The organism is Micromonospora sp. NPDC005305 (genome assembly GCF_040607315.1).
Classification (GTDB): Bacteria; Actinomycetota; Actinomycetes; order Mycobacteriales; family Micromonosporaceae; genus Micromonospora.
The window spans coordinates 1-56974 of the sequence record NZ_JBEXGL010000019.1 but is presented as its reverse complement, the minus strand read 5'-3'; the positions used below and the strand labels follow the sequence as shown (position 1 = coordinate 56974).

General features: G+C 72.3%; 52 protein-coding genes and 3 pseudogenes (1 of these 55 cut by a window edge). 37 read left to right on the top strand and 18 right to left on the bottom strand.

Going from position 1 to position 56974, the window contains the following annotated elements; genetic code table 11:
• Positions 1-143, bottom strand: the 5' portion of a protein-coding gene (rpmB, locus tag ABZS80_RS25820) for a 50S ribosomal protein L28 (RefSeq protein ID WP_013284551.1). It extends 49 nt beyond the left edge of the window; the window shows 143 of its 192 coding nt (coding positions 1-143); its start codon is at positions 141-143; its stop codon lies off the left edge, out of view.
• Between the two features lie 233 nt (positions 144-376).
• Here rpmB and ABZS80_RS25815 point away from each other — a divergent pair, with 233 nt between their 5' ends.
• Genes ABZS80_RS25815 through ABZS80_RS25805 form a run of 3 tightly spaced genes read left to right on the top strand, consistent with a single transcriptional unit; the run spans position 377 to position 5148 of the window.
• Positions 377-1987 carry a DAK2 domain-containing protein gene (locus tag ABZS80_RS25815; protein ID WP_355059743.1) on the top strand — a complete coding sequence of 537 codons (1611 nt, stop codon included), beginning with the start codon at positions 377-379 and terminating at the stop codon, positions 1985-1987.
• Positions 1984-4185 (top strand): ATP-dependent DNA helicase RecG, encoded by a 2202-nt coding sequence (gene recG, locus ABZS80_RS25810; protein WP_355059741.1) that lies wholly within the window; start codon positions 1984-1986, stop codon positions 4183-4185. The genes ABZS80_RS25815 and recG overlap by 4 nt, the downstream gene beginning before the upstream one ends.
• Positions 4186-4221: 36 nt before the next feature.
• Positions 4222-5148, top strand: coding sequence for a serine hydrolase domain-containing protein (locus ABZS80_RS25805; protein WP_355059739.1), 927 nt, complete (start codon positions 4222-4224; stop codon positions 5146-5148).
• A gap of 54 nt (positions 5149-5202) precedes the next feature.
• Here ABZS80_RS25805 and ABZS80_RS25800 read toward each other — a convergent pair whose 3' ends face one another.
• The gene (locus ABZS80_RS25800) at positions 5203-6339 is read right to left on the bottom strand and encodes a cell wall anchor protein (RefSeq protein ID WP_355059737.1); all 1137 of its coding nucleotides are present in this window, start codon (positions 6337-6339) and stop codon (positions 5203-5205) included.
• 247 nt (positions 6340-6586) lie between these two features.
• Here ABZS80_RS25800 and rsmD point away from each other — a divergent pair, with 247 nt between their 5' ends.
• The 11 genes and pseudogenes from rsmD (at position 6587) to ABZS80_RS25745 (ending at position 16660) form a co-directional block, all read left to right on the top strand.
• Entirely contained in the window at positions 6587-7150 is a 564-nt protein-coding gene (rsmD, locus tag ABZS80_RS25795) for a 16S rRNA (guanine(966)-N(2))-methyltransferase RsmD (protein WP_355059735.1), read from the top strand.
• Positions 7147-7623 carry a pantetheine-phosphate adenylyltransferase gene (gene coaD, locus ABZS80_RS25790; protein WP_355059733.1) on the top strand — a complete coding sequence of 159 codons (477 nt, stop codon included), beginning with the start codon at positions 7147-7149 and terminating at the stop codon, positions 7621-7623. Before rsmD ends, coaD begins: the two co-directional genes overlap by 4 nt.
• A 145-nt stretch (positions 7624-7768) precedes the next feature.
• Positions 7769-8266: a hypothetical protein gene (locus ABZS80_RS25785; RefSeq protein ID WP_091269033.1), complete on the top strand. Its 498-nt coding sequence runs from the start codon at positions 7769-7771 to the stop codon at positions 8264-8266.
• Positions 8267-8392: 126 nt separating this feature from the next.
• On the top strand, positions 8393-8956 hold the full coding sequence (locus ABZS80_RS25780) for a YceD family protein (protein ID WP_355059731.1): 564 nt from the start codon (positions 8393-8395) through the stop codon (positions 8954-8956).
• Between the two features lie 5 nt (positions 8957-8961).
• Positions 8962-9135: a 50S ribosomal protein L32 gene (rpmF, locus tag ABZS80_RS25775; RefSeq protein ID WP_091096818.1), complete on the top strand. Its 174-nt coding sequence runs from the start codon at positions 8962-8964 to the stop codon at positions 9133-9135.
• Between the two features lie 127 nt (positions 9136-9262).
• Positions 9263-10222: a phosphate acyltransferase PlsX gene (locus ABZS80_RS25770; RefSeq protein ID WP_355059835.1), complete on the top strand. Its 960-nt coding sequence runs from the start codon at positions 9263-9265 to the stop codon at positions 10220-10222.
• Positions 10219-11007: a ribonuclease III gene (gene rnc, locus ABZS80_RS25765; RefSeq protein ID WP_151462627.1), complete on the top strand. Its 789-nt coding sequence runs from the start codon at positions 10219-10221 to the stop codon at positions 11005-11007. The genes ABZS80_RS25770 and rnc overlap by 4 nt, the downstream gene beginning before the upstream one ends.
• Positions 11000-11839, top strand: a pseudogene (mutM, locus tag ABZS80_RS25760) (bifunctional DNA-formamidopyrimidine glycosylase/DNA-(apurinic or apyrimidinic site) lyase); the annotation flags it as partial. The gene rnc and the pseudogene mutM, both read left to right, overlap by 8 nt.
• Before the next feature lie 254 nt (positions 11840-12093).
• Positions 12094-14313 carry an MMPL family transporter gene (locus tag ABZS80_RS25755; RefSeq protein WP_355059729.1) on the top strand — a complete coding sequence of 740 codons (2220 nt, stop codon included), beginning with the start codon at positions 12094-12096 and terminating at the stop codon, positions 14311-14313.
• Positions 14314-14488: 175 nt separating this feature from the next.
• Positions 14489-15994 (top strand): MFS transporter, encoded by a 1506-nt coding sequence (locus ABZS80_RS25750; protein ID WP_355059727.1) that lies wholly within the window; start codon positions 14489-14491, stop codon positions 15992-15994.
• Positions 15995-16117: 123 nt separating this feature from the next.
• On the top strand, positions 16118-16660 hold the full coding sequence (locus ABZS80_RS25745; protein WP_355059725.1) for a GNAT family protein: 543 nt from the start codon (positions 16118-16120) through the stop codon (positions 16658-16660).
• 35 nt (positions 16661-16695) lie between these two features.
• Here the strand turns inward: ABZS80_RS25745 and ABZS80_RS25740 are convergent, their stop codons facing one another.
• Complete coding sequence (locus tag ABZS80_RS25740; RefSeq protein ID WP_355059723.1) at positions 16696-17028, bottom strand: hypothetical protein; 333 nt, start codon at positions 17026-17028, stop codon at positions 16696-16698.
• 34 nt (positions 17029-17062) lie between these two features.
• Positions 17063-17221, bottom strand: a complete 159-nt coding sequence (locus ABZS80_RS25735; protein WP_355059721.1) for a DNA-binding protein — start codon at positions 17219-17221, stop codon at positions 17063-17065.
• A gap of 379 nt (positions 17222-17600) precedes the next feature.
• Between ABZS80_RS25735 and ABZS80_RS25730 the strand changes: the two genes are divergently transcribed.
• Positions 17601-17774: a hypothetical protein gene (locus ABZS80_RS25730; RefSeq protein ID WP_355059719.1), complete on the top strand. Its 174-nt coding sequence runs from the start codon at positions 17601-17603 to the stop codon at positions 17772-17774.
• Between the two features lie 13 nt (positions 17775-17787).
• On the opposite strand, the gene ABZS80_RS25725 is transcribed toward ABZS80_RS25730, so the two are convergent.
• Positions 17788-18654, bottom strand: a complete 867-nt coding sequence (locus ABZS80_RS25725; protein ID WP_355059833.1) for an endo alpha-1,4 polygalactosaminidase — start codon at positions 18652-18654, stop codon at positions 17788-17790.
• 150 nt (positions 18655-18804) lie between these two features.
• Complete coding sequence (locus ABZS80_RS25720) at positions 18805-20082, bottom strand: CAP domain-containing protein (RefSeq protein ID WP_355059718.1); 1278 nt, start codon at positions 20080-20082, stop codon at positions 18805-18807.
• A gap of 373 nt (positions 20083-20455) precedes the next feature.
• On the opposite strand from ABZS80_RS25720, the gene ABZS80_RS25715 reads away from it, so the two are divergent.
• The 3 genes from ABZS80_RS25715 (at position 20456) to ABZS80_RS25705 (ending at position 25170) form a co-directional block, all read left to right on the top strand.
• The gene (locus ABZS80_RS25715) at positions 20456-20650 is read left to right on the top strand and encodes a hypothetical protein (RefSeq protein WP_007456482.1); all 195 of its coding nucleotides are present in this window, start codon (positions 20456-20458) and stop codon (positions 20648-20650) included.
• A 303-nt stretch (positions 20651-20953) separates the two neighbouring features.
• Positions 20954-24538 carry a chromosome segregation protein SMC gene (smc, locus tag ABZS80_RS25710; RefSeq protein ID WP_355059716.1) on the top strand — a complete coding sequence of 1195 codons (3585 nt, stop codon included), beginning with the start codon at positions 20954-20956 and terminating at the stop codon, positions 24536-24538.
• An 11-nt stretch (positions 24539-24549) separates the two neighbouring features.
• Positions 24550-25170, top strand: a complete 621-nt coding sequence (locus ABZS80_RS25705) for an HAD-IA family hydrolase (RefSeq protein ID WP_151464229.1) — start codon at positions 24550-24552, stop codon at positions 25168-25170.
• 15 nt (positions 25171-25185) lie between these two features.
• Here ABZS80_RS25705 and ABZS80_RS25700 read toward each other — a convergent pair whose 3' ends face one another.
• The gene (locus ABZS80_RS25700) at positions 25186-26136 is read right to left on the bottom strand and encodes a superoxide dismutase (protein WP_355059714.1); all 951 of its coding nucleotides are present in this window, start codon (positions 26134-26136) and stop codon (positions 25186-25188) included.
• Between the two features lie 110 nt (positions 26137-26246).
• On the opposite strand from ABZS80_RS25700, the gene ABZS80_RS25695 reads away from it, so the two are divergent.
• Entirely contained in the window at positions 26247-27236 is a 990-nt protein-coding gene (locus ABZS80_RS25695; RefSeq protein ID WP_355059712.1) for a transcriptional regulator, read from the top strand.
• On the opposite strand, the gene ABZS80_RS25690 is transcribed toward ABZS80_RS25695, so the two are convergent.
• The 5 genes from ABZS80_RS25690 to ABZS80_RS25670 form a co-directional block, all read right to left on the bottom strand.
• Positions 27223-27753, bottom strand: coding sequence for a DinB family protein (locus ABZS80_RS25690; protein WP_355059710.1), 531 nt, complete (start codon positions 27751-27753; stop codon positions 27223-27225). The two genes, ABZS80_RS25695 and ABZS80_RS25690, sit on opposite strands and share 14 nt — an antisense overlap.
• 63 nt (positions 27754-27816) lie before the next feature.
• Complete coding sequence (locus ABZS80_RS25685; RefSeq protein ID WP_091268745.1) at positions 27817-28305, bottom strand: universal stress protein; 489 nt, start codon at positions 28303-28305, stop codon at positions 27817-27819.
• A 4-nt stretch (positions 28306-28309) separates the two neighbouring features.
• Positions 28310-29929: an MDR family MFS transporter gene (locus ABZS80_RS25680; protein ID WP_355059708.1), complete on the bottom strand. Its 1620-nt coding sequence runs from the start codon at positions 29927-29929 to the stop codon at positions 28310-28312.
• Between the two features lie 113 nt (positions 29930-30042).
• Positions 30043-30468, bottom strand: a complete 426-nt coding sequence (locus ABZS80_RS25675) for a MarR family transcriptional regulator (RefSeq protein ID WP_355059706.1) — start codon at positions 30466-30468, stop codon at positions 30043-30045.
• Positions 30469-30481: 13 nt separating this feature from the next.
• Entirely contained in the window at positions 30482-32194 is a 1713-nt protein-coding gene (locus ABZS80_RS25670) for an alkaline phosphatase D family protein (protein ID WP_355059704.1), read from the bottom strand.
• Between the two features lie 146 nt (positions 32195-32340).
• Here ABZS80_RS25670 and ftsY point away from each other — a divergent pair, with 146 nt between their 5' ends.
• The 5 genes from ftsY to ABZS80_RS25645 all read left to right on the top strand — a co-directional run bounded on the left by ftsY (position 32341) and on the right by ABZS80_RS25645 (position 38692).
• A complete protein-coding gene (gene ftsY, locus ABZS80_RS25665) occupies positions 32341-33534 on the top strand; it encodes a signal recognition particle-docking protein FtsY (protein ID WP_355059702.1) in 1194 nt (397 codons plus the stop codon).
• Complete coding sequence (locus tag ABZS80_RS25660; protein WP_192579927.1) at positions 33509-34405, top strand: aminoglycoside phosphotransferase family protein; 897 nt, start codon at positions 33509-33511, stop codon at positions 34403-34405. The genes ftsY and ABZS80_RS25660 overlap by 26 nt, the downstream gene beginning before the upstream one ends.
• A gap of 178 nt (positions 34406-34583) precedes the next feature.
• Positions 34584-35996 (top strand): ammonium transporter, encoded by a 1413-nt coding sequence (locus ABZS80_RS25655; RefSeq protein WP_355059700.1) that lies wholly within the window; start codon positions 34584-34586, stop codon positions 35994-35996.
• Between the two features lie 25 nt (positions 35997-36021).
• Positions 36022-36360: a P-II family nitrogen regulator gene (locus tag ABZS80_RS25650; RefSeq protein ID WP_013284578.1), complete on the top strand. Its 339-nt coding sequence runs from the start codon at positions 36022-36024 to the stop codon at positions 36358-36360.
• A 10-nt stretch (positions 36361-36370) separates the two neighbouring features.
• Positions 36371-38692 carry a [protein-PII] uridylyltransferase gene (locus ABZS80_RS25645; protein ID WP_355059698.1) on the top strand — a complete coding sequence of 774 codons (2322 nt, stop codon included), beginning with the start codon at positions 36371-36373 and terminating at the stop codon, positions 38690-38692.
• A 26-nt stretch (positions 38693-38718) separates the two neighbouring features.
• Here the strand turns inward: ABZS80_RS25645 and ABZS80_RS25640 are convergent, their stop codons facing one another.
• On the bottom strand, positions 38719-39711 hold the full coding sequence (locus tag ABZS80_RS25640; protein WP_355059697.1) for an LCP family protein: 993 nt from the start codon (positions 39709-39711) through the stop codon (positions 38719-38721).
• A gap of 814 nt (positions 39712-40525) precedes the next feature.
• Between ABZS80_RS25640 and ABZS80_RS25635 the strand changes: the two genes are divergently transcribed.
• From ABZS80_RS25635 to ABZS80_RS25610, 6 genes are all read left to right on the top strand, one after another.
• On the top strand, positions 40526-41860 hold the full coding sequence (locus ABZS80_RS25635; protein WP_355059695.1) for a sugar transferase: 1335 nt from the start codon (positions 40526-40528) through the stop codon (positions 41858-41860).
• A 769-nt stretch (positions 41861-42629) separates the two neighbouring features.
• The gene (locus tag ABZS80_RS25630; protein WP_355059693.1) at positions 42630-43940 is read left to right on the top strand and encodes a sugar transferase; all 1311 of its coding nucleotides are present in this window, start codon (positions 42630-42632) and stop codon (positions 43938-43940) included.
• Between the two features lie 90 nt (positions 43941-44030).
• Positions 44031-44933 carry an ABC transporter ATP-binding protein gene (locus tag ABZS80_RS25625; RefSeq protein WP_355059692.1) on the top strand — a complete coding sequence of 301 codons (903 nt, stop codon included), beginning with the start codon at positions 44031-44033 and terminating at the stop codon, positions 44931-44933.
• Positions 44923-45744 (top strand): ABC transporter permease, encoded by an 822-nt coding sequence (locus ABZS80_RS25620; protein ID WP_355059690.1) that lies wholly within the window; start codon positions 44923-44925, stop codon positions 45742-45744. Before ABZS80_RS25625 ends, ABZS80_RS25620 begins: the two co-directional genes overlap by 11 nt.
• Before the next feature lie 20 nt (positions 45745-45764).
• Positions 45765-46889, top strand: coding sequence for a sensor histidine kinase (locus ABZS80_RS25615; RefSeq protein ID WP_355059688.1), 1125 nt, complete (start codon positions 45765-45767; stop codon positions 46887-46889).
• Positions 46886-47542: a response regulator transcription factor gene (locus ABZS80_RS25610; RefSeq protein ID WP_355059687.1), complete on the top strand. Its 657-nt coding sequence runs from the start codon at positions 46886-46888 to the stop codon at positions 47540-47542. The genes ABZS80_RS25615 and ABZS80_RS25610 overlap by 4 nt, the downstream gene beginning before the upstream one ends.
• Positions 47543-47551: 9 nt before the next feature.
• Here ABZS80_RS25610 and ABZS80_RS25605 read toward each other — a convergent pair whose 3' ends face one another.
• Positions 47552-47800 (bottom strand): flavin reductase, encoded by a 249-nt coding sequence (locus ABZS80_RS25605; protein WP_355059685.1) that lies wholly within the window; start codon positions 47798-47800, stop codon positions 47552-47554.
• 538 nt (positions 47801-48338) lie between these two features.
• On the opposite strand from ABZS80_RS25605, the gene ABZS80_RS25600 reads away from it, so the two are divergent.
• Both ABZS80_RS25600 and ABZS80_RS25595 read left to right on the top strand, forming a co-directional pair.
• Positions 48339-49025: a DUF5753 domain-containing protein gene (locus tag ABZS80_RS25600; RefSeq protein WP_355059683.1), complete on the top strand. Its 687-nt coding sequence runs from the start codon at positions 48339-48341 to the stop codon at positions 49023-49025.
• Positions 49016-49207 carry a DUF397 domain-containing protein gene (locus tag ABZS80_RS25595; RefSeq protein ID WP_355059681.1) on the top strand — a complete coding sequence of 64 codons (192 nt, stop codon included), beginning with the start codon at positions 49016-49018 and terminating at the stop codon, positions 49205-49207. The genes ABZS80_RS25600 and ABZS80_RS25595 overlap by 10 nt, the downstream gene beginning before the upstream one ends.
• Before the next feature lie 119 nt (positions 49208-49326).
• Here ABZS80_RS25595 and ABZS80_RS25590 read toward each other — a convergent pair whose 3' ends face one another.
• Entirely contained in the window at positions 49327-50319 is a 993-nt protein-coding gene (locus tag ABZS80_RS25590; protein WP_355059679.1) for an LCP family protein, read from the bottom strand.
• A 329-nt stretch (positions 50320-50648) separates the two neighbouring features.
• Positions 50649-50905 (bottom strand): annotated as a pseudogene (locus ABZS80_RS25585) (sugar transferase); the annotation flags it as partial.
• Positions 50906-51368: 463 nt separating this feature from the next.
• Here ABZS80_RS25585 and ABZS80_RS25580 point away from each other — a divergent pair.
• Genes ABZS80_RS25580 through ABZS80_RS25565 form a run of 4 tightly spaced genes read left to right on the top strand, consistent with a single transcriptional unit; the run spans position 51369 to position 55121 of the window.
• Positions 51369-52343, top strand: coding sequence for an NAD-dependent epimerase/dehydratase family protein (locus ABZS80_RS25580; RefSeq protein ID WP_355059677.1), 975 nt, complete (start codon positions 51369-51371; stop codon positions 52341-52343).
• 14 nt (positions 52344-52357) lie between these two features.
• The gene (locus ABZS80_RS25575; protein ID WP_355059675.1) at positions 52358-53554 is read left to right on the top strand and encodes a glycosyltransferase; all 1197 of its coding nucleotides are present in this window, start codon (positions 52358-52360) and stop codon (positions 53552-53554) included.
• Positions 53551-54618, top strand: a complete 1068-nt coding sequence (locus tag ABZS80_RS25570) for a glycosyltransferase (RefSeq protein WP_355059673.1) — start codon at positions 53551-53553, stop codon at positions 54616-54618. The genes ABZS80_RS25575 and ABZS80_RS25570 overlap by 4 nt, the downstream gene beginning before the upstream one ends.
• On the top strand, positions 54615-55121 hold the full coding sequence (locus tag ABZS80_RS25565; protein ID WP_355059671.1) for an acyltransferase: 507 nt from the start codon (positions 54615-54617) through the stop codon (positions 55119-55121). The genes ABZS80_RS25570 and ABZS80_RS25565 overlap by 4 nt, the downstream gene beginning before the upstream one ends.
• Positions 55122-55610: 489 nt before the next feature.
• Here ABZS80_RS25565 and ABZS80_RS25560 read toward each other — a convergent pair whose 3' ends face one another.
• The gene (locus tag ABZS80_RS25560) at positions 55611-55886 is read right to left on the bottom strand and encodes a transposase (RefSeq protein ID WP_355059831.1); all 276 of its coding nucleotides are present in this window, start codon (positions 55884-55886) and stop codon (positions 55611-55613) included.
• Between the two features lie 282 nt (positions 55887-56168).
• Between ABZS80_RS25560 and ABZS80_RS25555 the strand changes: the two genes are divergently transcribed.
• A complete protein-coding gene (locus tag ABZS80_RS25555) occupies positions 56169-56774 on the top strand; it encodes a transposase family protein (protein ID WP_355059829.1) in 606 nt (201 codons plus the stop codon).
• Here ABZS80_RS25555 and ABZS80_RS25550 read toward each other — a convergent pair.
• Positions 56720-56974 (bottom strand): annotated as a pseudogene (locus ABZS80_RS25550) (IS110 family transposase); the annotation flags it as partial. The gene ABZS80_RS25555 and the pseudogene ABZS80_RS25550 sit on opposite strands and share 55 nt — an antisense overlap.

The following is a 56974-nucleotide window of genomic DNA, read 5'->3' as shown; positions in this document are numbered from 1 at the left end:
AACTTCTTGGTGGTGCCGCCACCGGCCGGGGTACGCACCGACTGGATGTTCGGGTTCCAGCGGCGGTTGGTCCGCCGGTGCGAGTGGGACACGTTGTGGCCGAAGCCCGGCCCCTTGCCACAGACGTCGCACACGCTAGCCACGGGATACTCCTGGGATTGAAACGTTCATGAGGTCGCCGCCAGGCGCAGCCCGGGCAACCTGGCCAGGTTACCCGATGACAGGCCGGGACGCCCAACCGGCCCGGTCGGGACCGGCCCAGCGTACCTGCGGGGACGCCGGCGGGTGACGGGCCCGTCCCCGGGCTGTCCCGGACACGCCGGCCGGAAGCGGCCGGCCCCGGCGGGTGTCGGTCCGCGCCAGTAGGCTTCCCGACGTGCTGGACACCCTCGACGCCGCCGCGGTGCGCCGCTGGTGCGCGAGCGGGCTGGCCGCCCTCCAGCGCCACCAGGGCGAGATCGACGAGCTCAACGTCTACCCGGTCCCCGACGGCGACACCGGCACCAACCTCGTGCTCACCCTCACCTCGGCCCAGCAGGCCCTCGCCATGGACCTGGAGACCCTCCCCGACGACGGGCGCACCCCGCACGGCCACGCCCTGCGGCTCATGGCCCGGGGCGCGCTACTCGGGGCGCGGGGCAACTCCGGGGTGATCCTCTCGCAGATCCTGCGCGCCTTCGCCGACGCGCTCGCCGCCGCGCCGGCGGTCCGCGGCCGGCACCTCGCCGCCGCGCTGGCCGACGCCACCACCGCCGCCTACGCCGCGGTCGCCCACCCGGTCGAGGGCACCCTGCTCAGCGTGGTCGCCGCCGCCGCCCGCGCGGCCGAGCGGGCGGACACCGACGACCTGCGAGCGGTGGCCCGGGCGGCCGCCGGCGAGGCGGCCCGCGCGCTGGCGCGTACCCCCGAGCAGTTGCCCGCGCTCGCCCGGGCCGGCGTGGTCGACGCCGGCGGGCGCGGCCTCTGCCTGCTGCTCGACGCGCTGGTCGAGGTGGTCACCGGGGAGAGCCCGCCGCAGCCGGCGCCCCCGCCGCCCGCGGCCCGCGCGCCCGCCACCGCCGTCCGGGAGACCGGCTCCCCGGCCTACGCCTACGAGGTGCAGTACCTGCTCGACGCCACCGACGAGGCGGTGGCCCGGCTGCGCGGCGAGCTGGACGCCCTCGGCGACTCCCTGGTGATCGTCGGCGACAGCGGAACATGGAACGTGCACGTGCACGTCAACGACGTCGGGGCGGCCGTCGAGGCCGGCGTGGTGGCCGGCCGGCCGCACCGGATCACGGTGACCCGGTTCGCCGACCAGGCGGCGCCGGCGCCGTCGCCCCCGGCGGCGCGGCCCGACGGCCGGGCCGCCGTGGTGGTCGCCACCGGCGCCGGCATCGCCGAGCTGCTCGGCGCCGAGGGCGCCACCGTGGTGCCGGCCAACCCGTCCACCGGCGAGCTGCTCGACGCGATCCGGGCCACGGGCGCCGCCCGGGTGGTGGTCCTGCCCAACGACCCCAACGCCCAGTCGGTGGCGAGCGCCGCCGCGCGGGAGGCGCACGGGCTCGGGGTGAAGGTGAGCGTGGTGCCCACCCGGTCCCCGGTGCAGGCCCTCGCCGCCCTCGCCGTGCGGGACCCGAAGCGGCGCTTCGAGGACGACGTCATCGCCATGGCCGAGGCCGCCGGCGCCTGCCGCTACGCCGAGGTCTGCCACGCGAGCAGGGAGGCGCTCACCGTGGCCGGGCCGTGCCGGCCGGGCGACGTGCTGGCGCTGGTCGAGGGCGAGGTGCACCTCATCGGCGCCGACCTGCTCGGCACCTGCACCGCCGTGGTCGACCGGATGCTCGGCGGCGGCGGCGAGCTGGTCACCCTGCTCTGCGGGGCGGACGCCCCCGCCGGGCTGGCCGACCGCGTCCGCGAGCACGTCGAGCGGTCCTGGCCGTTCGTCGAGGTGCAGGCGTACGAGGGCGGGCAGCCGCACTATCCGCTCCTGCTGGGGGTCGAATGACGAGCGAACCGGCCACCGTGGACACGCCGCTCAAGAAGCTGGTCGGGGAGCGCACGGCCAAGGCCCTGGCGAGCCACCTCGACCTGCACACGGCCGGCGACCTGATCTACCACTTCCCCCGCCGCTACGACGAGCGCGGCGAGCACACCGACATCCGCTCGCTGGACGTGGGGGAGCAGGTCACCGTGCTGGCCCAGGTGCAGCGCACCGCGGTCCGGCCGATGCGGCAGCGCCGGGGCAACCTGCTGGAGGTCACCGTCGGCGACGGCTCCGGCGGGGTGCTCACCTGCACCTTCTTCGGCAACCAGGCGTGGCGGGAGCGGGAGCTGCGCCCCGGCCGCTGGGGGCTGTTCGCCGGCAAGGTCACCGAGTTCCGGGGCAAGCGGCAGCTCAACGGCCCGGAATACGTGCTGCTCGGCGAGGGCGGCGACGGCGAGGCGGCGGCCAACGAGGAGGTCGAGGAGTTCGCCGGGGCGCTCATCCCGGTCTACCCGGCCGCGGCGGCCGTGCCGACCTGGGTGATCGCCCGCTGCGTGCGGGTGGTGCTGGACACGTTCACCCCGCCGGAGGATCCGCTGCCGGCCACCGTGCGGGCCAGCCGCAACCTGGTCGGCATCGGCGCCGCGCTGCGCGAGATCCACCGGCCGACCAGCAAGGAGGAGCTGTACAAAGCACGCCGCCGGCTCAAGTGGGACGAGGCGTTCGCCGTGCAGCTCACCCTGGTGCAGCGCAAGCACCGGGCCGCGGCCTGGCCGGCGAAGGCCCGGCCGGCGAAGCCGGGCGGCCTGCTCGACGCGTTCGACGCCCGGCTGCCCTACGAGCTGACCTCCGGCCAGCAGGCCGTCGGCCGGGAGATCGCCGCCGACCTGGCCACCGCGCACCCGATGCACCGGCTGCTCCAGGGCGAGGTGGGCTCCGGCAAGACGGTCGTCGCGCTGCGGGCCATGCTCCAGGTCGTCGACGCCGGCGGGCAGGCCGCGCTGCTCGCCCCGACCGAGGTGCTCGCCGCCCAGCACCACCGGGGCATGCTCGACCTGCTCGGCCCGCTCGCCCGGGCCGGTGAGCTGGGCGCCGCCGACGACGCCACCCGGGTGGAGCTGGTCACCGGGTCGCTGGGCGCGGCCGCCCGCCGCCGGGCCCTCACCGAGGTGGCCGAGGGGCGGGCCGGCATCGTGCTCGGCACCCACGCCCTGCTCTACGAGGGGGTCGACTTCTCCGACCTGGGGCTCGTGGTGGTCGACGAGCAGCACCGGTTCGGCGTGGAGCAGCGGGACGCCCTGCGGGCCAAGGCCGACCAGCCGCCCCACGTGCTCGTCATGACCGCCACCCCGATCCCGCGCACGGTCGCCATGACCGTCTACGGCGACCTGGAGATCTCCACCCTGTCCCAGCTGCCGCAGGGCCGCTCGCCGATCGCCTCGCACGTGGTGCCGGCCGCCGAGAAGCCCGCCTTCCTCGACCGGGCCTGGCGCCGGCTGCGCGAGGAGGTCGGCAAGGGACACCAGGCGTACGTGGTGTGCCCTCGCATCGGTGAGGGTCCGGCCTCCGACGAGGAGGCGCCCCGCGAGGACGACAACGGCCGCCGGCCCCCGCTCGCGGTGACCGAGGTGGCCCCGCTGCTCGCCGAGGGGCCGCTGCACGGGCTGCGGATCGGGGTGCTGCACGGGCGGCTGCCGGCCGACGAGAAGGACTCGGTGATGCGCTCGTTCGCCGCCGGCGACCTCGACGTGCTGGTGGCGACCACGGTGGTCGAGGTGGGGGTCAACGTGCCCAACGCCACCGTGATGATCGTGCTGGACGCCGACCGGTTCGGCGTCTCCCAGCTGCACCAGCTGCGCGGACGGGTGGGCCGGGGCTCGGCCGCCGGCCTCTGCCTGCTGGTCAGCGAGGCGATGGAGGGCTCCTCGGCCCGGGAACGGCTCGACGCGGTCGCCTCCACCACCGACGGGTTCAAGCTCGCCGAGCTGGACCTGGAACAGCGCCGGGAGGGCGACGTGCTGGGCGCGACCCAGTCCGGCCGCCGGTCCCACCTGCGCCTGCTGTCGCTGCTGCGCGACACCGACCTGATCCGGGACGCCCGGGCCGAGGCGATCGCCCTGGTCGAGGAGGATCCGGAGCTGGCCCGGCATCCGGCGCTGGCCGCCTCGGTGGCCGCCCTGGTCGACGAGGAGCGGGCCGAGTACCTGGAGAAGGGCTGACCCCACCGGGCGGCCGTCCCGGCCTAGGCTCGTCCGATGCCGAAACCCTCTCTCGATCGCGGCGTGCTCCTGCTGGCACAGGGCGACGACATCCTGATGTCCCGGGTCACCGGCGCGGCCGACGCGGTCACCGGGTCACCCTGCACGTCCGCGACCCGGTTCCAGATCGCGTCCATCAGCAAGCAGATGGCGGCCGCCGCCGTGCTGCTCCTCGCCGAGCGGGGCGCGCTGCGCCTGACCGACCCGGTCAACCGCTGGCTGCCGCATCCGCCGCAGGCCTGGTCCGGGATCACCCTGCACCACCTGCTCACCCACACCTCCGGCCTGGGCCACTGGGAGGACTACCCGATGATCGACCTGGCCGCGCCCGCCGAGCCGGACGAGTTGCTGGGCGTCTTCGCCAGCCTGTCGCCGCTGTCCGCCCCGGGCGCCGCCTGGCACTACAGCAGCCCCGGCTACGTCCTGCTGGCCCGGGCGGTCGAACGCGCGGCCGACCGGCCGTACGCCGCGTTCCTGGCCGACGAGGTCTTCGCGCCGCTCGGCATGACGGGAAGCTTCGCCGGCGCCGGCGCCGGGCGGGACGACGTGGCGACCGGGCACGAGGGCGGCCGGCCGGTGCCGTCCTGGGACCTGGACACGGTGAGCATGGGCGCCGGGGACGTCTGGTGCACCGGGGCGAATCTGCTGACCTGGCTGGACGTGCCCCGCCGCGGCCGGCTGCTCGGGCCCGCCGCGGCGGCCGCCATGACCGCCCCGCACGCGCCCACCGGCCGCCCCGGCGAGTCGTACGGCTACGGCTGGTTCGTCGGCTCGCTGTCCGGGGAGCGGGCGGTGCACCACTCCGGGGACAACGGTGGCTACAAGGCGTTCGCGGGCTGGTTCCCCGACTCCGACCGGCGTCTCGTGGTGCTGACCAACCAGGCGGAGATCGATCCCGCGCTGCTGCAGGCGGCGGTGGAATGAGTGGAGGGCGCGCCGACCGGGTGGTCGGCGCGCCCTCGGGCGATCTCGGTGTGGTCAGGCGGTGAAGCGGATCCGGCGACGGCGGGCCATGACGAACAGCACCGCACCGGCGGCGAGCAGCACGGCCGCGCCGGCCACGATGCCGCCGGTCGCCGCGCCGGTCAGCGGCAGGGTCGGACCCTCGGGCTTGCCGCCACCCTCACCGGGCGCGCAGTCCTTCGGCTTCTCCCAGGCGATCGGCCCGGAGTCGTCCAGGCCCTCGGCCGTCGGGGTCACCTTCAGGCCCTCGAACGCCTTGAACTTCACGGTCTTGGTCTCACCCGGCTGCACCACGAGCTTCTGCGCGTCGCCCTTGTTCGGGGTGAAGGTGATCTCGACGGTCTTGCCGTCCTTCGGGTTCTCGATCTGGAAGATCAGCTCGTCACAGGTGGACTGGTACCCGCCCGACGGCTCGCCCGGCTGGACGCAGTTCTTGGCTTCGGCCGGCTTGTCGTCGAAGAGGGGCTGCTCCTGACCGGCCTCGGTCACCTTGATGTGGGCGGCGCTCTTGGCGGGAACGTGGATCGGCAGGCTCTTGCCGGGCGCGACGTTCGCGGTCTTGCTGAAGTCACCGCTGCCGGTGACGGTGAAGGAGGCCTCCTTGGTGGCCTCCTCGCCGTTCTGCAGCTTCACCATGACATCGCCGGTGCAGTCGGAGGTCACCGTGACGGTCGGGTTGGCCTTGGCCGGCGGGGGAGTGACGACCTTGTCGCAACTCTCGCTGAACCGGATGGACCCGCTCTTGTCGTCGTTCTCCCGGAACTTGTTGTCCCACTCGGTCCGGACCGTCAGCGACGCCTCCGTGACGTCGCCCGCCAGGCGGGCGGTGCCGACCAGCGGCTCCGAGACCTGGTGCGGGTACGAGTCACCCTCGGTGGCCTGGATGCCGTCGATGGTGAACGGCGAGGTGGTCTCGCCCTTCGTGCTGCTGGCCTCGGCCTTGGTGAGCTTGTAGCTGGTCACGCCGCCGGGCGCGTACGTGCGAACGGTCCAGGTGGTGACCCATTCGCCCTTGGCGGTGTCACATTCTGCCGTGACCTTGACTTCGCTGTGGTGAGCGCTGGCAGGGGCCGCGACTACCGCGACGCCCGCGAGGCCGATCAGCGCGCCGGCCGTGAGGACGGCGGCGCGCCGGAGGTGGAGACGAATCACGCCTACTCCTGATGAGGGGAGGATGGGAGAGTGCGGCGGACGGACCGGAGCCACGCGTCCGCACGACAATCGGGCAGACCCTAGCGAGGTCGACAGCACGGGCGTTACCGCAACCGACGGGTCGTAAAGGGACTGTTATAGATTTGAGATCATTGATGTACGAGCCGTGACGGATCGCTGCCGCGGGGTGGTCTGCGCACCCCAATCCGGACATCGCGTAGCGTCGGGGCATGCGGAGGGAGCGGCGGTGACCCGGATCGTGGGCGGGACGCTCGGCGGCCGGCGGATCGCCGCCCCGCCCGGCGCCGGCACCCGGCCGACCTCCGACCGGGTCCGGGAAGCGCTGTTCAGCGCGGTGCAGGCCGAGCTGGACCTCGACGGGGCGCGCGTCGCCGACCTCTACGCCGGCTCCGGCGCGGTCGGGCTGGAGGCGCTGTCCCGGGGGGCCGCGCAGGTGCTGCTCGTCGAGTCGGACGCCCGGGCCGCCCGGGTGATCCGGGAGAACATCGTCGCGCTCCGGGCCGCCCCGGCCGCCCGCCTGGTCACCGGCAAGGTGGCGACCGTGCTCGCCGCCGGCCCGGACGGCGGGCCGTACGACCTGGTCTTCGCCGACCCGCCCTACGCCGTACCCGACAGCGAGATCACCGCGATGCTGGCCGCGCTGGTCGGCGGCGGCTGGCTGGCCCCGGACGCCCTGGTGGTCGTCGAGCGGTCCAGCCGCACCGGCCCGGTCGGGTGGGTGGAAGGCGTCACTGCCGAGCGCAGCCGCCGCTACGGCGAGACCACCCTTTGGTACGGTCGCCGATCATGAGACGTGCGGTCTGTCCCGGCTCGTTCGACCCGGTCACCAACGGACACCTCGACATCATCGGCCGGGCGAGCCGGCTCTTCGACGAGGTGATCGTCGGCGTGCTGGTCAATCAGTCGAAGCAGGGGCTGTTCACGGTCGAGGAGCGGATCGACATGCTCCGCGAGGTGACCGCCTCGTACGACAACGTGCGGGTGGAGTCGTTCCGCGGGCTGCTTGTCGACTTCTGCCGCGCCCAGCACGCGAGCGTGCTGATCAAGGGCCTGCGCGCGGTCAGCGACTTCGACTACGAGCTCCAGATGGCCCAGATGAACATCGGTTTGGCCGGCGTGGAGACCCTCTTCATGCCGACGAACCCCCTCTACTCGTTCCTCTCCTCCAGCCTGGTCAAGGACGTCGCCAAGTGGGGCGGCGACATCTCCGCGCACGTCCCGGACCTGGTCCGCGAGGCGCTGGTGGCCCGGCTCCACCGCTGACGGCCCGCCGGCTCCGCGGGCGACGCGCCGGGCGGGGGCGGGTGGCGCGGCGCTGGCCGACGCGCGACATGATGTGTGCAGCGCCGAACCCGGGCGCAGGCCGCATCATGAAGGTCGGCCGACGAACGACAGGAGTGAGGTACCGGTGGACCCGCTCGATCGCATCGACGAACTGATCGCCATGGTGGAGCAGGCCCGCTCCGTGCCGATGTCACGCAACAACTGCATGGTCGACCGGGGCGAGATGATCGCCGCCCTGGACGAGCTGCGCGTGGAGCTTCCCGCCGACCTGCGCCGGGCCGCCGCGCTGCTGGAGGAGCGGGACAAGATCATGGAGGCCGGCAAGCGCGAGGCCGACCGGATCATCAGCGAGGGTGAGGCGGAACACGCCCGCCTGGTCTCGGTGAATGAGATCACCGTCTCCGCCGAGCACGAGGGCGCCCGGATCATCGCCGAGGCCCGGGCGGAGGCGCAGCGCCTGCGGGACGAGGTCGACGACTACGTCGACACCGCCCTGGCCAACTTCGAGCAGTTCCTGACCCGGGCGCTCGCCTCGATAGAGCGTGGCCGGGACAAGATGCACGCGCTGCGGGAGATCGGCACGTTCGCTGGGGACGAGGCGGACCGCCCGCTACCCTTCTGAGCGGCACGCGGGCCGGCGGCCGACAGCCGGCAGCCGCCAGGCCGGGCGGCGACGCCCCCGGTTAGACGGTTCGCGGGTCGCCCAGGTAACCTTTTTTGTCGGCCTCTCACCGGCCGGAGTCTAACTATGCCCAAACACTCGCCAAGCCAACTCAACCCCAGGTCGCCGCTGGTCCTCGACACGAGGGAACTGCCGCGCCGGCCTGGCGCGTTGCGTACGCATCGGCAAGTCGTGCCGGCACCGGCGGACCTCGGCGTGGAGTTGATCAAAGTGCCGGAGGGCGCGGACCTCGACCTCGACCTGAGGATGGAGTCGGTGTCCGAGGGCGTGCTCGTCTCCGGGACCGTCACCGGTCCCGTCAAGGGCGAGTGCGGGCGCTGCCTGCGCGAGATCGACGACTCGGTGGCCGTGACGATCCAGGAGCTGTACGCGTACGAGAACAGCACCACGGACGACACGACCGACGAGGACGAGGTGGGCCGGATGCAGGGCGATCTGATCGACCTGGAGCCGGCGCTGCGGGATGCGGTGGTGCTCGCACTGCCGACCAACCCGCTCTGCCGGGAGGACTGCCCAGGCCTGTGCCCCGAGTGCGGGGTGCACTGGGACGATCTGCCGGCCGACCACAGTCACCAGCAGGTCGACCCGCGTTGGGCGGGCCTGTCGCAACTGACCCGTAAAGAGGAGTAAGAACCGTGGCCGTCCCCAAGCGCAAGATGTCGCGCAGCAACACCCGCGCCCGCCGGGCGAACTGGAAGGCCGCGGTTGTGGCGACCGTTGCCTGCCCGCAGTGCAAGTCGGCCAAGCTGCCGCACGCCGCCTGCTCCGTCTGCGGCACCTACAACGGCCGCCAGGTCCTCGAGGTCTGACCGCCGAGTGACGTCCCCGACCCCCGGTCGGGTGGCGCACGCACCACGGCTCTCGCCCGGTGCCCCGGCTCCCTCCGCCGCCGGCCGTTCCCCGGCCGGCGCGCCGACGGAGCCGGGCGCCGCGCGGATCGCCGTCGACCTCCTCGGCGGGGACAATGCTCCCGCCGTCGTGGTTGACGGCGCTCTGCGGGCGGTGCGTACCGACCCTGACCTGCATCTGCTGCTCGTCGGACCGACCGAGGTCGCCGACGGGCTGATCGGTGCGCTCGACCCGGAGCAGCGTGCCCGGGTCACCGTCCGCCCGGTGCGGACCGCCGTCGGTATGGCCGACCACCCCACGGCCGCGCGCGGGGAGAGCACCGTCCGCGCGGCCGTGCACGCCGTCCGCGACGGGTTCGCCGACGCGCTCGTCTCCGCCGGCTCGACCGGCGCCACCGTCACCGCCGCCGCGCTCGGCCTCGGTCGCTGGACCGGGGTGCGCCGGCCCGCCCTGGTGGCCACCCTGCCCGCCGTCGACGGGCCGGTGGTGCTGCTGGACGTCGGCGGCACCCTGGAACCCGGCCCCGCCACCCTGGCCCGGCACGCCGTGCTCGGCGCCGCCTACGCGGCCGTGGCGCACGCCGTCGCCGCGCCCCGCGTCGGGCTGCTCTCCGTGGGCACCGAGGCGGGCAAGGGCGACCGCCTGCGCCGCTCCGCCGACCCCGCCCTCGCCGCCGTGCCGCTGCCGTGCGGCGCCCGCTACATCGGTCTGGTCGAGGGGTACGACGTCTCCCTGGGCTCCCGCGCCGACGTGGTGGTGACCGACGGCTTCACCGGCAACGTGCTGCTCAAGGCCATCGAGGGCGCGTACGCGATGGCCGGCGGGCCCCCGGCGAGCGGTGGCGCTCCCCGCGCGGCGGCCCTGCTCGGGGTGGCCGGCACCGTGGTGGTCTGCCACGGCGCGGCCCGGCCCGACGACGTCGCCTCCGGCATCGCCCTCGCCGCCCACCTGTGGCGACGGGGCGCCACCGACACCGTCTCGACCCTGCTGGACGCTGTCCCGCAGGATCCCGCACCTGACCGCAACGACACCGAGGTAGCACCATGACCAACGACAAGCGGCGGCGTGCTCCCGTCGGCCACCTGGAGACGGCCTTCGGGGTGTCGCTCGACCCGGACCTGCTGGAGCGCGCGCTGACCCACCGCTCGTACGCGTACGAGAACGGTGGCCTGCCCACCAACGAGCGGCTGGAGTTCCTCGGCGACTCGGTGCTCGGCGTGGTGATCACCACGGCGCTCTTCCACAACCACCCGGACCTGCCCGAGGGTCAGCTCGCCAAGTTGCGGGCCAGCGTGGTCAACATGCGTGCCCTCGCCGACGTGGCGCGCGGTCTCGGCCCGGACGGGCTGGGCGCGTACCTGCTGCTCGGCAAGGGCGAGGAGGCCACCGGCGGCCGGGACAAGGCGAGCATCCTGGCCGACACCCTGGAGGCGCTGCTCGGCGCGATCTACCTCCAGTACGGCCTGGACACCGCGGCCCTCGTGATCCACCGCCTGTTCGACCCGCTGATGGCGGAGTCGGCTGGCCGGGGCGCGGCGCTGGACTGGAAGACCAGCCTCCAGGAGCTGACCGCCGCGCTGGGGCTGGGCGTTCCGGAATACCGGATCGAGGGCACCGGCCCGGACCACCTCAAGACCTTCACGGCCTGGGTGGTGGTGGCCGGCAACCGCTACGGCGGCGCAGAGGGGCGCAGCAAGAAGGAGGCCGAGCAGCGGGCCGCCGAGTCGGCCTGGCGGGTGCTGACCGAGCAGGCCGAGGCGGAGGCCGCCGCGAAGGCCGCCGCCGACGAGGCGGCGGGCGACCCCGCCGAGACGGGCGCCGGCCGTGCCTGAGCTGCCCGAGGTCGAGACCGTCCGGCAGGGGCTGGCCGGGTGGGTCGTCGGCCGGCGGATCAGCGCCGTCGAGGTGCGCCACCCCCGGGCGGTCCGCCGGCACGAGCCGGGCGGCGAGCACTTCGCCGACGTGCTGACCGGCCGGACGATCACCGACGTCCGACGCCGGGGCAAGTACCTGTGGCTGCCGCTGGACAGCGGGGACGCCATCATCGGGCACCTCGGCATGTCCGGCCAGCTGCTGCTCCAGCCGGTCGGCGCGGCCGACGAGCTGCACCTGCGGGTCCGGTTCCGGTTCGCCGACGACGGCCCGGAGCTGCGCTTCGTCGACCAGCGCACGTTCGGCGGGCTGTCCGTCTCGGAGGGCGGGGCGGAGCTGCCGGCCGAGATCGCGCACATCGCCCGGGACCCCATGGACCCGGAGTTCTCCGACGCCGGCTTCGTGGCCGCGCTGCGGAAGCGGCGCACCGAGGTGAAGCGGGCGCTGCTCGACCAGACGCTCATCTCCGGCGTCGGCAACATCTACGCCGACGAGGCGCTCTGGCGGGCCGGGCTGCACGGCGCCCGGCCGACCGACGCGCTGACCGGCCCGGCGGCCACCCGGCTGCTCGGCCACGTCCGGGACGTGCTCGGCGAGGCGATCAAGCAGGGCGGCACGAGCTTCGACGAGCTGTACGTCAACGTCAACGGCGAGAGCGGCTACTTCGACCGGTCGTTGAACGCGTACGGCCGGGAGGGGGAGCCCTGCCCGCGGTGCGGGGCGCCGATCCGGCGCGAGGCGTTCATGAACCGGTCGTCCTACAGTTGCCCGCGCTGCCAGCCCCGCCCCCGGGGGCGCCCTCCGGGGATGACCCCGAGCCGGCTCGGGGTTGCGCGCGTGTGCCTCGCCGGCCGCTGCCCGGCGGGTCCCCCGGTCGTACCCTGAAAATCCCGTTCTGTCCGGTTGGCCGACCCGGTTCGGGCCGCCCGGCCGGAGCCTGCCGCATGGGGGACGAGCGGGGGCCGTTCCCCGATGTCCGGGCCCGGCCCGCTCCCTAGCGTCAGCAGAGGTCGGCACAGGGCCGACCGCTGGAGGGGGTCCCAGGTATGGGCAGGCGACCGGTGACCGTGCGGCTGGCACGGTGGAGTGCGGAGCACCCGTGGCGAGCCATCGCGCTCTGGGTGGTGTTCGTGGCGGTGTGCTTCGTCGGCGGCAACGCCGCCGGCCTGAACGAGGCGACCGACGACGACCAGGCGATCGGCGAGTTCGGGCGGGCCCAGCTGATCGTCGACAGTGGCGGCTTCCACGAGCCGGCCACCGAGAACGTGCTGATCACGCCCCGCTCGGGCACGCTCGACCCGACCGCCGCGAAGGCCGCCGCCGACGACGCGGCGACCCGGCTGCGGCAGGTCGACGGCGTGACTTCGGTGGGCGCGCCGATGCCGTCCCGGGACGGCAACGCCATGCTCGTGCCGATCACCATGTCGGGCGACCCGGAGACCGCCTCCGACCGGGTGCAGCCGCTGCGCGACACCACCGCGAAGGTCCAGGAGTCGCACCCGGCGCTGCGGGTCGAGCAGGTCGGCGGCCCGTCCATCGGCCAGGCGCTCGACGACACCCTCGGCAAGGACTTCAAGCGGGCCGAGCTGCTCAGCCTGCCGGTCACCCTGGCCATCCTGATCATCGCGTTCGGCGCGCTCATCGCGGCCGGCGTGCCGGTGCTGCTCGCGCTCTCCTCGGTGGCCGCGGCCATGGGCCTCTCCACCCTCGCCTCGCACCTGGTGCCGGCCACCGACACGACGGCCAGCGTCATCCTGCTGATCGGCATGGCGGTCGGCGTGGACTACTCGCTGTTCTACGTCCGGCGGGAACGCGAGGAGCGGGCCAAGGGGCGTTCCGGGCTCGACGCGGTCGAGATCGCGGCGGAGACCTCCGGGCACGCCGTGGTGGTCTCCGGCACCGCAGTGATCATCTCGATGGCGGGGCTGCTGCTCGCCCAGGACGCCATCTTCTCGTCGCTCGCCGTCGGCTCGATCCTCGTGGTCGCGGTCGCGGTGATCGGCTCGCTGACCGTCCTGCCGGCGCTCCTGGCGAAGCTGGGCCGCTGGGTCGACCGGCCCCGGGTGCCGCTGCTGTGGCGGCTCACCGCCCCGCGCGTCGGGCGGCACGGCCAGCCGGCCCGGCCCCGCTTCTGGCCGGCCGTGCTGAAGCCGGCGCTGCGCGCGCCGGTGGCCACCCTGGTGGTCTCGGTCGGGCTGCTGCTCGCCCTGGCCGCCCCGGCGCTCGGCATGAAGCTGAAGTTCCCCGGCATGGAGGACGTGCCCCGCAACACGGCGGCCATGCAGGCGTACGACCGGCTCACCGCGGCCTTCCCGAGCAACGGCACCAGCCACACGGTGGCCGTGCGGGCGCCGGCCGAGCAGGCCGACCGGGTGAAGGCCGCGCTCACCGGGCTGGCCGGCCGGGCCGCCGCCGACCCGCTCTTCGCGCCGGCCGAGGGGGACGGCCCGAAGATCCAGGTGTCGGCCGACCGGCGGGTGTCGGTGCTGGAGGTGGCCACCCCGTACGCGAGCCGCACCGACGAGGCGTCCCGCTCCCTGCACGAGTTGCGCCAGGACCTCGTCCCGGCCGCGCTGGGCGGCATCCCGGGCGTCGAGTACGCGGTCGGCGGCGGCGTGGCGGCCAGCGAGGACTACGCCGACCACATCTGGGCGAAGCTGCCCCTGGTGGCGGCCTTCGTCCTGGCGCTGACCTTCCTCGTGATGGCCTGGACGTTCCGCTCGGTGGTGGTGGCGCTCACCTCGATCCTGCTGAACCTGCTCTCCGCCGGGGCCGCGTACGGCCTCCTGGTGCTGGTCTTCCAGGGCGACTGGGCGGAGGGTCTGCTCGGCTTCACCTCGATGGACGCGATCGTCACCTGGCTGCCGATGTTCCTGTTCGTGGTGCTGTTCGGGCTCTCCATGGACTACCACGTCTTCGTGGTCAGCCGGATCCGCGAGGGCATCCGCCAGGGGATGACGAACAAGGACGCCGTGGCGTACGGGATCACCTCCTCGGCGGGGGTGGTGACCAGCGCGGCGATCGTCATGGTCGGGGTCTTCTCGATCTTCGCGACGCTGAGCACCATCGACTTCAAGCAGCTCGGCATCGGGCTGGCCGCGGCGATCCTGCTGGACGCCACGATCATCCGGGCGGTGGTGCTGCCCTCGCTGATGACCCTGCTGGGCGACGCGAACTGGTGGGCGCCGCGGTTCCTGCGCGGCCGGGCGGCGACCCCGCCGGCCGAGCCGCCGGCGCCGGCCCCGGAGCTGGTCGGCGCGCGCTGAGTCCGGGGGGACGGGGGAGGGCGGGCCGGTCCGGTCCGCCCTTCGCCCCTGTGACGGAGGTGTCACGGCAGGATTAACGGCTGCGGCGGCGGGGCATCTGGGCCGCCATGGACGAACAGCTCACGCCGGGGGACCGCCGTCGCGCCCCGGCCACCGCAGCCCCCGGGAGCGCGTCATGAGCACCGACGTGCGGACCGGCACCGTACGGACCAACGTCCCGGCCCGCCTGGACCGGCTGCCGTGGTCCCGCTGGCACTGGATGATCGTGATCGGCCTCGGCACGGTGTGGATCCTCGACGGCCTCGAGGTGACCATCGTCGGCAACCTGTCCGGCAAGCTCGCCGAGCCGGGCAGCGGCCTGAGCATCACCCAGAGCCAGGTCACCGGCCTGGCCGCCGCGCTCTACGTGGCCGGCGCCTGCACCGGCGCGCTCTTCTTCGGCTGGCTCACCGACCGGTTCGGGCGCAAGAAGCTGTTCCTGCTGACCCTCGGGCTCTACCTGGTCGCCACCGCCCTGACCGCGCTGTCCTTCGACACCTGGTGGTTCTTCCTGTTCCGGTTCCTCACCGGCATGGGCATCGGCGGCGAGTACGCGGCCATCAACTCGGCGATCGACGAGCTGATCCCGGCGCGGCATCGCGGCCGGATCGACATCATCATCAACGGCACCTTCTGGCTCGGCGCGGCCCTCGGCGCGCTGCTCACCGTGCCGCTGCTCAACGGCCTGCCGACCAACCTCGGCTGGCGGGTGGCGTTCGGGCTGGGCGCCGTGCTCGGCGTGGTGATCCTGCTGGTCCGGCGGCACGTCCCGGAGAGCCCACGGTGGCTGTTCATCCACGGTCGGGCCGACGAGGCGAACCATCTCGTCGAGTCGGTCGAGGCCGAGGTGAAGCGTGAGACCGGCAAGGACCTCACCGAGGCGGACAACTGGATCGAGGTCAAGCAGCGCAAGAGCACCAACTTCCTGGAGATCGCCAGGACCCTGTTCGCCCGCTACCCGAAGCGCGCCACCCTCGGCTTCTCGCTCTTCATCGGGCAGGCGTTCCTCTACAACGCGATCACCTTCGGTTTCGCCCAGATCCTGCAGACGTTCTTCGACGTCCCGCCGGGCAACAGCGGCTACTACTTCGCGGTGATCGCGGTCGGCAACCTGCTCGGTCCGCTGCTGCTGGGCAAGCTCTTCGACACCGTCGGCCGGGTGCCGATGATCGCCGGCTCGTACATCGGCTCGGGCGTGCTGCTGCTCGGCACCGCCTGGCTGTTCCACTCGGGCGTGCTGAACGCGGTCAGCATGACCGCCTGCTGGTGCGTGGTGCTGTTCTTCGCCTCGGCCGGCGCCAGCGCCGCGTACCTGACGGTCAGCGAGATCTTCCCGATGGAGACCCGGGCCATGGCCATCGCGTTCTTCTACGCGATCGGCACCGCCGCCGGTGGCATCACCGGCCCGCTGCTCTTCGCCAAGCTGGTCGGCACCGGCAAGGTCGGCGACACGGTGGTCGCCTTCGTCGTCGGCGCCGCCGTCATGATCATCGGTGGCCTGGTGGAGCTGACCCTCGGCGTCAAGGCCGAGGGGAAGTCCCTGGAGGAACTGGCCACCCCGCTCAGCGCCGAGCACGCCGGCGTCCCGTCGCAGCGCGGCGCCGGCACCCCGGCCCCGGCCAGCGGCGCCGCCGCCGGCTGACGACCGCCGCTCCCCCCGGCACCGCCCCCGCCCGTCCAGGCCGGGGGCGGTGCTGCTTCGTCCACGGGTACGCGGAGGGCGATCGGTTTGTCGATGACCGTTCCGGTCCGGTAGGAAGCTCGCATGCTGAGGGGCAAGACGGTCGGGCTCAGGGCCCGGCACGAGGACGACATCCCGACCTTGCGAACCGAGCTCTACGACGACGTGGTCAACTCATCCCGGGCCGAAGGCGGGCCGTGGCGGCCGATCACGCCCGGCTCGAAAGACCCGCGGCTCGTGGTGGACGACCAGGAGCAGGGGAGCGTCCCGTTCTCCGTGGTGGAGCTGGACGGCGGCACGCTGGTCGGCACCGCCACCCTGTGGGGTATCGACAACCACAACCGGTCCGCGCAAATCGGTCTGGGACTGCTCCCGTCCGCGCGAGGGAAGGGCTACGGCACCGACGTGGTGGCGGTGCTGTGCCACTACGGATTCGTCGTGCGCGGCCTCCAGCGGCTGCAGATCGAGACGTTGGCGGACAACGCCGCGATGCTGCGCTCCGCCGAGCGCAACGGCTTCGTCCGCGAGGGCGTGCTGCGCTCCTCGGCCTGGGTGCTGGGCGAGTTCCTCGACGAGGTGCTGCTCGGGCTCCTCGCGCGGGACTGGAAGCCGGATGTGAGGGCGTAGCCGGCCTTCGACAACAGCCGACGGGGCCTCAGCTCTCACACGTATTCGCGCCAGAAGGAAACGGTCACCCTGGGCTCTCGGAACTCGTGATCGATGTAGTGGGCGAGGTCGTGGCCGTACACGATGGTGTCGCTCAGTCCGTGGATGGAGAGCACGGGATGCCCGGACGAGCCGCGGCCGGCCGGCAGGTAGCGGTGGCCGTACACGGGAACCATCCGGGGGACGGCGGCGAGAAGCCGCTTCGCCTTGGCCATGCGCCGGTCAAGGTCGTGAGGGCGACGGCTCCACCCGGGCGGCCACTCGCCGTGCCGGATGCCGTCGAGCGCGGTGGCGAGCGGCCTCGATACCCAGCGCGCCACCGGAATCATTCATCACCGGCGAAGCGTAGTGACGGTGTAGTTGTCAGGCCTGTGTGTCGTCCTCGGTGGGGCGGGGCTGGCGGTACTCCTTGATCCAGCGCTCGACGTCGTCGGCAAGCCACACCTTCATGCCGCGCAGTTCCTGGTAGGGCTTCGGGAAGGTGGGATATCTGGCGAGCTGCTGGAACCGCTGCCGTGACACGCCTAGGCGCTGGGCAATCTCGTAGGGCCCCATGAGCTGCCCCGGCCCTCGGTCCATGGCCTGAACCTAGGTCGATGGCTGCTAGTCTAATGGACATTGCCAGTTGACTAACCGGTCGGCTGACCGGCATCGTGGTGGTATGCCGCGAAAGACCTGTTCGACCCATGACTGATCACGGGCCCGTTCAGCCGATATGGACCTGCGCGGGGTGCAGCCTGCCCTGGCCGTGTCCCACGCGCCGCCGGCAACTCCTCGCCGAGTACGAGGGCGCCCCGGTGTCCCTCTCCCTCTACATGGCCTCGCACCTGCTGTCCGCCACTCAGGACATGGGCTGGGCTCCGGCCGGCCCACTCCATCGTCGCTTCCTCGGCTGGTTGCCGTGAGCGTGCTCAAGCCGGGTGACGAGAAGTTCCACTACTCCGACAACTCGCACAGGTGGATACCACCGGACCCGGACTTCCCGCAGGAGGTCTGGGACGAGATGGTCCGGCAGCACAAGGAGCGGCACCTCAGACCAGCGCGGCGGCCAGGCATCGCCCGTCGTTCGATCTGACCGGGATGCCGCCTCAGGGGAGCACGCAGGGCTCGCGCCAGGCGTCCAGGGTGCGGTCCTTGAGGATCGAGGCGAAGCCGTAGCCGACCGTGGTGACGCAGAACTCGGCCGGGTCGCCGGTGTATTCCACGTGGAAGACCGGCTTGTCCTCGTCGACGAACGGCAGCAGCTTGTCGCACCCGCCTCGCCGGACGCACTCCTGGTTGACCGCGAAGTCGAAGTCGGGGGCGAGCGCCGCCACCTGCGGCAGGTCGTCGACCAGCCCGGGGGAGAGGTCCAGCCGCCGGGCCAGTGCGGCCAGCCGGCGGTTGAACAGCAGTTGGTCGTCGAAGGTGAGCGGGAAGCCGGGGCGGTGCAGGTAGCCGTCGGCGTCGTCGAGCGCCATCGCGCCGAAGCCCTTGCCCCGGCAGAGCCGCAACCGGTCGGCCAGCACGGGCTCCAGCGAGTCCCACCGGCGGACGTCCAGCCAGTGGCTGCCCGGCCGGCCCGGGACCGCCGCCCCACGTACCGCCGCCGGGAAGCGGCTGGCGTCCGGGTCACCGGTCGCGTAGGTGCCGGCCCGGACGTGGCACACCAGGCGGCGATGGCGGGCGCGCAGCGCGCCGGTCTCGGCGGAGGTGGTCCGCACCGGGTCGAGCAGGAAGACGTCGGCCTCGACGGTCACGTCGACCGGGCCGGTGAGCTGCCACTGCCACTGCCACTGCCGGGCCTGCGCGGCCGGCCACGGGGTGGGCGCGCCGGGCGGGACGACCGGCTGCCGACAGGCCGCGGCCGGGGCGAGCAGCAGCGCCGTCAGCACCAGCGCGACGCCCCGGCGCGGCCCGCGTCGGCGGACGCGGACCGGCCGGGGCGGCACGGCCCACGCCGGCCGGATCCGCATCGACAGCTCCCGGGTCGCGGGCGGCACCCCGCCCCCTGCCGGTACGTCTCCGGCGGCCCCGGTGTGCCGGCCACGCGGGCCGGCACGGCTCAGGCGTCCCCGGCGTACCTCACCCGGTCAACGAGCGCGGGCCCGGTCACGACGCGCCGGTCAGCGCGGCGTGCCGAAGTCCTGCGTCCAGTACGGCCCGTTGCTCCGCGCCACGCCCACGCCGATCTCGGTGAACGAGCAGTTCAGGATGTTGGCCCGGTGCCCCGGGGAGTTCATCCAGGCGTCCATGACCGCGGCGGGGCTCTGCTGGTTCCAGGCGACGTTCTCGCCGTAGGACCGCCAGGCGTAGCCGACCCGGTCGAGCCGGTCGCCCACGTCGCTGCCGTCGCTGCCGTCGTGCGACATCTTCTTGTTGTCGGCCTGGTCCTGGCTGTGCCGCTGGGCGGCGAGCGTCAGCTTGTCGTCGACGGCCAGCGCCTTGCAGCCGGCCTTGGCCCGCTCCTGGTTGACCAGGTCGACGACCTCCCGCAGCTCCGCGGTGAGCCCCTTGGTCGAGGTCGCCGTGGCGCCCGTGCTGCTCGGCGCGGCGCTCCGCGGCAGCTGTCGGGACGGGGCCGTGGTCCGGCTCGGCTTCGGGGTCGGCTTCTTCGTCGGGGTCGGCCGGGCGCTGGTCGGCGCGGCGCTCGGGCTGGTCGACTCCGGCGCGAGCGCGTCACCCGGGTCCGCCTCGGTGCCGTCGGACGCGAGCGGGGCGGCGGCAACCGGGGCGTCGGCGGCGGTCCGCTCGGTCGGCTGGTCGTCACCGGGCAGCACCAGGGCGCCCACGCCGAGGCTCACCACGAGCGTCGCCGCGGCGGCGGCCCCACCGATCAGGAGGGGACGCGGCAGGCGGCGCCGCTGCCGGTGACGGCCGTTGTCCTCGGCCTCGGTGCCCGGCTGCCAGGAGCCCGTCGACCGCCCCTCGTGGGCGGACGGCTGCCACGCGGCGGGCTGCTCGTCGGCGGCCGGCTGCCAGGCGGCGGTGTGCTGCTCCTCGGGGTGCCAGCCGCCGGCCCGCTCGTAGGGGGACATCGGTGCGCCCGGGTGGGCCGCCGGGCCGTACGCCGCTGGCTCGGCGGCCGGGTGGTACCCGGTCCGGTCGGCGTCGGCGTACCGCCCGGCGTCGGCCCACCCGTGCGTCCCGGCGTCGGCCGTGGGGAGGTGGCCGGTGCGCTCGGGCGTGGGGTCGTCCCGCCACGGGGTGGCCGGGGCGTCGGCCTGCCAGGCGCCGGTCGGCGCCTCGGTCCGGTCCGGGCCGGGCTGCCCCGGCTCGTCCCCGAAGAGGTAGGACGACCGCGGCTCGGGCCGGTCGGTGAGCCAGGCCGGCCCTTCGTCGGTCGGTGGCTCGGGGCGTCGGGAGACGCCATCCGGGTCGATCGGGTCGGTCCAGCGGTACACGCCTGTCCCCTCCACGGGTCGGTTGCGGGCCGCAGTGACGCTACGGGCGCGGTGCGAGCTGCGGCAACGTGGCTAAGAAAGAGTTAAGGGGAACCCGACAGCAAGGGTGAGGCGTTCACACATTCCCGGGCGTACAGTAAAGGCGTCCGGACAGAGCGTGTCCGCGCCTTGTGGCAACCCCCCGACAAGTGGATCGGTGGACGTGGAGATGATCTACGGCCTGCGGGAACTTGACGAAGGAGGGGGGTTCGGCTCAATATATAGGTGTCGCCAGTCGCGCCCAGCCATGCCCGGATTTCGCGGGGATGGCAGCCGCGAACATCATGGGCGCGCGTTGGCCGGCCTTTCCGGCAGCGCATATCAAGGAGTCAGCATGGCGAAGGCCCTCTACGGCCACGTAGGTGCAGCGCCCGACCGGCGTCTGCTCGACGAGGTCACCCGACTGCGTGCCAGGGTTCAGGCACTGGAGTTCGAGATCACGCGTCTGCGTGCCGACAACGATCGGCTTGCGGCGGCTGCGGCGGAGGCGGATGACCTCCTCCGACTGGCCGAGCCCGCGCTGACCTGATCTCCGGTCGTCGGAAAACTGAATCGCACCACACAGAAAACGCGCGCCGACACTTCAGTGCCGGCGCGCAGCTTTTTGTTTTCCGGGCCTCATTCCGCGATCTTGCTGGCCGGCCCCGGAATTGCGTCCCGCAATTATGATCTTGCACTTTTCCGTGGCGTACGCCACACCGCCGGAATCCGGACACCTCCGGCACCGGGTGGGTCGCGTACCAGGCTCTCCCCGGCCGCGGGTTAGTCTGCGGGTTCGCCAGGTCCGCGCAGCCGGCGACGGTACGGCGGCCACCGGACGAGGATCGAGAAGGTGCATCTCAAGAGCCTGACGGTGAAGGGCTTCAAGTCCTTCGCCTCCGCGACGACGCTGAAGCTGGAGCCGGGGATCACCTGCGTGGTCGGCCCGAACGGCTCCGGCAAGTCCAACGTCGTCGACGCCATCGCCTGGGTCCTCGGCGAGCAGGGCGCCAAGGCGCTGCGCGGCGGCAAGATGGAGGACGTCATCTTCGCCGGCACCGCCGGGCGGGCGCCGCTGGGCCGGGCCGAGGTCACCCTCACCATCGACAACACCGACGGCGCGCTGCCGATCGAGTACACCGAGGTCTCCATCACCCGCCGGATGTTCCGCTCCGGCGAGAGCGAGTACGAGATCAACGGCGACTCGTGCCGGCTGCTGGACATCCAGGAGCTGCTCTCGGACTCCGGCATCGGCCGGGAGATGCACATCATCGTCGGGCAGGGCCGGCTCGACGGCATGCTGCACGCCAAGCCGGAGGACCGGCGGGCGTTCATCGAGGAGGCGGCCGGCGTCCTCAAGCACCGCAAGCGCAAGGAGAAGGCGCTGCGGAAGCTCGACGCGATGCAGACCAACCTCAACCGGCTCACCGACCTCACCGCCGAGCTGCGCCGCCAGCTCAAGCCGCTGGGCCGGCAGGCCGAGGTGGCCCGCCGGGCCGCCGCCATCCAGGCCAACCTGCGCGACGCCCGGCTGCGGCTGCTCGCCGACGACCTGCACACCCTGCGCACCACCCTGGACCGGGAGATCGCCGACGAGACCGCGCTGCGCGAGCGGCGCGAGCAGATCGAGGGCGAGCACGGTGAGGTGCAGGCCCGCCTCGGCGAGCTGGAGGCGGCGCTGGCCGAGGACGCCCCGCTGCTCGCCGCGGCCCAGGACACCTGGTACAAGCTGTCCGCGCTCCAGGAGCGGTTCCGCTCGATCGAGCAGCTCGCCCGGGAACGGCTGCGGCACCTCAGCGCCTCCGGGGACGACGAGCGCCCCGGCCGCGACCCGGAGCAGCTGGAGGCCGAGTCCCGGCGGGTCCGCGAGCAGGAGGAGGAGCTGCGGGCGGCGCTCACCGACGACCAGATCCGGCTCGCCGAGGCGGTCGAGCACCGGCAGGAACTGGAGCGGCAACTCGCCGCCGCCGAGCGGGAACTGGTCGCCGCCGCCAAGGCCATCGCCGACCGGCGCGAGGGCCTGGCCCGGCTGACCGGCCAGGTCAACTCCGCGCGGGCCCGGACCACCAGCGCCGGCGAGGAGATCGAACGGCTCGCCGCCGCGCACACCGACGCCCTGGCCCGCGCCGAGAAGGCCCAGGGCGAACTCGACGCGGTCGCCGAACAGTCCACCGAGGCCGACCGGGACAACGCCGACCTGGACGCCCGGCACGCCGAGGCGGTCGCCGTGCACGAGCAGGCCCAGGCCGCCGTGCGCAGCCTCGCCGACGCCGAGCGGGCCGCCGAGAAGGACGCGGCGACCTGGAAGGCCCGCGAGGAGGCGCTCGCCCTCGGCCTGCGCCGCAAGGACGGCGCGGGCGCCCTGCTGGCCCGCGCCGACCAGGTGCCCGGCCTGCTCGGCAGCCTGGCCGGGCTGCTCACCGTGGCCCCGGGCAACGAGGCGGCGCTCGCCGCCGCGCTCGGCGGGCTCGCCGACGCGGTCGCGGTCAGCGGCGTGGACGAGGCCGTCGAGGCCATGCGGCTGCTCAAGATCTCCGACGCCGGCCGTGCCGGCCTGCTGGTCGGCAGCCCCGCCGGCCCCGGCATGGCCGGCTCCGCCGACGCGCTGCGCCCGAAGCTGCCCGACGGCGCCCGCTGGGCCCCCGACCTCGTGGAGTGCTCCGCCGAGATCCGCCCGGCGGTGCACCGGGCGCTGCGCGACGTGGTGCTGGTCGACGACCTGGCCGCCGCCGCCGAGCTGGTCGCCGGCAACCCGGAGCTGCGCGCGGTCACCCCCGACGGCGACGTGGTCGGGGCGTACGCGGCGGCCGGCGGGTCGGCCAAGGCGCCCAGCTACATCGAGGTGCAGGCCGCCGTCGAGGAGGCCCGGACCAACCGGGCCACCGCCGAGCGGACCAGCGCCGAGCTGCGCGAGCAACTGATCGAGGCGCGCGCCGAGGTGGCCGCCGCCAAGGAGGCCGTACAGCACGCCGCCGCCGCCAAGCGGGAGGCCGAGAGCCACCGCAACGCCGCCGCCCGCCGCCTCGCCGAGCTGGGCGCGGCCGCCCGGTCGGCAAAGGCGGAGACCGACCGGCTCGGCGAGTCCCGCGCCCGCGCCGAGGCGGCCCGGGAACGCGACCTGGCGGCCCTCGCCGAGCTGGAGGAACGGCTCCGGCTGGCCGAGGCCACCCCGCTCGACGCCGAACCGTCCACCGAGGAACGCGACCAGCTCGCCGCCATGGTGCCGCAGGCCCGGCAGAACGAGATGGAGGTCCGCCTCGCCGTGCGTACCGCCGAGGAGCGGGTCTCCTCGATCGCCGGCCGGGCCGACTCGCTCGCCCGGCTGGCGACCGCCGAGCGGGCCGCGCGGGAGCGCGCGGCCGCCCGGCGCGCGGCCCGCACCCGCGGCGCGGAGATCGCCCGGGCCGTGGTCGGCGGCGCCCGCGAGGCGCTCACCCGGCTCACCGTCTCGATCGCCCGGGCCGAGGAGCACCGCGACGAGGTGGCCCGCGAGCGCGCCGCCCGCGAGGCCGAGCTGTCCGAGGTACGCGGCGCGGCGAAGCGGCTCGGCGCCGAGCTGGAGCGGCTGACCAGCCAGGTGCACCGGGACGAGGTGGCCCGCGCCGAGCAGCGGCTGCGCATCGAGCAGTTGGAGGCGAAGGCCGCCGAGGACTTCGGCCTCGACGTGGCCACCCTGGTCGCCGAGTACGGCCCCGACCAGCTCGTCCCGCCCACCGATGCGGACCTCGCGGCGGCGGAGAAGGAGGGCACGCCGGTGCCCGAGCCGGTCCGCTACGAGCGGCCGGTGCAGGAGAAGCGTGCCGCCAAGGCGGAGCGGGAGTTGGCCCTGCTCGGCAAGGTCAACCCGTTGGCGCTGGAGGAGTTCGCCGCGCTGGAGGAACGCTTCAAGTTCCTCTCCGAGCAGCTGGAGGACCTCAAGGCCACCCGCCGGGACCTGCTCACCGTGGTCAAGGACGTCGACGACCGCATCCTGGAGGTCTTCGCCAGCGCGTTCGAGGACACGGCGCGGGAGTTCGAGCAGGTGTTCACGGTGCTCTTCCCGGGCGGCGAGGGTCGGCTGGTGCTCACCGACCCGGAGGACCTGCTCACCACCGGCGTCGAGGTCGAGGCCCGGCCGCCCGGCAAGAAGATCAAGCGGCTCTCGCTGCTGTCCGGCGGCGAGCGGTCGCTGACCGCGGTGGCCATGCTTGTGGCGATCTTCCGCGCGCGGCCCAGTCCGTTCTACATCATGGACGAGGTGGAGGCGGCCCTCGACGACGTCAACCTGGGCCGCCTGATCACGCTGCTGGCCCAGCTCCGCGAGAAGAGCCAGCTCATCGTGATCACCCACCAGAAACGCACCATGGAGATCGCCGACGCGCTCTACGGCGTGACCATGCGCAGCGGGGTCACCCAGGTGATCAGCCAGCGGCTCAACCGGGCCGACGACGAGGGGTAGGGGAACAGCGAGTGAGTCGGGAACGCGCCACGGCGCTCCTGGTCGATTTCGACGGCGTGCTGCGCCGCTGGGACCCGGCGGTCGCCGCCCGGGTCGAGCGGGAGTACGGGCTGACCGAGGGCGTCCTCGGCGAGATCGCCATGTCCTGGGGGCTGCTCCAGCCGGTGCTCACCGGCAAGGTGAGCCACGCCGAGTGGATGACCAGCGTGGCCGACGCGCTCACCCCCTCGGTCGGCGACCCGGGGCGGGCCCGGGCCGCGGTGGACGCGTGGCAGAGCTACCGGGGCGAGGTCGACCCCGAGGTGCTCGGCTTCATCCGGGAGGTGCGGGCGGCCGGCGTGCGGGTGGGGCTGGGCACCAACGCCACCGACGTGCTCGACGCCGACCTGGCCGCGCTGGACCTGACCGACGAGCTGGACGTCGTGGTCAACTCCTCGGTGGTCGGGGTGCACAAGCCGGCGAAGGAATACTTCCAGGCGGCCTGCGAGGCGCTGGGGACGCCGCCGGCGCGGGTGCTGTTCGTCGACGACGAGGACCGGGCGGTGGCCGGCGCGCGCGTGGCCGGGCTCTCCGCCCACCGCTGGAGCGGCCCGGCCGACCTGCGCTACATCCGGGCGGCGCTGGCGTTCTGAGCCGGTCCGGCCGGATCAGCACAGGCCCGGGACCCGGGTGACCGTGAAGGGCGGGCTGGGCGCCGCGGCGTTGAGTTGACTGTTCACCCAGAGCAGCCGGTCACCGTCCCGGGCGATGGTGGTCGGTGACTCGGCCAGGCCGACCGACGGTGACTGCCGTACCACCCGCGCGGTCCGCCGGTCGGCGTCGAGCCGCGCCAGGTTCACCGCGAAGCGCCAGCCACCCGTGCCGTCGGGGGCGTTCACCACCCCGTACAGCCGGTCCCCGTCGAGCAGCAGACCGTCGGCGCCCAGTTGGCCCCCGGTGACGTCGACCGGTGCGGCGGTCCGCCCGGCCAGGTCCACCCGCCACAGCCGCTCGGTGCCGGGCTCCCCGGTGCCCTGGTCGGCGACCAGCGCGAGCCGGCCGTCACCGGTGACGACGATCCCGTTCAGGAAGCCGGGCGCGGCCGGGAAGTCGGCGGCGGTCAGCCACGGAACCAGGTCACCGACCCGCCCGCCGGCGAGCGACGCCCGCCAGACCGTGCCGGTGGCGGAGTCGGTGACGTAGACGGCGTCGGCGGTGACCGCCAGGTCGTTGAGGGCGGCGCCGGCGGCGTCCCGCCGGCCCAGCAGCGTGCCGTCCAGGGCGTGCACGAACAGGGCGCCGGTGTCCCAGCCGGCCACGAAGATTCGGCCCTGCCGGTCCAGGTGCACGCCGGCGGCCGCGCTCCGTCCGTCCCCGCCGGCCGGCAGGAACGGGCGCAGTTCCGCGGGGGCGGTGTGGCCGCGGTAGACGGCGCCGGTGCTGACGCTGGTGACGTACATGGTGCCGTCGGGTGCGACCGCGATGCCCTCGGGCCGGACCTCCGAGTCCCGGGACACGAGGTAGGTGTCGGGGTGGGGCGCCGCGGCGACGGCCGGGCCGGGCACGGTGGCGGCCAGCACGGCCAGACCGGCGGTGGTGGTGGCGAGCAGTTTTCTCATGGCCCGAGCGTCACCGGAGCGGCGGGACGCCGGCAGGCCCTTTCAACCGTGGCCGAAAGGGCACGGCGGCCGGGCGGCCGGCGGCGGCCCGCCGTACTACCGTCGGCCCCGTGGTGACGCTGCGCCTGACCGCGACGGACCTCAGCCGTACCGTGTTGCGCTCCGCCCCGTCGGCGCTGCTGGAACTCGGGGCGGCCGGGCAGCGCGTCCTCCAGCCCGGGCTGCCGGCGCACCTGGCCGCCTGGCGGGCCCGGACCCGGGCCGCACTGACCGCGCCCATGCGCCCCTACCTGGACCTGTGCCGGCGGTCGGACTGGTTCCCCGACTTCCTCACCCCGCCCGGTCTCGGTAGCGACCTGTCCGAGGCGCTCGCCGGGGTCGACAGCACCCCGACCGAGGTCCTCGCCGGCGAGCTGCGCCCCCGGATCGAGGCGGGCGACCTGCCGGCCCGCGTCGGGCCGCTCGCCGCCGGTGATCCCGCGGCGCGGCGACTCCTGCGGGAGGCCATGGTGGCGTTCCACGCGGTCGCGGTGGGCCCCTACTGGCGGACCGTCGTCGCGGCGGTGCACGCCGACCGGGCGGTGCGTGGCCGCGCCCTGGCCGACGCCGGGATCGACCGGGTGCTGCGCGACCTCAGCCCGCACCTGCGCTTCGCGCCGACCGGCCGGTCCTACGAGCTGTCGTACGAGTGCGCCTTCGGCGCCGGGGTGGTGCTCTCGCCGGATGGCCGGGGCGTGACGCTGGTGCCCTCGTACTTCGTGCCGCAGCCCGTGGTGCTGGACGACCCGACCGGCCCGATGGTGCTGGCGTACCCGATCCGGCCGACCCGGCGGGAGCTGACCACCGGCACCCCGTTGGCGGACCTGCTGGGGCGGACCCGGGCGGCCGTGCTGGCGGCGGCGGCCGACACGCCGACCACGTCGCAGCTGGCCCGGGTGGTCGGCGTGTCGGTCGCGTCGGCCAGCCAGCACGCGGCGACCCTGCGGGCGGCCGGCCTGGTCACCAGCCACCGGGCCGGTCCGGCGGTGCGGCACGCGCTCACCCCGCTCGGGGAGCAGTTGTTGCGGGCCGGTGCCCCGGTGGCGGTCAGTCGCCGGTGACGCCGTCGATGCGCTCGCGGATCAGGTCGGCGTGGCCGTTGTGCCGGGCGTACTCCTCGATCATGTGCACGTAGACCCAGCGGAGGTTCATGTCGTCGGCGGTGCCGTCGCGGCGGGGCCGCCGGAAGGTGTGGTCCAGCGACAGGCCGGCGGCGGCCTTCCGGGCCGCCTCCACCTCGGCGCGGAGGGTGGCGAAGGCCTCCGCCGGGTCGGCGTCGGCGACGGCGTTCAAATCCGCGTCCGGGTCCTCGTCGCCGTCGTAGAGGCCGGGGATGTCCTCCCCGGCGGCGCGGATGCGGAACCACCAGCGCTCCACGTCGGCCATGTGCCGGACCAGCCCCAGCAGGGTCAGGGTCGACGGCTCGACGCTCGCCGTCCGCAACTGCTCGGCGGTCAGGCCGGCGCACTTGTGCAGCAGCGTGTCGCGGTGGTAGTCGAGCCAGCCTTCGAGCATGGTGCGCTCGTCACCGACGTAGGGCTCGGTCTTGCGGTCGATCTCAGGTGCTCTCCAGGTCATGCGGGCATGTTAGGAGGGGCCCCCTTCACCTCGCGAGGCGTTAAGCGGGGGCCCTTCCTTACTTCAGGGCACCACCACGACCGGCCAGCGGCCGGTGCGGACCAGCCGGGTGGCCACCGAGCCGACCAGCTTGTGGCCGGCCTGCTCGGAGGACCCGACCACGACCAGGTCGGCGCGCTGCTCGTCGGCCGCCTTGGCCAGTTCGGCGTACGCGTCGCCGCGCCGGCACAGGAAGGTCACCGGCAGGCCCAGTTCCTCGGCGCCGCGCCGGCACTCCTCGCGCAGCTCGGCGGCCAGCTCGTCCTGGGTCTGCTGAACCGCCCCGGCCACCACACCGGACATGATCGCGGTGTACGGCGACGGCGAGCTGACGAAGACCACCACCAGCCCGGCGCCCTGCCGGCGGGCCAGGCCGGCCGCGTACGAGGCGGCGCGCAGCGAGGTGCGGCTGCCGTCGACGCCGACCAGCACCACCCGGGGCCCGTCCGTGCCGCGTTCGAACGGCAGCGGCCGGGCCTCCGGGCCGTACTTCTCACGCTCGGGGGCGTCCATCGGGTCAGTCCCGTCCGCCCGTGCGAACCACCGCGGCGCCACCGCCGGCCGCGACGGTCGACTCCCGCTCGACCTCGGTGGAGATCGCGTCGCTGTTGGTGCGGCGCAGCGGCACCTCCTTGATGAACACCACCGCGATCAGCGCGATCAGCCCGAACGGGGCGGCGGCCAGGAAGATGTCCCCGGCGCCGTGCCCGTACGCGGCCTCGACGACCGCGCGGATCGGGGCGGGCAGGGTGTGCACATTCGGCAGGGTACCGCCGCTGCCGGAGCTGGACGCCGGGATGCCGAGCCCGGCGAGCCCCTCGGCGAGGTAGTCCTTGACCTTGTGGCCGAGGATCGCGCCGAGCGCGCTCACGCCGATGGCGCCGCCCAGGCTGCGGAAGAAGGCGACCACCGAGCTGGCCGCGCCGAGCTCGTGCGGGCCGACGGTGTTCTGCACGGCGAGGACCAGGTTCTGCATGGTCATGCCCAGGCCGAGGCCGATCAGCGCCATGAAGACGGCGAGCCGCCAGTACGGGGTGTCCGCCCGCATGGTGCCCATCAGCGCGAAGCCGGCGGTGAGCAGCGCCGAGCCGGCGACCAGGTAGCGCTTCCAGCGGCCGGTGTTGGTGATGATGCGGCCGACCACGGTGGAGGCGACCAGCAGGCCGAGGATCATCGGCAGCGTCATGAGGCCGGACATCGTCGGGCTCTCGCCGCGGCTGATCTGGAAGTACTGGCCGAGGAAGACGGAGGCGCCGAACATGCCGACGCCGACCGCGATGCTGGCGACCACCGCGAGGGTGATGGTGCGGTTGCGGAACAGGCGCGGCGGGATCATCGGCTCGGCGGCCCGGTTCTCCACCCGGAGGGCGAGCGCGCCGAGCAGCACGGCGCCGGCCACCATGACGGCGGTCTGCCAGGACAGCCAGACGTACTTGTCGCCGGCCAGGGTGACCCAGATCAGCAGCAGGGAGACGGCCGCGGTGATCAGGGTGGCGCCCCACCAGTCGATCTTCGCCTCCCGCTTGACCACCGGGAGGTGCAGGGTCTTCTGGAGCACGACCAGGGCGAGGGCGGCGAACGGCACGCCCACGTAGAAGCACCAGCGCCAGCCGAGCCAGTCGGTGTCGACGATGACGCCGCCGATCAGCGGGCCGCCGATGGTGCCCACGGCCATGACCGCGCCGAGGTAGCCGCTGTACCGGCCGCGCTCGCGCGGCGTGATCATCGTCGCCATGATCACCTGGGCCAGGGCGGTGAGCCCGCCCGCGCCGATGCCCTGGAGCACCCGGCAGGCGATGAGCTGGCCGGTGGACTGGGAGAGCCCGGCCAGCACCGAGCCCAGCACGAAGATCGTGAGGGCGAGCTGGACCAGGATCTTCTTGCTGGTCAGGTCGGCGAGCTTGCCCCAGATCGGGGTGGTCGCCGTGGTTGCCAGCAGCGTCGAGGTGACCACCCAGGTGTACGCGGACTGGCCGCCGTGCAGCTCGGTGATGATCCGCGGCAGCGCGTTGGAGACGACCGTGGAGGAGAGGATCGCGACGAACATGCCCAGTAGCAGGCCGGAGAGAGCCTCCAGGATCTGCCGGTGGGACATGTCGACGGCGGTCGCCCGGGTGGGCGCTGTCGCCTGCGTCATCGTGGAGTGCCTCCGGAGAAAGACGGGGGAAGAGTTGCTTCGGGCAACCGTATGGCTTGGTTGCCTCAAGCAACAACCGCACGTGGCGTACGTCTTATTCCAGGCGGATCCGGTCAGAAGGTCTCGTTGAACCGGTGCATGAGCCGGGCGAAGTCCTCGACGTCCTGATTCGGCCAGGATTCGAGCGACCGCCTGATCTGTCCGAGTCGCGCCGCCCGCGCCGCGTCGAACCGGCGGGTGCCCTCCTCGGTGAGGCTGAGCTGGGCGGCCCTCCGGTCGGTCGGGTCCGGGTCCCGGCGGACCAGCCCCAGCGCCTCCAGGCCGCCGATCTGCCGGCTCAGCGTGCCCTTGCCGATGCCCAGCTTGACGGCCAGGTCGGTGAGCCGGATCGAGCCGGAACGGCGCAACCAGAGCAGCAGCCCGTAGGCGTTCGGCTCCAGGTTGGGATGGACCTCGCGGGCGATCTCCCAGGACAGCGCGCGCCCACGCCGCAGCAGTGCGGTCAGTTCGTGCTCCACGGCGCGCAGGCTCTCGTCCACGCTGAGAGGGTACTCACACCTCGTCGCTGAGCCGCTGCCGTGCCACCGTGCGCAGGTGCCCGTCGCTGGTGGTGCCCTCGATCACGACCTCGGCCGCCCGGCCCCGGTGGGTGAGTGTCGCCACCGCGTTGCCGAAGTAGGGCCCGGCCAGCTTTCTCCAGCGCACCGGCGGGCGGCGCACCCCGGCCGAGCGGGCCAGCGCGCGGGCCGCGCCGGCCGGCCCCGGGTTCCAGCCGAGCCGCATGAGCGGGCGCATCCCGGCCGGCACCTGGTTGTGGATCGGCGAGCAGGTGAGCTGGTGCACCGGGGTGCGCACGCTCCGGTCGGCGAACCGGGCCCGGGCCACGTACGAGTGGTGCACGTCCCCGGAGAGCACGCTGATCGAGGCCGGCCGCGAGTACGCCGGGCCGGCGCCGACCCGGGCCCCCTCGCGCGGCGCCGTGCCGCTGCCCAGCCGGGCGAACAGCTCGCCGAGCGCCTCGAAGGAGCGCCGGAACGAGGCCCAGTGCTCCAGGTCCCAGGCCCGGCGCATCTGCTCGGCGACCTTCGCCACCCAGGGCCGGCGGGAGTCGGCGAGCCGCTCGTTCCACGCCTCGACGTGGTGGATGCCGGGCGGCAGCAGCCAGGGCAGGGACGCCCCGACCACCAGGTGGTCGTAGACGCCGTGCGCCCGGTCCAGGAACCAGGACCACTCACCCGGCGGCAGCATGGCCCGGCTGCCCCGGTCCAGCACCCGGCTGGAGCGGTTGTCCAGCATGACCAGGCGGGTCCGCCCCAGGTCCAGCGCGTAGCTCCACTGGTACTGCACGGCCCGCCAGCGCTCGGTGTCGTGCGCCACGTCGGCCTCGGAGTCGACCCGATCGCCGAACTCGTGCAGCACGCCCGTGGCGTCCTCGGCCGCGGTCACCTTGGCGTAGACCGGGTCGGCGGCGATCTCGTCCGGGGACAGGTTGCCCAGGTGCTGGTAGACCCAGTAGGAGGCCAGGCCGCTGCGGATGCGCTCCGCCCACCAGGGCTGCGCGCGCATGTCCGCCCGCCACGACGCCGAGGTGTTCCAGTCGTCGATGATCTCGTGGTCGTCGAAGATCATCACGCTCGGCACGGTCGAGAGCAGCCAGCGGATCTCCGGATCGCGCCAGGACTCCAGGTAGAGCTTGGTGTACTCGTCGAAGCTGACCACCTGGGTGGCCGGCGCGCCCTTCGGCCGGCGCCGCCGCCGCTTCAGCAGCCGGCGCACGGTCGGCGAGGTCTCGTCCGCGTAGACCTGGTCGCCGAGGAGCACCAGCAGGTCGGGCAGGGCGTCCGGGTCGGGGGCGGCGATCAGCCGCCGGGCGTACGCGTCCAGCGCGTCCGGGGGCAAGCGGCGGGCGGTGGCGTGCTGGGTGGTCTCCCGGCAGGAGCCGAAGAGCAGGGTCACCGGCTGGTCCCGGTCGTCCGCCGCCCGGGTCCGGATCACGCTGGCCGGGAAGCCGCTGTCCGGCACCGGCCAGGCCACCTGGTCGTCGATGAGCACCTCGTAGGTGGTGCTGCTGTCCGCCGTGAGCCCCGACACCACCACGATCGCGTAGTGGTGGTCGTACGCCGAGAAGGTGGGCGCGCTGCCGGTGGCGCCGTCGGCCGTGCGGACGGTGACCACGGCGGGGGCGCTGGTCTCCACCCAGACGGTGGCCCGCGTGCCGACGACCCGACGCAGCAGCGGGCCGATGAGCAGACGGGAACCGGTCACGGCGTACCTCCGAGGAAGATCATCATTCCTTTCCTACCCGGCCGGCGGTTGCGGCACGCCTTCCAGCCGCGAGCGTACCCGCAGCTCGTTCACGTGCCGAGGCGGTGAGTGGGACGCCGTCGCCGGCATCTGACAGGATTTCGGGCATGACGGAATACCTCCTCGTCGCACTCGCCCTGCTCGGCGTGCTGATCCTCGGCGGCCTCAGCCTCGTGGTGCCCCGGTTGCGCCGGCGCCCCGAGCCGCCGCTGCCGGAGACGGAGGTCGACACCCGGGCCGAGGAGGACTTGGCCGGGCCGCCGGTCGAGGCCGCGGAGTCGGACCTGCGCACCGGCGTGCTCCTCGAGCCGCCGCCCGTGGTCGAGGCGCCGCCGCTGCCCACCATCGAGGTCCCCGAGCCCACCGCCGGCCGGCTGGTGCGGCTGCGCTCCCGGCTGTCCCGCTCGCAGAACGTCTTCGGCAAGGGCCTGCTCGGCCTGCTCAGCCGGGACCGCCTCGACGAGGACACCTGGGAGGAGATCGAGGACAGCCTGATCACCGCCGACGTCGGCATCGACTCCACCCGCGAGATCGTCGACCGGCTGCGCGAGCAGACCCGGGTGCTCGGCACCCGCTCGGTCGGCGAGCTGCGCACCCTGCTCGCCGCCGAGCTGGTCAACGCGCTCGACCCGACGCTCGACCGGTCGCTGAAGACCGCCCCCAAGGAGGGCGTGCCGGCGGTGCTGCTGGTCGTCGGGGTCAACGGCGCCGGCAAGACCACCACCTGCGGCAAGATCGCCCGGGTGCTCATCGCGGACGGCCGGACCGTGCTGCTCGGCGCGGCCGACACCTTCCGGGCCGCCGCCGCCGACCAGCTGGAGACCTGGGGCGGCCGGGTGGGCGCCGAGACGGTCCGCGGCCCCGAGGCCGCCGACCCGGCCAGCGTCGCCTTCGACGCCGTCAAGCGGGGCATCGACACGAGGGTCGACACTGTGCTGGTGGACACCGCCGGCCGACTGCAGAACAAGGTCGGCCTGATGGACGAGCTGGGCAAGGTCAAGCGGGTGGTCGAGAAGCACGGCCCGATCGACGAGACCCTGCTGGTGCTCGACGCCACCACCGGCCAGAACGGCCTGGAGCAGGCCCGGGTCTTCACCGAGGTGGTCAACGTGACCGGCGTGGTGCTGACCAAGCTCGACGGCACCGCCAAGGGGGGCATCGTGATCGCCGTGCAGCGCAAGCTGGGCATCCCGGTCAAGCTGGTCGGCCTCGGCGAGGGCCCGGACGACCTGGCCCCGTTCGACCCGGCGCAGTTCGTCGACGCGCTGCTCGGCACTGAGCCGATCGCCCGGGACGCGTAGCCTCGACGTGACGACTGACGATCGCGCCTACGCGGGGTGGCGCGACCCCAGCAACCCGTCGCCACGCCTCGGGAGACCGTACGTGACTTCGCAGGAGATTCCGCTCCACGGCGGGAACGTGAGCACCGTGGTCCGGGTGGGCGACACCGTCCGGCGCAACGCCGGCCCGTGGACCCCCTCGGTCCACGCGCTGCTGCGGCATCTGGAATACGTCGGCTTCACCGGCGCGCCCCGCGCCCTCGGCATGGACGAGCGCAACCGGGAGGTCCTGTCGTACCTGGAGGGGGAGTGCGGGGAGTACCCGCTGGCCCCGCACTGGGTCACCGACGAGGCCCTGGTCACCGTGGCGACCATGCTGCGGATGTTCCACGACGCCCAGTACGGCTTCACCCCGCCGCCCGGTGCGGTCTGGCGCTCGTTCGGCCCGCCCCCGCCGGACACCGAGGTGATCTGCCACCACGACGCCGCCCCGCACAACGTGATCTGGCGGCCCGACGGCACCCTCGGGCTGATCGACTTCGACCTGGCCTCGCCCGGCGCGCGGATCTACGACGTGGCGTACGCGGCCTGGACCTGGGTGCCGATCTTCTCCGACCGGGACTCGATCACCCTCGGCTGGAAGCACCCGGACCGGCCACGCCGGCTGCGCCTCTTCGCCGACGCGTACGGGCTGATCCCGCGGGACCGGCACCGGCTGATCCGGACCATCCGCAAGCGAATCGTCGACCACGTCGAGGGCATCCGGCGGATGGCCGCCGCCGGCGAGCCGGCGTTCGTCCGGATCGTGCACAAGGGCCACCTGCGCCGGCCGATGCGCGACCTGCGGCTGCTCGACTACGAGCGGCACGCCCTGGAGCACGCGCTGCGCTGAGCGGTCTCCGCTCGCGTGATCATCGTTCTTCACACGCCGGAAACAACCCGTCACGCGCCGGAAATCGAGCGGTGTCGGTGAAGGAAACAGCCGCCGAGCAAGCTTCCGCGCAACCGGCGTACGGGCGACGCTGCCCCGGAAGCCGCGAAGGAGGAGACTTCACCTTTAGGAGGCCAGCGTGCCTGAAGCACCGACGATCGACGGCGGCAACACCGTTTGGCTGCTGGTTTCGACCGCTCTCGTGCTGCTCATGACCCCCGGCCTGGCGCTGTTCTACGGCGGGCTGAACCGGGCCAAGGGCGTGCTCAACATGATGATGATGAGCTTCTCGGCCATCGGGCTCATCTCCGTGCTGTGGTGGTTCTACGGTTTCAGCGTCGCCTTCGGGGCCGACGTCAACGGTTTCTGGGGCGACCCCGCCGCGTACCTCGGCACCAGGACCTTCCTGGCCGAGACCGACCTCTGGGGCGCCACGGCGGAGAACCCCAGCGGCATCGGGGTCCCGCTCTACGTGTTCATGGCGTTCCAGATGGTCTTCGCGGTGATCACCGTGGCGCTGATCAGCGGCGCCATCTCCGACCGGGCGAAGTTCGCCGGCTGGCTGCTCTTCGCCTTCGGCTGGGCCACCCTGGTCTACTTCCCGGTCGCCCACTGGGTGTGGGGCGGCGGCATCATCGGCGCCAAGCTGCACGCGCTCGACTTCGCCGGCGGCACGGCCGTGCACATCAACGCCGGCGCCGCGGCCCTCGGCGTGGCCCTGGTCCTCGGGAAGCGGGTCGGCTGGCCCCGCGAGGGCATGAAGCCGCACAACATCCCGCTGGTCGCGCTCGGCGCCGGCCTGCTCTGGTTCGGCTGGTTCGGCTTCAACGCCGGCTCGGAGCTGACCGTCGACTCGGTGGCCGGCCTGGCCTTCCTCAACACCCAGCTCGCCACCGCGGCCGCGGTGCTCGGCTGGCTGGCGATCGAACGGATCAAGGACGGGAAGCCGACCATGGTCGGCGCGTCCTCCGGGGCCGTGGCCGGTCTGGTCGCCATCACCCCGGCCTGCGGCTTCATCGCCCCGTGGGCGGCCGTCCTGCTCGGCCTCGTCGCCGGTGCGGTGTGCGCGCTCGCCATCGGCCTGAAGTACCGGCTCGGCTACGACGACTCCCTCGACGTGGTGGGCGTCCACTTCGTCGGCGGCTGGATCGGGTCGCTGTGGCTCGGCCTCTTCGCCACCAACTCGGTCAACGGCGCGATCAGCGACGTGGTGGGCGCCTCCGACGGCCTCTTCTACGGCGGCGGCCTGACCCAGCTCGGCCGGCAGGTCCTCGCCGGCCTCATCGTCACCGTGTGGTCGGCCGGCGTCGCCTGGTTGCTCGCCCTCGCCATCGAGAAGACGATCGGCTTCCGGGTGGCGGCCGAGGCCGAGGTCGACGGCATCGACGTCGCCGAGCACGCGGAGAGCGCGTACGACCTGTCGCCCACCACGGGCGGCGGCGCCGGGGGCGCGTTCGCCATGGCGGGGATCGGCGGCGCCAGGCCGGCCCCGGAGCCCACCGACCCGGCGGAGGAGCCCGCCGAGCCGGTCAGCGAGAAGGTCGCCGGTTAACGTTCCTGGGATGGAGGGGTTGGACATGAAGCTGGTGACCGCGGTCATCAAGCCGTACCAGCTGGACGCGGTGAAGGAGGCCCTGCACGCCCTCGGCGTGGCCGGCCTGACCGTCAGCGAGGTCCAGGGCTACGGCCGGCAGAAGGGGCACACCGAGGTCTACCGGGGTGCCGAGTACACGGTCGAGTTCCTGCCCAAGATCCGGGTCGAGGTGCTCACCGACGAGATGGACGTCGACAAGATCGTCGACGCCATCGTGGGCGCCGCCCGGACCGGCAAGATCGGCGACGGCAAGGTCTGGGTGACCGGCGTCGAGGAGGTCGTCCGGGTCCGCACCGGCGAGCGCGGGCTCGACGCCCTCTGAGGACGTCCCGATGACCTCGTTGATCAAGGAGAACGCGTCGGGACACCCCGGTGACGGTGACGCGAACTTCTTGGTCAACGAGGTCGTCGGCGTGCCGGGCGGGATCGGGGTCGACGCCCGGCGGGCGCGGGCAGCGGCGCTGGACGGGTGGCTGGGCTCCGCCTTTCCGCGGCGGGCGGGGATCGCCCTGGTCGCGGTCGGCGGGCTGGGGCGGCGGCAGTGCGCGCCCTACGGCGACGTCGATCTGGTGCTGCTGCACGCGGGGGTGCCCGGCATCGACGAGCTGGCCGCCTCGCTCTGGTATCCGATCTGGGACGCGGGGCTGCGGCTGGACCACTCGGTGCGGACCGTCCCCGAGGCGCTCTCCGTGGCCCAGGACGACGTCAAGGTCGCCCTCGGCCTGCTCGACGCCCGCCACCTGGCCGGCGACCCGGTGCTGGCCGACCAGCTCGTCCGCACCGCCGCCGACCACTGGCGGCGCACCGCCGTCCGGCAGCTCCCCCGCCTGCGGGAGATCACCACCGCCCGCTGGGAGGCCCACGGCGAGCTGGCCTTCCTGCTCGAAGGCGACCTCAAGGAGGCCGCCGGCGGGCTGCGCGACGTCGGCCTCCTCCGGGCCATCGCCACGGCCGGCGTCACCGACGCGCTCCGGCCCGCCGTGCACGCCGCCCACCGGCGGATCCTCGACACCCGGGACGCCCTGCACCAGCAGGTCGGCCGCCGGGTCGACCGGCTCGTCGCCCAGGAACGCGACGGCGTCGCCGCCCTGCTCGGGCTGCGCCAACCGCTGACCGGGGACGCGGACGCCGAGGCGGCGCCGGTCGGTGACGGCGACGCGCTGCTGCGCCGGGTGGCCGGGGACGCCCGGACCGTCAGCCACGCCCTCGACGACGCCTGGCGGGCCGCCGACCGGCTCCGCTCCGGCCGGCACCGCAGCGCCGGCGGCCGGCCGCTGCGCCGCCCCGTCGCCCGGGACGTGGTCGAGCAGGACGGCGAGCTGGTGCTCGCCCGCGCCGCGATCGGCGCCCGGCCCGACCCGAGCCTGTCGCTGCGGGTCGCCGCCGCGGCGGCCACCACGCGGCTGCCCATCGCCCGGGCCACCTGCGAGTGGCTGGCCGCGTACTGCCCGCCGCTGCCCGCGCCCTGGCCGCCGGCCGCCCGGGCCGCGCTGATCACCCTGCTCGGGGCGGGCCCCGGCCTGGTGCCCGCCTGGGAGACCTGCGACCGGTACGGCCTCGTCGACGGCTGGCTGCCCGAGTGGACCCGGCTGCGCAGCCTGCCCCAGCACAACCCCGTGCACCGGTTCACCCTGGACCGGCACCTCGTGCAGGCCGCGTACGAGGCGAGCCGGCACACCCGCGACGTGGACCGGCCGGACCTGCTGCTGCTCGGCGCGTTCCTGCACGACATCGGCAAGGGTCTCCGAGGCGACCACAGCACCGTCGGCGCGCCCCTCGCCGAGGCGGTGGCCACCCGGATCGGGCTGCCCGACGACGAGGCGGCGCTGATCGCCAAGCTGGTCCGGCTGCACCTGCTGCTGCCCGACGTGGCCACCCGGCGGGACCTCTCCGACCCGAAGACCGTCGCCGGGGTCGCCGAGCGGGTCGGCGACACCACCACCCTGGACCTCCTGCACGGGCTGGTCCGGGCCGACGCCGCGGCCACCGGGCCGGCCGCCTGGTCGGACTGGAAGGGTCGGCTGGTCGCCGAACTGGTCGCCCGGGTGCGGACCGCCCTGGACACCGGCGTGGTGCCCGCCCCGCCGGCCCCCGACCCGGCGCTGGTCACCGGGCCGCTGCCGGTCGTACACCTCGGGGAGGACCGGGTGTCGGTGGCCGCGGCCGACCGGCGGGGGCTGCTCGCCACGGTGGCCGGCTGCCTGGCCCTGCACCGGCTGGAGGTGATCTCCGCGGACGCCGCCACGGTCGAGGGCCGGGCCCTCGTGCAGTGCCGGGTGCAGCCGCGCTACGGCCTGGCCCCCGACCCGATCGCGCTCCGCGCAGACCTGCGCCGCGCGGTCGGCGGCGACGTCTCGGTCACCCAGCGGCTGCGCGGCCGGGCCCTCGCCGCGCGGGCCCGGGGGGCCGCGCCCCGGGTGGTCTGGCACCGCGAGGCCGCCACCGACGCGGTGCTGCTGGAGCTGCGCGCCGCCGACGCGGCCGGGCTGCTCTACCGGGTCACCTGCGCCCTCGACGAGGCCGGCGCCCAGGTGCGGGCCGCCCGGATCTCCACCCTCGGCGGCGACGTGGTGGACGCGTTCTACCTGGTCGGCGGCTGGCCCGACGACGCCGAGCGGGCCCGCATCGAGGCCGCCGTCCTCGCCGCCGTGTAGGCCGGGCTTGCGACCCGGTCCGCGGGTCAGCTACCGGGAGTCTTCTGCGGGTGGGCGGCGAGCCACTCCTGGATGGTGTCGTTCCGGATGGCGGCGAACATCTCCCTCGCCTTGGCGTCGTCCAGCTTCACCGAGGAACCCGCGTGGGTCTTCAGGCTGGCGCTGGTGTACGGCACGGTGGCGAACCTGATGTTCGAGGGCTTGATGTCCCGGGCGACGAGAGCGAGTTCCCGCAGGTTGAGGGCCTTGTCGATGGTCAGGGCCTCGGCAGCGGTGGATAGCAGGTCGTCCAGCTGGAGCGGGTTCTGCAGCATGCCCTCCGCCGCGACCTTCTCCGCGATGGCCTTGACCACCAGTTGCTGGTCGTGGATGCGCCCGAAGTCCCCGCCCGGCACTGCCTTGCGCTGCCGCATGAACTCCTCGGCCTCCACCCCGTCAAGGTCGTGGCAGCCCTTCTCCCAGGCCGTTTTCGAGAACGTCGACCTGACCGTGTAGGGGACGCAGACCCGAACGCCGTCGACCGCGTCGACCATCTTGTTGATGCTGGCGAAGTTGGCGATCAGAGCGCCGTCGAACTTCACCCCGGTCAGCTGGGTGATGGTCTTCGCGGCATGAGGGGCGCCGCCGAAGGCGAAAGCGGCGTTGAGCTTGTTCATGCCGCCCTTCCATCCCCCGGCCGGCGGGACGTAGACGTAGCTGTCCCGCGGGATCGAGACGATCGTGGCGTGGTCGAGGTTCTTGCTGAGGTGCACCAGCATGATCGTGTCCGACCGCTGCCCGGAGAAGCGGCCCTCGTCGGGTTCGCCTTCGCGGCTGTCCGAGCCGAGCAGCAGCAGATCGAGTGGCCCGGCCTTCCAGCGCTGCTCGTCCTTCGGCGCGGCGACCTGGCCGAGCAGGTCCTCGTGGTGGGTCTTGCCCTCATAGCGGCTGACCAGGGCCAGGGCGCCGGCACCGCCGCAGATGCCGCCAACGAGCACGAGCGTGAGCAGGACAACGAGGGCCTTCTGCCAGCGCTTCAAGGATCCCTTGCGTGCGGTCGGCTGGGGCTCAGAAATGCCCGGGACAATCGGGGTCGATACGTCTGACATTGAGCCCCTCAGTACTCGTCTGTGGCACCTGTTCTTTCCGATTCAAGCCCGCGGTCATAGTCATAACAAGCCTGTGCACTGAGCTTGGAACGAGTTGGCCAAATGCCTGGCCGAGAGAAGTGCCAGGGCCAACCGTACGAGTGGTGAGCGCGACCGATTGGCTATGAATCTGTTCGGATGCCTGACCGCAAGTCCAGCTCCCTCAGGCGTGCAGGGTGCCCCTCAGTTCGGACCTGCTTCGTCTGCGGCGCCGCGACGAACCGGGGTCCTTATCCTCGACAGTTCCGGCAAGGGTCTGTCGGAAAAATGACAGGCCTTCTTGTCTGGCCAATTGACGGATCGGCACGCCGGACTGGCTCGAATCTGTCTCCCGAGCGGACAACGCGTCCACGTAGGGCGGACGGTTGCTCCGCCGAACAGGCAGCCCCGCCAGCACCTTTGCGGCTGGCGCTGCGGTGCGTTACCCAAGTTATGCTCAGCGTCGCCGCCGTGAAGGCGGCTCATACCTTGCTTTAGGCGGCGATTGGCATAACGGCGTAACAGCGCCTGATCGCGACCTGAAATGCCACTTCGTGGGGGACCGTGCGTGAAGTCCGGGCAGCAGGAAAGGTCAATGATCGCAGTGCGTACCGAGCAGCATTGGGGCGGATCAGTGGACGCAGCAACCGTCGATTTGCGATCGTCGGCTGGACGACTACGTGAGGCTCGCCGGGAGTTGGCATGGGCTCCGTCTTCGGAGCAACCCGTGATCCGCCACGTCCGGGCCTGGATGCTCGTGCTCCCCGTGGACGTCATTGTGCTGCTGGCGCCCGCGCCCTTCAATCCCGCTCACTGGCGCGGGCTGACGGTCTTGACGCTGCTGAGCATTGCCCTGCTCGCCTCGGGTGGTCTCTACCGGTCCCGCCTGCACCTGTCGATCCTTGACGAGGCGCCGGTGATCGTCAGTCGTTTCCTCGTCGCGGTGGCAATCGTCTCCGTCATCATGGCGATTCGGCATGACACGTTCGCCAACCTCGGCGGCCTGCTTCGGGACGCCGCATACATGGTCATCCTGCTGTTCGTGGGCCGAGGTATCACGACCTGGATGATCAGGTTCGGGCGCCGGCGGGGGATCGTCGGCCACCTGGCCATCCTGGTCGGCGGTGGTCCAGTGGCTGCGGACCTTGCCGCGGTGCTGGCCCGCTATCCGCAGTACGGGCTGAGAGTCGTCGGGTTCGTCGACAACCCGCACCGCACCGGCCAAGCAGTTCGCGACCTGCCGCACCTCGGCAACCTCGACCGCCTCACGGCGGCGATGGCGCGAGCCCAGGCCGATGTGTTGATCATTGCCGATCCGGACAGCACGGACAGCCGGTCTATTGATCTCCTGCGTGAGGCGATGGCCACGACGTACGACGTCCTCGTCGTGCCACGGATGCACCAGTTCCAGACTGACACGCCGAGGCCGGATCACATCGGGGCGATTCCCGTGATGCGGATCCGCCCACCCCGGTTGAGCGGGTGGCGGTGGGTCCTCAAACGATCGGCGGATGTCGTCGTCAGCGCGGTGTCGCTCGTCGCGCTCAGCCCGCTCCTCGCCGCCTGCGCCCTGGCCGTACGCATTGAGGGCGGACCGGGGGTTCTGTTCCGGCAGCAGCGGGTCGGCCGGCACGGCGAGCTGTTCGAGTTGCTGAAGTTCCGTTCCCTACGTCCGGCGAGCGACGCAGAGTCGCAGACGACCTGGTCGGTGGCGAACGACAGCCGCGTCGGGCCCGTGGGCCGTTTCCTGCGGCGTACATCGCTGGACGAGCTGCCGCAGCTGTGGAACATCCTGCGCGGCGACATGACGTTGGTCGGCCCGCGCCCGGAGCGCCCGCACTTCGTGGAACGCTTCTCCGTGGAACACCGGCATTACTCGTGGCGGCACCGGGTCCCGGCCGGACTCACCGGGTTGGCCCAGGTCAGCGGCCTGCGCGGCGACACCCCGATCTCCGATCGGGCGCGCTTCGACAACTACTACATCGAGAACTGGTCGCTGTGGTTCGACCTCAAGATCCTGCTGCGGACGGTCCGGGAGGTGCTGGTCGGCGGAGGTCGCTGACCGTCCGACTGCATCGGGGGACTTAGCCGCGGGGTCGCTTGACAAACGGGCGTCGGGCCGGGTGGCGGCAGGCGGCCGGTATCCCACCCTCGGCGCCGACTGCAGCGGGGCTCGGAATTGCCTCGATGGCCCCTTCGATCGGCCCGGCTGGCCCGTGCGCACCGGCGCTCGTCGCGAAAGTGGAGTCGGCTATCTCGCTGGCGTGGCGCTGGCGGTTGTCCTCCGTCAACCGTTCGGCCATACGGGACGCCCCCGACCGCAGCTCTTCGCCCAATTTGCGCTCTTAATGATGAAGATGGCGATCGGCCGGTGAAGCCGCCGTCGACTCTTGAGGAGCACCCGCGACTGCTGCCTGTAGTGGATTGATCGCTAGGGGTGGCTGTCGTTGGTCGGGGTCTGTCCGGTAGTTGTCTCGGGTCAAACAGCGGGTGGGATCGTCCCCATGAACTGTTCAGTTGGGAGGTAGGCTCGCGCCGCTACCAGGGCAAACGATCATCTCCCGAGCCTCGCGGCGGTCTGTGCGGACGTACCCCCGCGAGCTGAGGTTCCGCTGCCGACTGGCACCACACCACGACCGACCATCCTCGGAGACCGAAAAGTGACCTCAAAGTCGCATCTTCCGTCGGCGTTCGTGCCCTCCGTACCGGAGCAGCCGACTGGCGGAAGGGAGGGACCGGGACTCTGGGTGCCGTCCGGGACCTTACCGGTGGCTCAGCCGCCGGCCCCCGCGGCGCGAACCGCGCGCTGGGCAGGCCACATCCGGGCGTGGATGCTCGTGCTGCCTATGGACGTCCTCGCCCTGCTGACGCCCGTGCCCTTCAACCCGAACCATGTGCGTGGCCTGACCGTCCTGGCTGTGGTGGCGATCGCGTGTCTGGCGACCGGTCGCTTCTACCGGTCCCGGCTGCACCTGTCCATTCTCGACGAGTTGCCCGTGCTGGTCGCCTGGTTCCTGGTCGCGGCGGGGAGCGTGGCGTTCATCGCCGCCATCCGGCACGAGAGCTTCGCGGGTTTCGGCAGCCTGTTGCGCGCGGCCTTCGTCATGCTCGGTCTGCTGATCGTGGGGCGTGCCGTCGCGACGTCGACGATCAAGTTCGGCCGCCGACGGCACATCGTCGGCCACCGGACGATCCTGGTGGGCAGTGGACCGGTCGCGGCCGACCTGGCCCACGTCCTCGCCCGCTACCCGCAGTACGGGCTGCGGGTCGTCGGCTTCGTCGACAACGCGCGCGGGTCGGACCCCGCCGTCAACACCGTGCCCTACCTGGGCGACCTGGACCACCTGACCGAGGCGATGGCCCGCGGCGGCGCGGACGTGCTGATCGTCGCCGACCCGGACACCACCGAGTCGCGGTTCGCCGCGCTCCTGCGTCAGGCGATGGCGTCGGCCTACGACACCCTGGTCGTACCGCGGATGCACCAGTTCCAGACCCAGACCCCGCGGCCTGACCACATCGGCGCGATTCCCGTCATGCGCATCCGACCGCCGAGGCTGAGCGGGTGGCAGTGGGCCCTCAAGCGCGCGGTGGACATCGTCTTCAGTGCCCTGGCACTCATCCTGCTCAGCCCCGTCATGGCCGTCTGCGCGCTGGCCGTGCGGATCGAGGGTGGGCCGGGGGTGTTCTTCCGGCAGCAGCGGGTCGGCCGGAACGGCAAGCTGTTCACCGTCCTCAAGTTCCGCTCGATGCGCCCGGTCGACGAAACCGAGTCGCAGACCACCTGGTCGGTGGCGAACGACAGCCGGGTCGGGCCGGTCGGCCGTTTCCTGCGGCGCACCTCCCTCGACGAGCTGCCACAACTGTGGAACATCCTGCGCGGCGACATGACGTTGGTCGGCCCGCGCCCGGAACGCCCCCACTTCGTGGAGCTCTTCTCCGCCGAGCACGCCCTCTACGCCTGGCGGCACCGCGTCCCCGCCGGACTGACCGGATTGGCCCAGGTCAGCGGCCTACGGGGGGACACGCCGATCTCCGATCGGGCGCGGTTCGACAACTACTACATCGAGAACTGGTCGCTCTGGCTCGACGTCAAGATCATCTTGCGGACGATCCGCGAGGTCATCGTCGGCGGAGGCAGGTAGCCGGGCTGCCCGGCGTACGTTCCGCGGCGTACCACCGGAGTCGCTTCGGGGACGACGTCCGCGGGCTCGCCGGGCGGCAGTCTTTCTGGCATGAACCTGCCAGTGCAGACCGAAGGGCTCACCAAACGGTACGGCGGCCTGATCGCCGTGCAGGACCTCAACCTGACCGTCCGGGCCGGCGAGGTGTACGGCTTCCTCGGCCCCAACGGCGCCGGCAAGACCACCACGCTGCGCATGCTGCTCGGGCTGGTCCGGCCCACCGCCGGCACGGTCCGGCTGCTCGGCCGCCCGCCCGACGCCGGCCGGCTCACCGGGGTCGGCGCGCTCATCGAAGGCCCGGCCTTCTACCCGTACCTCTCCGGGCGGGACAACCTGCGGGTGCTGGCCCGCTACGCCGGGGTCGGCGCCGACCGGGTCGCGCTCGTGCTCGACCTGGTCGACCTCACCGACCGGGCCGGCGACCGCTACGCCGGCTACTCGTTGGGCATGAAGCAGCGGCTGGGGGTGGCCGCCGCCCTGCTGAAGGACCCCCGCCTGCTGATCCTCGACGAGCCGACAAACGGCCTCGACCCGGCCGGCATGGCGGACATGCGCACCCTCATCCGCCGGCTCGGCGCGGCCGGCTGCACGGTGCTGGTCTCCAGCCACCTGCTCGGCGAGGTCGAGCAGGTCTGCGACCGGGTCGGGGTGATCGCCCGGGGCCGGCTGGTCGCCGAGGGCAGCGTCGCCGAGCTGCGCGGCGCGGCCGGGCTGCGGCTGCTCGCCGACCCGCTGGACGCCGCGGCCGCCCGGGCCCGGGAACTGGTCGGCGCCGAGCGGGTCCGGGTGGTCGACGGCGGGCTGGAGCTGGCCGTCGCGCCGGACCGGGCCGCCTGGCTCAACACCGAGCTGGTCGGGGCCGGGCTCGCCGTACGCGAGCTGCGCCCCCGGGAACGGGACCTGGAACAGGTCTTCTTCGACCTCGTGGAGAAGGGAACGGCCGATGTCGCGTAGCTTCCGCGCCGAGACCGTCAAGCTCGTCCGGCGGCCGGCCAGCTGGCTGCTGCTGGCCATCACGCTGGTGCTCGCACTGATCTTCACCTACGTCTTCCCGTACGCCGGCGTCGCGGGCGGCACCGACGGGCCGAACACCGGCCGGACGCTGGCGGCGCTGCTCCCCGACCAGCTGGTCGGGAACTCCCTCGGCGGCCTGCCGGTCTTCCTCGGCTCGATCCTGCTGATCCTCGGCGTGCTCACCGTCGGCGGCGAGTACGGCTGGGGCACCTGGAAGACCGTGCTCACCCAGGGCCCGACCCGGCTGGAGGTGTACGCCGGCAAGCTGCTCGCCCTGGCCGCCGCCGCGCTGGCCGTGGTGCTCGCCGTGTTCGCGGTCGGCGCGGTGGCCAGCCTGCTCATCGCCTCCGCCGAGGCGCAGCCGGTGACCTGGCCTCCCGTCGGCGACCTGCTCACCGGGATCGGGGCGGGGTGGCTCATCGCGACGATGTGGGCCATGCTCGGTGCCGTGCTCGCCGTCGCGCTGCGCGCCGTGGCGCTGCCGGTCGGGCTGGGCCTGGTGTGGATGCTCGCGGTGCAGAACCTGCTCGCCGCGATCGCCGCGCCGCTGGTCGACTGGGTGGCGAAGGCCCAGGAGGGGCTGCCCGGGCCGAACGCCGGGTCGCTGGCCGCCGCGCTGGGCGCGCCGGGGGACACCCCGGGGGTCGCGGCCACCGTCGGCGGCGGGCAGGCGGCCGTGGTGGTGGCCGCGTACCTGGTCGGGTTCGCGGCGGTCGGCGCGGTGCTGTTGCGCCGGCGGGACATCGGCTGAGGCGGGGCGGGGGAGGGGACGTGGACCGCGAGCGTGGCGACTGGGGCCGCCGGCTCCTGGACGGCCTGGTCGCCCTGGCCCTGCTGGTGATCGGGCTGGCCGGCACCGCGCCGGCCGGCCTCAACCAGGGCGTGGGCACCGGGCGCGCCACCTACCCGCTGGTCGTGGTGGCCGCGCTCGCGGTGGCCGTGCGCCGGCGCTGGCCGCTGGCCACCCTGGCGGTGGTCACCGCGGCGAGCACCGCGTACCTGTGGCTCGGCTACCCGTACGGCCCGATCCTGCTGTCGTTCTTCGTCGCGGTCTACACCACGGCCGCGTACCGGCCGGTGCGGGTCGCGGCGGTGGCCAACGGCGTGGCCCTGCTCGTGCTGCTCACGCACGTCTTCGTCGGGGTGCGCCCGCCCGGCGCGGTCGGGCTGATGCCGGCCGCCGCCTGGGTGGTGGTGCCGTTCGCCGTCGGGGTCACCGTGCGGTTGGGCCGGGAGAACGCGGCGCGCAGCCGCACCGACGAGGCGCGCCGGCTGGCCGACGCCGAGCGGCTGCGGGTGGCGCGGGAGGTGCACGACGTGGTCGGTCACGGGCTCGCCGCCATCCACCTCCAGGCCGAGATCGCCCTGCACCTGCTGGCCCGCAAGCCGGAGCAGGCCGAGGCGGCGCTCACCGCGATCAGCCGGACCAGCAAGGAGGCGCTCGACGAGTTGCGGGTGACGCTGACCGTGGTCCGCCGCGACGAGGCCGCCGACGAGCGCGCCCCCGCGCCGGGGCTGGCCCAGCTCCCGCAGTTGCGCGAGCGGCTGGCCGGCGCCGGGCTCCCGGTCACCGTCGAGGTGGCGGGGTCACCGCGCCCGCTCCCGGTCGCCGTCGACCTGGCCGCGTACCGGGTGGTGCAGGAGGCTCTGACCAACGTGCTGCGGCACGCCGGTCCGGCCACGGCCACCGTCCGGATCCGGTACGCGCCCACCGAGGTCGCCGTCGAGGTGACCGACACGGGCCGCGGTGCGGCCGCTGCGGCGGACCGGCCCGGCTACGGGCTGGCCGGCATGCGGGAGCGGGTCACCGCGCTGGGCGGCTCGTTCGCCGCCGGTCCGGCCTCCACCGGTGGGTTCCGGGTGTCCGCCACACTGCCTCTGGAGGAGGTCGCATGATCCGCGTGCTGCTCGCCGACGACCAGGACCTGGTCCGGATCGGGCTGCGCGCCCTGGTGGAGAGCGAGGACGACCTCACCGTGGTCGGCGAGGCGGCCGACGGGCTCGCCGCCGTCGAGGCGGCCCGCCGGGAACGCCCCGACGTGGTGCTCATGGACGTGCGTATGCCCGGCGTCGACGGCATCGAGGCGACCCGCCGGATCGTCGCCGACCCCGCGCTGGCCGGCACCCGGGTGGTCGTGCTGACCACCTTCGAGCTGGACGAGTACGTCTTCGACGCGCTCCGGCACGGTGCCAGTGGCTTCCTCACCAAGGACACCCGCCCGGCCGAGCTGCTGCGGGCGATCCGGCTGGTCGCCGAGGGGGAGGCGCTGCTCTCCCCGTCGGTGACCCGGCGGGTGGTCCGGGAGTTCGCCACCCGGCCGGCCCGGGTGCCCCGACCGCACCCCCGGCTGGGCACCCTCACCGACCGCGAGCGGGAGGTGGTCGGGCTGGTCGGCGAGGGGCTGAGCAACGTCGAGATCGCCGAGCGGCTGGTGGTCAGCCCGGCCACCGCGCGCACCCACGTCAGCCGGGCAATGGTGAAGCTGGGCGCCCGGGACCGGGCCCAACTGGTGGTCTTCGCCTATCAGTCGGGGCTGGTGGCCACCTGACGGTGCCAACTATCGGACGCGGGCCCAGGTCAGGAAGCGCTCCGTCAGGTTCTCGGGTCGAGCGTGTCCGTTGAGCTGCGAGAGCTGCGCCCCGGCCTCGGCCATAAGCGTGCTCAGATAGATCAGCAGGGCCGTACGGTCGTTGCGGTACTCCACCAGCAGCGCCAGCCGGGCAGGCTGGCAGGGCCACTCCGCGCCGCACACGCGGCAGCGCCACAACGGACGCATCGGCAGGTGCTGACGGGACGCGCGGGTCACCTCGGGCCTCCGTTGTTCCGCCACCCGCCGGCCCGCCAGCGCTGCGCCGGGGTCGGGTTGCCGGCGCGGCCCGGGCCGTTCGTCGGGAACACCTCGGTCGGTTGCGTCGCCCAGTTCGGGCGCTCGTTCGACGGCATTCGGCGCGGGGGCGGGGGCGGGCTAGGAGCGGGCCTGCAGCGCCAGAACAGGAAATGCACATGGGCCTCCTCAGCTGTCTGGAAGGGGCCGCTCAGCCATCCCGCCGAGCGGCCCCACGACTGGCGCAACTGCCGGGCTTCGCGTGCCTCCACCAGCCGCGCCGTCTCTGCTTCCACCTTGGACGCAGGCCCCATAGGCTCGGAATAGTCACTCGTTGATTGCGGAGCGCAAGGGCCAGATCCGGGCCGGTGGGGAACCGGGGGGACAGTTGTGGAAGGGCGTGGAAGCCGTGGGAATCTCGCCGTCTGAGTACCTTCTTCGTGAGCTACGGCGACGCCGTACGGCCGCCGGGCTGACATAAGCCCAGCTCGGCGAGCGGGTCTTCTGCTCGGACTCGCAGGTGAGCGCGATAGAGACCGGGTGCAAACCACCCACCCTGTCCTACCTGGCAGCCGTCGATGAGGCGTTGGCCACGGGCGGCTACTTTGCGACTCTCTGGGACGAGCTCGTCAAGGGTGACGCCGCTCCGGTGTGGCTTCGGGAGTGGATCGAGATAGAGCGCGAGGCGATTGCGCTGCGGTGGTACGAACACGCCTTCGTCCCCGGCCTCCTTCAGACCGAGGGCTACGCCCGTGCCACCTTCCGCGCAGCCCGGGTGCCTACGTCACACCTTGACCAACGGGTCGCGGCACGGATGGAACGGCAGGCAGTGCTCTCCCGCGACCCTGCTCCGCAACTCTTCGTGGTCCTGGACGAGATGGTCGTCCGGCGCGCCTGCGGCGGTTCGGATGTGATGGCCGAACAGCTCGAACACCTCATGGCCTGCGCTCAGCAGCCGCATATCCAGTTGCACATCGTTCCCACGTCCGCTGGCATTTACTCGGGTCTCGCCGGGGCGTTCATCCTGGCGGACCTGTCGGACGGCTCCCGCGCGGGTTATGTGGACAATCAGCTAGCGGCGCAGATCGTGGAGCAGCCCGACGGGGTTGCTAGCCTCGGACTGTCGTGGGACGCGGTTCGGGGCGAGGCCCTTCCGCTCGGACTAACCCTCGACGTACTACAGGAAGCGGCAAAGACATGGACATGACCGGTGCTCAGTGGCGGAAGTCGTCCCGCTCTTCTACCAACGGCGGGGCGTGCGTCGAAGTCGCTGACAACCTCCCCGGAGTGGTAGGCGTCCGGGACTCGAAGGACCCGTCCGGCCCGGTGCTGGCGTTCACGCCGGCCGCGTGGCGCGTCTTCGTCGCCCAGGCCGCCGAGCGGGCCTGACGAGCGCAGACGCACGAAAGCGCCCCTCCCCAGGTACCGGGGCGGGGGTGCTTCCCGCTCCGTGGCGCGCAGACGCTTTGGGAGCACGTCGCTTGGCTGCGCCAGGGTCAGCGCTGCGGTCAGCTACCGGGGACCTGCTGCGGATGGGCGGCCAGCCACTCCTGGATGGTGTCGTCGCGGATCGCGGCGAACATCTGCTTCGCCTTCGCGTCGTCCAGCTTCACCGCCGAACCAGCGTGGGTCTTCAGGCTGGCGCTCGTGTACGGCACCGTCGCGAACTTGATTTCCGCGGGCTTGATGTCACGGGCGACGAGAGCCAGCTCCTGCAGGTCGAGGGACTTGTCGATGGTCAGCGCGTCGGCGGCCGTCACCAGCAGCTCATCGAGGCGGAGCGGGTTCTGCAGCATGCCATCGGCGGCGACCTTCTCCGCGATGGCCTTGACGACCAGTTGCTGGTCGTGGATGCGCCCGAAGTCCCCGCCCGGCACGGCCTTGCGCTGCCGCATGAACTCCTCGGCCGCCGCCCCGTCCAGCTGGTGGCAGCCCTTCTCCCACACCTTGTCTGAGAAGGTCGACCGGACCGTGTACGGGATGCAGACCCGTACGCCGTCGACCGCGTCGACCATCTTGTTGATGCTGGCGAAGTTGGCGATCAGAGCGCCGTCGAACTTCACCCCGGTCAGCTGGGTGATGGTCTTCGCGGCATGGGGTGCGCCACCGAAGGCGAACGCGGCGTTCAGCTTGTTCATGCCACCCTTCCAGCCCTTGGCCGGAGGGACGTAGACGTAGCTGTCCCGCGGGATCGACACGATGGTGGCGCGGTCGAGGTTCTTGCTCAAGTGCACCAGCATGATGGTGTCCGACCGCTGGCCGCCGAAGCGCCCCTCGTCGGGCTCGCCCTCCCGGCTGTCGCTGCCGAGCAGCAGCAGATCGAGTGGCCCCGACTTCCAGCGCTGCTCGTCCTTCGGCACGGCGACCGGGCCGAGCAGGTCCTCGTGGTGGGCCTTGCCCTCATAGCGGCCGACCAGAAGGAGGGCGCCGGCCCCGCCGCAGATTCCCCCGATCAGCACGAGCGAGAGCAGCACGACGAGGGTCTTCTGCCAGCGCTTCAAGGACCGTCGGCCGCGCGTCTTACGTTCGGATGAATCCGGGGCGGGCGGGCTTAACACGTCTGACATATATTCCCTCAGTCGCTCGCTTTGCCGGCGGCACCTCTCCCGATCTAAACGATAGTGAGAGTTCTTTTCAAGTCCGAGTAGGGCAGGCATGAACGGGTTAGGCAGCTGCTCGGCCGAGTAGCAGCATCAGGACCAGCCAAGTGAGCGGCGTGCGCAACCGATTGGTCAGATTCAACCACCGATACAGCCAGCCTGCGCTTGCACAAGTTCCCCCAACGGGGACAAGCGCGGACGTCCTCGCGCTCTGCGGCGCCTGCTGCCGATCACCGGTCACTGGCGAACAGGGCCTCGCGGATGGCGCGGACTATGATCTTGACGTCGAGCCAGAGCGACCATTGCTCGATGTAGTAGTTGTCGATCAAAGCACGCCCGGTCGGAGATGGGTGTGTCTCCCGGCAGGCCGCTGACTTGAGCGAGCCCTGTTGGGCCCTGCGGGAACCCGGTGCCGCTGGGCGTGGGGAGCGTGCTCGGCCGGTAAGAGTTCGACGAAACGCGGCCGTTCCGGGCGTGGCCCGACGAGATGCTGTCCGCCTACGGGTTTGCGTGCCAGACCGGGTACGACTGCGTGCCAGCCCGCCGTACCCGCCCACGCCCTCACGGGCAGGAAGACTTCGACATGGATCAGCTGAGGAGGGGGCCTGCCATCGTGGCCTGGCGAGGGAGGCCAAGCTCGCGCTCGCCCGTCCCCCAGCCAAATCCGTTCCCCTTAGCCGGACGGCTGCGTCAACCTCGTCCATCCAGCCGATTTACGCACGGTGCAGTCGATGTCCAGTTCGGACATTAGTGATGAAACCTCTCGCCTGTCGGCTAGCATTGTTCGGAATGACCGAATTAACCCGTTCGAAACTCACCTTCCTCGCGTTGACATTATCCGCTTCGGGAGGTTGATTGGTCGCTGACCAAATGATGTCGGCGGCCGACGCGGGGGACTCTTGTCTGCGATCGGGCATCGGCGTGTCGCCAACCCAGTGAAGACAGGCAGAATGAGTGTTCTCGTAACCGGCGCGGGCGGATTCATCGGCGGTCACCTCGTCCGAGGTCTACTCGCCGACGGCATGGCGGTACGGGCAGTGGACCGCAAGCCGCTCGAGGAGTGGTACCAGATCCACCCAGACGCCGAGAACATCGTCGGCGACTGCTCGCTGCACGAGGTGGCTCGGGGGGTCACGACCGGTGTGCGAGAGGTCTACAACCTTGCCGCGGACATGGGCGGGATGGGCTTCATTGAGAGCCACAAGGCGGAGTGCATGCTGAGCGTGCTGATCAACACGCACATGCTCCAGGCGGCCCGCGAGGCCGGTGCGGAGCGGCACTTCTTCAGCAGCTCCGCATGCGTCTACGCCGCTGGGCGCCAGAGCGATCCGGACGTGACCGCGCTGACCGAGAGCGATGCCTACCCCGCCGAGCCGGAAGACGGGTACGGCTGGGAGAAGCTCTTCAGCGAGCGTATGTCCCGCCATTTCCGGGAGGATTACGGCCTGACCACCCGAGTCGCCCGGTATCACAACGTGTACGGCCCGCAAGGGACCTACGCCGGCGGGCGGGAGAAGGCTCCGGCGGCGATCTGCCGCAAGGTCGCCGAAGCCGTGGTCAACAAGACCTCCACCATCGAGATCTGGGGCGACGGCGAGCAGACGCGCAGCTTCATGTACATCGATGACTGCGTGCGTGGAACTCGGGAAATCATGGCCGGAGAGAACGCGGAGCCCGTCAATCTCGGCTCCGCCGAACTCGTCTCCATCAATGAGCTGGTATCCATCGTGGAATCGATCGCCGGCGTTCAGCTCGAGCGTAAGTACCGGCTCGACGCGCCGCAGGGGGTCCGCGGCCGGAACAGCGACAACACGATGTTCCGTTCGCTCTACGGTTGGGAGCCGTCGATTGCGCTCAAGGAGGGACTCGAGAAGACGTACGCCTGGATCTACGACCGCATACGGTCCGGCCGTCCCGCGCTGTGAGATCGGATTCAACGATGAGAATCCATCTGCATGACTTCGCCGGGCACTCGTTCCAGGCCCAGCTGTCGCGCAGTCTGGCCTCGCAGGGGCACGTCGTCGAGCACGGCTACGCCGCCCAGTACGTGAGTGGGAAGGGCGTCCTCGAACGCACGGCGCAGGACCCGGAACACCTCACGTTCCTGCCGGTCAGCGCGGGTGTGTCCCTGGTCAAGTACAGCCCGGCGGGCCGGTTTCGGTTCGAACGTGCCTACCGAAAAGTGCTGATCCGGCACCTCCGGGCGGCTCGGCCCGACGTCACAGTGCTATGCAACGTCCCGCTCTACATCGCCAGCTCCGTCGGGCAGGCGTTGAAGCGCGATGGCTTGCCCTGGATTCTGTGGCACCAGGACATCACCTCCGCCGCGATGGCCGACGAGGTACGCCGGCGGCTGCCCCGGGCCCTGGCGGATCCGATCTGCCGCGTCCTAGAGCGCCGGGAGCGGCAGACCGTCCTCGGCGCGGACGCGGTGGTCGCGATCGGCGCGCCGTTTCTCGAGCAGTACAAGCTCTGGAACGTGTCCCGCCCGTCAATGCATCTCGTGCCGAACTGGGCTCCGCTGGACGAGATAACGCCGGCCCCGCGCAACAACAGGTGGGCTCTCCGGCACGATCTCCCGCCCGGCGGGATCCGGCTGATGTACTCGGGCACACTAGGCCGCAAGCACAACCCGTTGCTGCTCAGTGCGCTGGTCGAGGAGCTGACCCGGCGAGGTGTGGACAACACCATGACCGTTGTTTCCGAGGGCGAGGGCGCCGAGATGTTGCGCCCGCACAGCGGGGACCACCTCCGGATCCTGCCGTTCCAGCCGGCTGCGGAGCTGGCGGAGGCTCTCGCGTCGGCGGACGTTCTGGTCGCTGTGCTTGAGAAAGCCGCCGGGCGGTTCTCGATCCCCAGCAAGGTACTCAGCTACCTGGCCGCGGGCCGCGCCGTACTGGCGCTGATGCCTGACGACAACCCTGCAGCCACGGACGTGCGCGCGGCCGGCGGCATGGTTGTGCCACCGTCGCCCGCCGGCATCGTGGATGCGGCAGATTGGATCGCGGGCTTGGCCGCGGACCCCACGCTGGTGCGGGAGCTGGGCATCCGGGCGCGAGAATACGCCGAGGACCACTTCGCCATCGGCCCAATCTCCCGTCAATTCGGGCACGTGCTCCAGGCAGCGTGCGGATGACCGGCCGGCCAGATGTGGTTCTCGTGCAGACCGCTATCGGGGATTACCGGCAGTCGTTCCTGGACCAGGTCTGCGCCGCGCTCGGCGACCGGCTGCTGGTGCTGACCGGCCCGATCTACTTCGAGCCGTCCCTGGTCACCGCCGTGGTTGTCAGGCGCCGGCACAACCTGCGGAACCGGTTCCTCGCCGGCCGCCGGTTGCTGATCCAGACCGGTGGCCTGTTCCGTAATGCGCTGCCGGCACGCATCGTGGTGCTCGAACTCAACCCTCGGGTCTTGTCGAGCTGGGCACTCATCTTGGCGCGCCGAGCGCTGGGACGGCGCACGGTTGGCTGGGGTCACGCGTTTCCGCGGAGCGGGCCCCAGTCACGCACGGACGCCATCCGGTCGATCATGCGGCGTCTCTGCGGCGAGATGATGGTGTATACCTACCGTCAGGAAACCGAACTGGCCGCGCGCGAGCCGGGCCTCACCATTCACGTCGTCCCGAACTCGACGCAGCCTACCGTCGCTCCGGTGACCGGGTCCCGCACCGGCGTGATCTACTGCGGCCGGCTCTCGCCCGACAAGCGGCCGGAACTGCTGGTCGATGCGTTCGCCAAGGCCGCGGGAACCGGTCTGCCGCCGGACTGCGTACTCACCATGGTCGGGGACGGTCCGCAGCGGGGCGAACTCGAGGCGCTCGCCCAGCGCCTTGGCCTGGCCGGCCGGATCCGCTTCACCGGCCGGATCTCCGATGTGTCGGCACTTAAGGAGCTGTACGGGGATGCACTGATCTCCACCTCGCCTGGCTACGCCGGACTGGCGCTGACCCAGAGCCTCGCGTTCGGCGTCCCCATGATTATCGCGGACGACGAACCGCACGCACCGGAGATCGAGCTCGCCGGTGAGAACAATTCGGTCTACTTCCGCGCGCGTGACGTGAACGCTCTGGCCGCTGCACTCGTGACACAGTTTGCCCGGCGGCAGGAGTGGATCGAGGCCACCGCGGACATCTCGCACGAGGCCCAGGCGCTCTACAGTTCGGAGGCGATGGCTGAGGCGTTCGTGGCGGTGGTCGGATGAGTGCGCCTCACCGGCCACTGCCACCGTGGTTACGTGGGCTCCGCTCGATCGAGCGCGAGCGCCGCGACTTGGTGCATCGGCTCGTGCTGCGTGGCAAGTACCGCCACGGCCGACAGTTCTCGATCGGCGGTGCCGCCGTGCTGAAACCGCCGACCGCGCTGCACTTCGGTGATCGGGTGAGCATCGGCCGCGGCTTTCATGTCGAGACCGATGCGTCGATCGGCGACGACGTGCTGATCTCTAGTTATGTCTCGTTCATCAGCAACGACCACCAGTTCGACGACCCGGAGGAGACGGTCTTCACTCAGGGGCGGACGGCGGCCGCCCCGCCGATCGTCATCGAGGGTGACACGCTGATCGGCTTCCAGACCGTCGTGCTCGGCGGCGTACGCATCGGGCGCGGCGCGATCGTCGGCGCCGGCAGTCTCGTCACCGGTGACCTCCCGCCGTACACCATCTGTTACGGTCGGCCGGCGCGCCCGCAGCGGGACCGTTTTGTCTAGCGTGACGTGGTCCGCCCTTGCCACCATCGCCGGTCCCGGCAGCTGAACCCTTCTGACCAACGTCGGGACCAAGCTGCAGGCGGCGGCGCTGCTCGCGGCCGGTCCGCTGGGCGGCGGCATCGGGGGTCGCCCGAGCATCGGCGGCATTCGCCGCGGCGACCCTGGCGGCGAGCGTGGCGGACTTCGGTTATTCGTCGGAGAGCGCCCGCTACCGTGAACCGGGCCTGGAAGCCAAGGCCCGCGCCCTGGCCGACTTGAAGGGGTACGTCCCAACCTCGCCGTCTCCCGACGGCGCCTCAGTGACTTGGGTGACTTCTCGATGCATCGTGTTGGGCGGAACACACATCGGACGCTCCGGGCGCCAGCGACCTGTGTGGCTGGGAAGGTTCGGGCTGGGCGAATCGTCGGATGGGGTTTGTCGCGTACTCGCCGTCGATGAACTCGAACGAGTCACTCACCGGTGATCCTTGGCGAAGTACGCGGCTTTTTTCAGAACTCGTTCTCCATGCGCAGTTCCCGCGCTTCTCGTTCCAGCTGCCGTAATCTTTCCCGCTCGCTCACGTTCAGCGCCGGCTCGTCGTCGGCGTGATCCCGGCGGTACGCGGCGATCCAGTTTCCGAGGGTCCCTTCACCGATACCGAGTTCACGGGCGACCTGAGCGACCGAACGTGACGTCTCGATCACCAGCTTCACCGCTTCCTGACGGAATTCGGGAGAGGTTCCTCTTCGCGCCTGGCAATGGCATTCCTTCGAGACAGGCCCAATTCTACTTTGGGCCCTGTCCGGAGAACCCGGGGCTAAGAACCCGAACCGCCGCCACCCGCAAAACCCGCATACACCTCAATCCCCGCTAACTTCGAAGAGCCCGTATGGCCCGATGGCTGGCTGTCGCGTACTCGCTGCGGCTCCGGAGGGTTTACCTGGAGCCTTTCCAAGCTGATCTTGCAGCTCAGGGCGGGTGCGGCGAGCCCGGAGATCGATGAGGGCGAGGCTCCAGGTAAGACAGCAGTCGACCAAGATCCGATGCCCCGACCGGGAGCCTCGCCCGTGCTGTCTTACCCCTCCACGATCCCCCTGTCCAGCCGAACCCTGAACCACCTCGCCGACCTCATCCGCCAGCACCGTAGCCAGCATCGATCCCGGTGGCGGCGTCTCGCGCCGGGCCGGCAGGCCCTGCTCGCCCTGGCCCACCTGCGCAACGGTGACACCTACACCCGGCTCGCCGCCGGGTTCGCCGTCGGTGTCGCCACCGCCTGGCGCTACGTGCAGGAAGCAATCGTGCTGCTCGCCGCGGTCGCCGAGGACCTGGTCACGGCCATGCGGCGCATCCGCCGCCTGGCGTACGCGATCCTGGACGGCACGCTGATTCCCATCGACCGCGTGGCCGACCAGAAGCCGTACTGCTCCGGCAAGCACAAGCGCCATGGCGTGAACGTGCAGGTCATCGCCGATGCCGCCGGCCGGCTCGTGTGGGCCTCACCGGCGCTGCCGGGCTCGGCGCACGACCTCACCGCCGCCCGCGTCCACGGCATCATCGACGCACTGACCAGCGCGGACGTGATGACGTTCGCCGACAAGACATCCGATGGGCGTAGCTGTCAAGCGGCGATGGTGGCTGCGGCCGGAATCGGGAAGGCCGTCGTTTCTCGGTAGTGCTGCCGTGTTTTCAGGCAGTGGTGGAGGCAGCCGAGGAAGCGGTTGAACAGGTGGCGGAAGGCGGCGGCGTGACCGTCGCCGGCGGTGCGGCGCCGGTCGTAGTGGGCTCGGGCGCCGGGTGACTGGTTGAGCGCTGACAGCCCCCAGGTGAAGCCGACTGCGGCAAGTCGGTCGTTCTTGATCCGGCGTTGGGAGAC

Excerpts from the sequence above, each read along its gene's own strand:
- recG (WP_355059741.1), top strand. The coding sequence starts at position 1,984 with ATGACGAGCGAACCGGCCACCGTGGACACGCCGCTCAAGAAGCTGGTC.
- ABZS80_RS25805 (WP_355059739.1), top strand. The coding sequence starts at position 4,222 with ATGCCGAAACCCTCTCTCGATCGCGGCGTGCTCCTGCTGGCACAGGGC.
- coaD (WP_355059733.1), top strand. The coding sequence starts at position 7,147 with ATGAGACGTGCGGTCTGTCCCGGCTCGTTCGACCCGGTCACCAACGGA.
- ABZS80_RS25780 (WP_355059731.1), top strand. The coding sequence starts at position 8,393 with ATGCCCAAACACTCGCCAAGCCAACTCAACCCCAGGTCGCCGCTGGTC.
- rnc (WP_151462627.1), top strand. The coding sequence starts at position 10,219 with ATGACCAACGACAAGCGGCGGCGTGCTCCCGTCGGCCACCTGGAGACG.
- ABZS80_RS25755 (WP_355059729.1), top strand. The coding sequence starts at position 12,094 with ATGGGCAGGCGACCGGTGACCGTGCGGCTGGCACGGTGGAGTGCGGAG.
- ABZS80_RS25750 (WP_355059727.1), top strand. The coding sequence starts at position 14,489 with ATGAGCACCGACGTGCGGACCGGCACCGTACGGACCAACGTCCCGGCC.
- ABZS80_RS25745 (WP_355059725.1), top strand. The coding sequence starts at position 16,118 with ATGCTGAGGGGCAAGACGGTCGGGCTCAGGGCCCGGCACGAGGACGAC.
- ABZS80_RS25740 (WP_355059723.1), bottom strand. The coding sequence starts at position 17,028 with ATGATTCCGGTGGCGCGCTGGGTATCGAGGCCGCTCGCCACCGCGCTC.
- ABZS80_RS25725 (WP_355059833.1), bottom strand. The coding sequence starts at position 18,654 with ATGCGGATCCGGCCGGCGTGGGCCGTGCCGCCCCGGCCGGTCCGCGTC.
- ABZS80_RS25715 (WP_007456482.1), top strand. The coding sequence starts at position 20,456 with ATGGCGAAGGCCCTCTACGGCCACGTAGGTGCAGCGCCCGACCGGCGT.
- ABZS80_RS25700 (WP_355059714.1), bottom strand. The coding sequence starts at position 26,136 with ATGAGAAAACTGCTCGCCACCACCACCGCCGGTCTGGCCGTGCTGGCC.
- ABZS80_RS25690 (WP_355059710.1), bottom strand. The coding sequence starts at position 27,753 with ATGACCTGGAGAGCACCTGAGATCGACCGCAAGACCGAGCCCTACGTC.
- ABZS80_RS25685 (WP_091268745.1), bottom strand. The coding sequence starts at position 28,305 with ATGGACGCCCCCGAGCGTGAGAAGTACGGCCCGGAGGCCCGGCCGCTG.
- ABZS80_RS25680 (WP_355059708.1), bottom strand. The coding sequence starts at position 29,929 with ATGACGCAGGCGACAGCGCCCACCCGGGCGACCGCCGTCGACATGTCC.
- ftsY (WP_355059702.1), top strand. The coding sequence starts at position 32,341 with ATGACGGAATACCTCCTCGTCGCACTCGCCCTGCTCGGCGTGCTGATC.
- ABZS80_RS25650 (WP_013284578.1), top strand. The coding sequence starts at position 36,022 with ATGAAGCTGGTGACCGCGGTCATCAAGCCGTACCAGCTGGACGCGGTG.
- ABZS80_RS25645 (WP_355059698.1), top strand. The coding sequence starts at position 36,371 with ATGACCTCGTTGATCAAGGAGAACGCGTCGGGACACCCCGGTGACGGT.
- ABZS80_RS25630 (WP_355059693.1), top strand. The coding sequence starts at position 42,630 with ATGCTCGTGCTGCCTATGGACGTCCTCGCCCTGCTGACGCCCGTGCCC.
- ABZS80_RS25625 (WP_355059692.1), top strand. The coding sequence starts at position 44,031 with ATGAACCTGCCAGTGCAGACCGAAGGGCTCACCAAACGGTACGGCGGC.
- ABZS80_RS25620 (WP_355059690.1), top strand. The coding sequence starts at position 44,923 with ATGTCGCGTAGCTTCCGCGCCGAGACCGTCAAGCTCGTCCGGCGGCCG.
- ABZS80_RS25610 (WP_355059687.1), top strand. The coding sequence starts at position 46,886 with ATGATCCGCGTGCTGCTCGCCGACGACCAGGACCTGGTCCGGATCGGG.
- ABZS80_RS25595 (WP_355059681.1), top strand. The coding sequence starts at position 49,016 with ATGGACATGACCGGTGCTCAGTGGCGGAAGTCGTCCCGCTCTTCTACC.
- ABZS80_RS25580 (WP_355059677.1), top strand. The coding sequence starts at position 51,369 with ATGAGTGTTCTCGTAACCGGCGCGGGCGGATTCATCGGCGGTCACCTC.
- ABZS80_RS25575 (WP_355059675.1), top strand. The coding sequence starts at position 52,358 with ATGAGAATCCATCTGCATGACTTCGCCGGGCACTCGTTCCAGGCCCAG.
- ABZS80_RS25570 (WP_355059673.1), top strand. The coding sequence starts at position 53,551 with ATGACCGGCCGGCCAGATGTGGTTCTCGTGCAGACCGCTATCGGGGAT.
- ABZS80_RS25565 (WP_355059671.1), top strand. The coding sequence starts at position 54,615 with ATGAGTGCGCCTCACCGGCCACTGCCACCGTGGTTACGTGGGCTCCGC.